Origin of the sequence: Leisingera sp. ANG-S5 (assembly GCF_000813925.1) — a bacterium.
GTDB lineage: Bacteria > Pseudomonadota > Alphaproteobacteria > Rhodobacterales > Rhodobacteraceae > Leisingera.
Window position 1 is genome coordinate 1 of record NZ_JWLH01000009.1, and the last position, 55,111, is coordinate 55,111.

Here is a 55,111-nt window from a genome sequence, read left to right on the forward strand (position 1 = left end):
CCCGGCAAAGGCGGGGGGGGGCGGCGCGCCGGGGGGACGGGGGGGGGGCAGAAAGGGGGGGAAAGCGGGGCTGTAATGGGGCTTCCACGGCCCAGAGCGGGGGTGCCCGGGGGAAACCTGCCCCGCGTTCCCTGCGGGGGGGTCAAAACCGGGGGGGGGGGGGCAACCGCCACTGTGACGGTCCGGCCCAGCTGCATCCAGGGAACCGCGCAGTGGCGCAGCCAGAACCGCGCGGGTTTGCAGGCCAGCAGCCGGGAGTTGGCCATCTGGCCGGACAAGTCAGCGCGGGGCATCCGGTACTGGCGGGACAATGTGTCCTGGACCTGGTCCTCGCTTGCCAGCCCTTCGGCAACCAGCACCCGTCCAAGCGCGGCTTTCTGGTGCTGCCGCAGCACCAGAGCCTTCATCATGCTGCTGTTGTCTACCGGCGGCGGCGCATCCGGCGGCAGCCCTTGCTGCGGGAGCTTTCCCTGCTGCGGCGGCCGGAGCTGCCGCAGCGGCTGTGACACAATACCCATCGCCCGTCCGCAACACTGAAACCAGAGGCGTTCAGGCTGGCGGCGGGGGGTTAAGAGTTGGTAAATGCGGTGTTAACCATGCCGCCAGAGCGGCATGGCCGGCCGATTTTTTACGCAGATTTGCGTTCTGCCATCGCGTCGGCAAAGCGCTCGAACAGGTAGAAGCTGTCCTGCGGGCCGGGGCTGGCCTCGGGGTGGTGCTGCACCGAGAACACCGGCTTGCCGGCAATGCGAATACCGCAGTTGGAGCCGTCGAACAGCGAGACATGCGATTCTTCGACGCCCTCCGGCAGGGTCTGCGCATCCACCGCAAAGCCGTGGTTCATCGAGGTGATTTCCACTTTGCCGGTGGAATGCTCCTTGACCGGGTGGTTGGCGCCGTGGTGGCCGTGGTTCATCTTGACGGTCTTGGCGCCCAGGGCCAGGGCCAGCATCTGGTGGCCGAGGCAGATGCCAAAGACCGGCAGGTCAGCTTTCAGCACGTCCTGGATCATCGGCACCGCGTATTCGCCAGTGGCCGCCGGATCGCCCGGGCCGTTGGACAGGAACACGCCGTCGGGATTGTGCGCCAGCACTTCCTCGGCGGTGGCGGTGGCGGGCAGCACGGTCACGTCGCAGCCCGCGGAGGCGAGGCAGCGCAGGATGTTGCGCTTGGCACCATAGTCAACAGCCACAACCTTGTGCTTGGGCGCTTCCTGGCGGGCATAGCCGTCCGGCCAGGCCCAGCGCATCTCGTCCCAGCGGTAGCTTTGCGCGCAAGTGACGTCCTTGGCCAGGTCCAGCCCGACCAGGCCCGACCAGCCGCGGGCCTTGGCGACCAGCGCCTCAACGTCGAAGTTTCCCTCCGGGTCGTGGGCCAGCGCGACATGCGGCGCGCCTTGCTGGCGGATCGCGCGGGTCAGGCGGCGGGTGTCGATGCCGCCGATGGCGATGCGTCCGGTGCGGGTGAGCCAGTCCTTCAATTCTTCGGTGGCGCGCCAGTTGGAGGCCAGCGTCGGATCCCATTTCACCACCATGCCCGCAGCAACGGGATCGCCGGTTTCGTCGTCTTCAGGTGTCACGCCGGTGTTGCCGATATGCGGGAAGGTGAAGGTGACGATCTGGCCGGCATAGGAGGGATCGGTCATGATCTCCTGATAGCCGGTCATCGCGGTGTTGAAGCAGAGCTCGGCCACGGTGTCGCCGGTCGCGCCGAAACCGGTGCCGTAAAAGACGGTGCCATCAGCGAGCGCCAGGCATGCGGTGGGCTTGGTCGGGGCGGAAGCGGCCATTGCGCGAGTCTCCATGCGGGTAAAATTCATGGGCTTGTAAGGGGAGCGCCCATGCGGGTCAAGCCTGCAAGAGGCGGGCAGGCTGACGCGGGGACAGGAATGGAAAGTTTACTGTAAACTTGCACAGCTGCATAAGAATGGATAACCATCGGTGTCCGGCAACCATGGGGATGCTTTTGCATATGGATACGCGCACTCGGGTCAATCAGGCCCTGAAGCAGGCGATGAAAGACAAGGCGGCGGAGCGGCTGTGTACGCTGCGGCTGATCAATGCTGCGATCAAGGACCGCGAAATTGCTGCCCGCGCCGATGGCGAGGAAACCAGCATCGGAGATGAGGAAATCCTCGCCATTCTGAGCAAGATGACCAAGCAGCGCAAGGAAAGCGCCCACGCCTATGAGGAAGGCGGGCGGCTGGATCTGGCGGAGCGGGAACTGGGCGAGATCGCCGTCATCGAGGAATTCCTGCCGCAGCAACTGAGCGACGAGGAGGCGGCTGAGGCGGTAAAGACGGTAGTTGCGGAGACCGGCGCCGAATCGATTCGCGACATGGGCAAGGTGATGGCCGCGCTGAAGGCGAAATACACCGGCCAGATGGATTTCGGCAAAGCCGGCCCGATGGTCAAGGATCAGCTCTGCAGCAAGGGCGACTGCTGAGGGAAGGCACGCTGGCGCGTGCTGCCTCCGGCGGGGGTATTTGAGACCAGAAAGAAGCGTAAGGCCCGCATCGCGGGCCTTTCTTATGTCAGCTAGCTGGACAGGGCGTCTTTGAGGTCGCCGTAGAGCGCGACCCGTTCTTCTTCCGAGAGGAAGGCGCCGATTTCCACCTCGCGGCCGCCGCCCTGCAGGGTGACATAATGGGGCACCGGGCCGTCATGCTCGTGCATCTCGACGCGGGTCCAGTAGCGGTTGCAGCGCCAGCTTTGCCGCTTGCCGTCCGGGTTGATCCGCTCCAGCCGGGCTTCCTCGGCGGTGAGGGTCAGCACTTCGAGGATCTGGTGGTCGCGGCGGCTGCGGTCCAGCGCCCATTTCATGCCGAACAGCGCCAGCAGCAGGAATGGCAGGAGGCCCCAGAGCAGGAAGGATCCCAGCAGCGGCAACAGTGGCACGCAGATCAAAGCTGCAGTGACGCCAATAAAACGCGCGTACCCCTTGGGCGGCAGCGACTGGTGCGGCCAGAGGTGCAGTTCACGCTCGGCGCCAGACTGCGGGCGGATCCAATTGTAGGGCATAGGTTCGGGCCTGAAGAGGGAGAGCGCTCTATGAATGATGTGCCGGAAGGGCGGAAATTCCACTGCGGCCATTTATCCGGACAAGCGGGTATGAAAAAGGCCCCGGAGCATCAGCACCGGGGCCTTTCTGTATCAGCTTCTCAGCCGCTTAGTGCGAATGCGAGCGGTCCCAGTCTTCCTGCTTGGGCAGGATTTCGAAGGTGTGCTCCGGCGGCGGGGAGGGCAGGGTCCACTCCAGGGTGTCCGCATATTCGTTCCAGTAGTTGTTCTGGGTGACGCGGGCGCCGCGCAGCAGCGAATAGATCACCACGCCGAAGAACAGGATGAACGAAGCGAAGGAGATGAACGCGCCATAGGACGAGATCTTGTTCCAGTAGGCAAAACCTTCCGGGTAGTCGATGTAGCGGCGCGGCATGCCCTGACGGCCCAGGAAGTGCTGCGGGAAGAAGGTCAGGTTGGCGCCGATGAAGAACAGCCAGAAGTGGATCTGTGCGCCCAGCTCGTTGTACTGGCGGCCGGTCATCTTGCCGAAGTAGAAGTAGATGCCCGAGAAGATCGCGAACACCGCACCCAAGCTCATCACGTAGTGGAAGTGAGCCACAACGTAGTAGGTGTCGTGATAGGCGCGGTCGACAGCCGCCTGGCTCAGCACCACGCCGGTCACACCGCCAACGGTGAACAGGAACAGGAAGCCGAAGGCAAACATCATCGGTGCTTTGAACTCGATCGAGCCGCCCCACATGGTTGCGATCCAGGAGAACACTTTAACCCCGGTCGGAACCGCGATCACCATGGTGGCCAGCATGAAGTAGGCCTGCTGGTTCAGCGACATGCCGACGGTATACATGTGGTGCGCCCACACGACGAAGCCCAGAACGCCGATCGCAATGATCGCCCAGACCATCGGCAGGTAGCCGAAGACAGGTTTGCGCGCAAAGGTGGCGATGACGTGGGAGATGATGCCGAAGCCGGGCAGGATCACGATGTACACTTCCGGGTGGCCGAAGAACCACAGGATGTGCTGGTACAGGATCGGGTCGCCGCCGCCTGCCGCGTCAAAGAAGGTGAAGCCGAAGTTGCGGTCCATCAGCAGCATGGTGATGGCGCCGGCCAGAACCGGCAAGCTCAGCAGGATCAGCCAGGAGGTGACGAAGATCGACCAGGAGAACAGCGGCACCTTGAACAGGGTCATGCCCGGGGCGCGCATGTTCAGGAAGGTGGTGATCATGTTGATTGCACCCAGGATCGAGGAGGCGCCCGAGACGTGCACGGCGAAGATCGCCAGGTCCATCGAGTAGCCGCCTTCGTTCACGGACAGCGGCGGGTACAGAACCCAGCCGACGCCGGAGCCCAGCTGGTCATTGCCGCCCGGGGAGACAACCGAGAGAACCGCCAGCGAGGTGCCTGCGACATACATCCAGAACGACAGGTTGTTCATCCGCGGGAACGCCATGTCCGGTGCGCCGATCTGCAGCGGCATGAAGTAGTTGCCGAAACCGCCGAACAGGGCCGGAATCACCACGAAGAACATCATCAGGATGCCGTGGGCGGTGATCATCACGTTCCAGAGGTGGCCGTTCGGAGTACATTCCGCAGCGGCGTCTGCGAACAGGCGCGCGCCTTCAAGGCACATGTATTGAACGCCGGGATCCATCAGCTCCAGCCGCATGTAGACGGTGAAGATGACGGAGATGAGACCTGCAATCGCCGAGACGATCAGGTAAAGAATGCCGATATCCTTATGGTTCGTGCTCATGAACCAGCGGGTGAAAAAGCTCCGCTCGTCCTCGTGGCCGTGACCATGAATGGCTGCGTCTGCCATTTAGGTGCCTCCTGCTGCATAACGAAAGGCCCCCGGAGACGGACTCCGGGCGGCCTGGATTCCTTGCGAGTTTTAGTGTGGCCTGCCGGGGCCTTCAATGGCGGAGTTTGATCTGGATCAAGATTTATTGCCGCAGGGGCTTGAATGCCCTGGGATTTGCCCGGCTCAGACGGCTTGACCTGGGGGCGGGGCGCGCGCACAACCGGGGAAAGCCAGAACAAGGAGCCCGGACGCATGCCTGATTATGACCCCGACAATATTTTTGCCAAGCTCCTGCGCGGGGAGATCCCGTCCACCCGCGTTTATGAGGATGACGATACCCTGGCCTTCATGGATATCATGCCACGCGCAGACGGGCATCTGCTGGTTATCCCCAAGACCCCCTGCCGCAATATCCTGGATGCCAGCCCGGCGCAGCTGGGCGCAGTGATGCAGACGGTGCAGAAACTGTCGCAGGCAGTGATCGCGGCGTTCGGCGCGGACGGGGTCACCGTGCAGCAGTTCAATGAGGCGGCTGGCGGGCAGGAGGTGTTCCACCTGCACATGCATGTGCTGCCGCGGCACGAGGGCGACCGGCTGCGCCCGCCGGGCACCATGGGCGACATGGACCTGATCCAGGCCCAGGCGGAAAAGATCCGCGCGGCGCTGGCGGACAGCTGACGTTCTCCTCCTTTGCATTTTGAAATGCAAGAACACCGCAGAGGTTCTGCGGTGTTTTCTGATGCGAATTTATGCATCTGAAATAAATGTTGAATTTTAGTTGAATTTGATCATAGCTGTTTCGCAAATTGGTTGTAGGTCAAAGAGGGCGCGCGCGCCCAAGCGTATGGGAACCCAAGAATTGGGGTAGACCGGCACGGAATGCCTGCCTGGTTTCGGGCGGCATCAGCCGGGCATTTTTAGTTTACAGGCATGTCGCCTGAAACATGCGGGCCAGAAGGTCTGCACTCGCCTGTGCGCTTGCTGAATGCTTGCCGGGCGCAGGGTCTCTTTGACGTTAAAGCAGTATTGGAGGGGCGGGGTGACGCTCTTGTGCCGTGCGCAGACCTTGTCGCAGGATCAGGTCGTGGCCGCAATTTATGAAACGATGATCCGGCCAGAGCAATTCGACCGGTTTATGCCCGGCCCGCATGATGGTCCGGTTGCGCCTTCTCCGGGCCGCATGCAGCAAGGACGGCTCAGGACCGCACCGGTGCTGCAAGCGCATTTCGCACGGGCGGCCGGGATCCAGGAGCAGCAATGGCAGCGGGCGGGGCGGCCGCACCCGGGCGCGTATTCGGGCAATTGCACCCGGTTCTGGCTTCTGGTGGATGCGAACGCAGGCGGAGGTCTTCTGAATGCCTCGCAGCGGGCAGCGCGCCAGCTGGCTGGCGGCATGGCAATTCCTGCAGCGCTGGGGCTAACACCAGCAGCAGCGGAACACTGGCAGAATTACCTTGAGGACGTGCGCAGCGGGAATTTCTCCTGGCGCGATGTCCTGCTGCTTGCGGCCTGCGGCCCCGGAGAGCAATTTTTGTGCCGCCCGGTTCGCCTGAACGGTGGCGGCGTTGCGGTCATGGCTGAGCGGTTGGAGGGGGATTGGGCCACCGACGCTGCGGCGCCGGTTGCGGCTGCTTTGGGTTTGCAGCAGCAGGGCTTCGAGCCTTTAAGGGACGCGGCAGCCAGGGGCGGCGGCAAGGTGGGGGGCAGGCTGGAGCAGGCCGCTGAGCAAGCGGGAGCGCCAGGCCCGGCGGAGCTGGTCCGGCTGGCCGCCTTCCTGATGAACGAGCACAGCCGGGATCTGGCTATTGCCAAGGGTGACCTGCTGCCGCCATCCGGGACCTTCGAAGACAGCTCGGGCCAGCGCTCTCAATACTTCCGGCTAGGGGCAGAGACTGGCCAGCCGGTGATTTTCGTGCATGGGATGCTGGACGGGATTGCACCGCTGCAGCGCTTGCAGCCGCAGTTGCGGACGTTGGGGTTCAGGGTCTATGCACCGATGCGCCGCGGCTATGGCGGATCGGTGCCGCTGAAACGCGAAGAGGATCCCGCTGATGCCTTTGTCAAGCAGCTGGCTGCTTTGATGGCGCACGAGAACCTGCAGCGCCCTGTGCTGCTGTGCCATCGCGGAGGTGCGCTTTATGGCTTTCAGGCAGCCCGCCGCCTGGACAGCAGGATTGCCGGTTTGGTGGCAGCTGCTTCAAACTGCGCCATCAGTTCGCCCCGGCAGTTCTCCGGTCTGAGCGGCTACGCATGGCTGGTCGCGCTGGCCGCCGCCCGCGCCAGCTGGATGCTGCCCGCGCTGATGAAAGGCTGGGCCGCAGCGCTGCACTGGTACGGGCCCAAGACCCTGCTGCGGATGCAAACCCGCAGCGGCAGCAAGGAGCGGGCCATGCTGTCGCAGCTGGACCTTCTGCAGCTGCTTCAGCAAAGTCAGCGGCTGTTCCAGGAACAGGGCGGCGCGGGATTCCTGGCTGATGTTCAGATGCTGCGGCAAGGGGTGCAGGCGGTGGTGCCGGGCAAGAATACACGGTCGGTGTTTGTACATGGAGGAGAGGATCACATTGCGCCGCTCTCCGCTGTTCGCGAGATGCTGGGCGGCCTGCCGGATGCCAGGCTGTGCATCAGCCAGGATGCCGGAGCACTCCTGTTCTACACTTTCCCGGAGCTGGTGCTGACAGCGCTGCAGGATCTTGCGTCCGTAGCAGACAGTTGAGGTCAGCGTCCAAAGACCTGCGCGAAACTGCGTTTCAGGGCGACATCCACATCTGCCATCGTCACCGGCAGCCCCAAATCCACGAGGCTGGTCACCCCGTATTCTGTGATGCCGCAGGGAACGATGCCCGTGAAATGTTCCAGTTCCGGTTCAACGTTGATGGAGATGCCGTGGAAGCTCACCCATTTCCGCAAGCGGATTCCGATGGCGGCAATCTTGTCCTCAGCCATACTGCCCGCAAGGGTCCGCGGCTTTTCAGGCCGCTCGACCCAGACGCCGACCCGGCCTTCGCGGATGTGGCCCTTGATGTTGAACTCATCCAAAGCCGCGATCACCCAGCTTTCCAGCTGCTGAACAAAACGGCGCACATCGTGGCCGCGTTTGCCCACGTCCAGCATCACATAGACCACCCGCTGTCCCGGCCCGTGATAGGTGTACTGGCCGCCGCGCTTGCTCTCATAGACCGGGAAACGTTCGGGATCTGTCAGGTCTTCACGTTTGGCAGAGGTGCCGGCTGTGTAAAGCGGCGGGTGCTCAACCAGCCAGATGCATTCTTCCGCCGATCCGGCAGCAATTGCCGCAGCGCGCTCCTCCATGAAGGCAACCGCTTGATCATACTCGACTAAACCGTCTGATGTGATCCACTCAACCATGCCCGATGCCGTCTTCTTCCATCGTTTGTAAGGGGGGCGGATAAAATTGGCCGGAAAACCCCTAGGTGCCAGTGCTTTCTGTGGAGTATCCTGATTCCATAGCGAGTATCCATAGGGGGCGCGTATCATGTTTATCAAGCCGCTCAAGCCGGCCCTTACCGCCGCATTTCTGGCAACATCCGTCACCAGTCCTGCAGCCGCGGACGAATTGGGGGCCGCCATTGCCGGCGCCGTGATCGGCGGCGTCATTGTCAATGAAGTCCACAAGAACAAGCAACGGCGCCGCGCCGCCACTACCTACAGGCGCGCACCAACCTATTCGGCGGCGCGGGCTGAAAACCGGGAAACCCAGGTTGCGCTCAACTATTTCGGCTTTAATTCGGGAACCCCGGACGGGGTGCTGGGCCGCCGGTCCCGTGCGGCCATTACCCAGTACCAGGTCCACATGGGCTATCCGGCCACCGGCCATCTGGCACCGTATGAGCGAAATTTCCTGGTCAGCTCCTACAACCGGGCCCAGGTTGGCGGCCCGCAGGTTATCAAGGCGATGCAAGGCCCGCAGGGCGTGCGCGGTGTGCTGCACACCTGGCGGGATGAGGCCGCAGGCATCCGCGCTCCAGGCAGCACCTATGCCAGCGGCGGTTATGGCGGGCTGCCGCCAGAAGTCAGCCACGCGGTGGATGAAATTGCCGCCAGCTCCGAACCGACCGGCGAACAGCTGCTGCAGCGCACCGGCTTCATGCAGCTGGCAGACCTGAATGGCGACGGCCGCAACGATTATGTGCTGGATACCTCAGTCTCCGGCAGCTCGTTCTGGTGCGGCGCGTCAAATTGTTCGGTGATGGTCTTTGCTTCGACGCCGCAAGGGTACCAGCGCAACGATTTCCTGGCCCGCGGCGTGACCCCGGCCAGCTTCGCCTGCCATCAGGGCACTTGCAGGATGGCGGATACCGGCCCGGACGCGCCGGTTCAGGCCGCGCAGAACCGCAGCACAGTGATGGCTTTCTCGGGGCAGGAAAATGCGGCCCTGGGCGGCATAACCCTGTTCGATCAGCCAGAGCAAAGCGCCTCGCTTACAAGCTATTGCAGCAAGGTGAGCCTGCTGACCAGTTCCAACGGCGGATTCATGACCGCCGACAGCATGAACGACCCGGAACTGGCATTGGGTGAGCAGTTCTGTCTGGCCCGCACCTATGCCATCAACGCAGGTGAAGCCCGGGCCGGTAAGGTTGCAGGAGCCTCACAGGCGCAGATCGACAGCCAGTGCGATGCCTTCGGCCCGGCCTTGAAACCCTATCTGGCCAAGCTCGGCAGCGCTGGCAGCGGCGAAGTGATGGGGGATGTGCAGAAATTTGTGCTGCAATCCGGCATGTCGCTGGAGCAGCTGTCCAACACGGCAGGGATCTGCCTGTTCTCCGGCTACCGGCGCGACGACATGGATGTGGCACTGGGCGCGGCGCTGATCCTGACCGGCACCGGGCAGCGCCCCTATGCAGAGCTGATCGGCCACCACCTGGCGCTGGGCTTCGGCGCACCGAACGCGGTGAAGAAGGCGCAGGAATGGTACAGCATGGCAGTGATCGCGCTTGAAAGCGGTGCCGAGCCTGTATTCGCACCAGGCCAGTCCGGCCGCGCGGAACTGATCAAGGCGGCTTCAAGCGAACTGGCAGGCGGCCGTGTGCAGCCGGTGCAGGCGTCCGGCGGCGGTGCTGCACTGCCGACCTTCGGTTCTGAATAGCGGTTTCTCCGCTGACCGGAACAGTAAGCGGCCGGCAAAAGTGCCGGCCGCTTTCATTTGGGTTATTCAACGCCTGCCCCGGGCTGTCGCGCGGTCTTGGCAGCCGAATTGCGCCCCTGTTTTCCTGCGCTTAACCCGGATAGGGCGGGAGCTTGGATATTCCGCGCAAAAAAGATGATTTTCGGCTTCACATCGCATTCGTGCTGGTCTATACGCCGCTACACCAAGCCTAAGACAGTGCGGTCGTGGCGGAATTGGTAGACGCGCAGCGTTGAGGTCGCTGTTCCTTAACCGGAGTGGAAGTTCGAGTCTTCTCGACCGCACCATCATCTCTCTCTGAAAAAACTGCTGCAAGCTCCGGTTTCCTGTGTGTGCATGGAACGCCTGTTGCCCTTATATCAACTGCTTGGCCTGATGCGGGTGGCCAGCGGCAATTGCCGGTTCCTGCATTTCCGCGGACCGGCTATAAGGGGACCGCTCCGGACACTTATGCCCGGGGCCAAGAATTTCACAGCGTGATGCAGCAGTATGTCCAGTCCAGATGCCGGGAATTGCGGCGGCAAAGTCCTCGAACGTGAACTCAGCGCACTGACGCTTGCCGGGGCGGAACTGCTGGATGCCGTGGAAATGGCAGGTCCGGAAGGCCGGACCGCCAGGCTGTTCTTCAGATCGGGTTCCCCGCGCGACGTTGCCGCGGCCATGTCATCCCATGCCGGAACGGTGCTGCACAATTTTGGTGGTGCACCGGTTCTGGATATTCCGGTCAGCGGTGCCAGCAGCGCGGTAAGTCTTTCGGCTGACGCAGAGCAGCAGCTGGTTCCGCTGCAGCCGGATGAGACCGGTTTGTTTGCCGGGCTGAACGTCCTGGCAGCAGTCCGCAACGGAGAAACGGCAGAAGCCGCGGCGGAATGGCTGCGGTTCCATGCGGCGCAGCACGGTATGCAAGGGGCCGTCATATTTGACAGGGCGCGGCCCCGGGACAGCCGCCGTTTTGTTCATGCACTGCAAGAGCTTGCGGAAGACATCGGCGGGCTTGAGCGGGTTGTGGTGGTGCATTCCGGCCTGCCCCTGGGCAAGGAGGGGCTGCCGCCGGAAGCGCATCCCTTTAATGTGCCTGGCGCCCCGGGCAAGGACCGGATGGAGATCCCGCCTGCCGACCCCTGGAGCGCACCGCTGGGGGAGTTCCTGATCTATGAGATCCTGCGCGCGCGGTTCCTGGCGCGGGCCCGCGCTGTGGCCAACATCGACCTGTTCGACCTTCTCGCGCCGGGCGAGGGGATGAATGTCTTTGACCGCGCGGTAGCCGCCCCCTCCGGCTGTCTGAAGCTGGGCGGTGTGCAGGCTTATCCCTGGCGGGTGCGCAAGGGAGACGAGCCTGCCTTTGGCGATCACATCTGCATCCAGTTCGACGCTTCCGGGCTGCGGCCGCGCTGGTGCCTGGCGCCGGCCAAGGCGCCAGCGGGCTGCATCTGGCGGCTGATCCGGGTTGTCGGTGCAGACCCTGATCCTGACCAGGATGCCCGGTTCTACCGCTGCATGGCCTTGCGCCACCCCGCAGATACAGTCTCGAAAATCGTGCCCAAGACCAGCCTTGTTGAAACACCTGAACTGCTGGACCTGGCCACCAGATACTTCAATGCCAAACCCGTCCGCATTCCTGAAGAGCAGGCGGTCAAGCGTTCAGGCGGCAAGCCCAGGACGGCTATCGTTACGACCATGAAGAACGAGGGGCCGTTCATTCTGGAATGGCTGGCCTATCACCGGGCAATCGGGGTGGATGATTTCCTTGTCTACACCAACGATTGCACCGACGGCACCGACACGATGCTGCAGATGCTGCAGGAGAAGGGCATCGTGCAGCACCGTGAAAACCCGTTCAGGGGCACGGATCTGAAGCCGCAGCATGCGGCACTGCAAGCGGCGGAGGAAGAACCGGTCATCCGGGACGCAGACTGGCTGATCTGCATGGATGTGGACGAGTTCATCAACATCAAATGCGGTGACGGGCGGCTGGCGGATCTGTTCGAGGCGGTGGATGACGCCAACATGATCGCGATGACCTGGCGGCTGTTCGGCAACAACGATGTGCGCGACTTTACCGGCGATCTGATCACCCGGGAATTCACCCGCTGCGCGCATGAGATCACCCGCAAGCCGCATCAGGCCTGGGGCTTCAAGACGCTGTTCCGCAATTCCGGCATCTTCAAGAAGCTGGGGGTGCACCGGCCCAAGGGCCTGAAGCCGCAGCTGTGGGAGGACATCCGCTGGGTCAACGGTTCCGGGCAGGACATGCCACGGGAGATGTTCCGCAATGGCTGGCGCTCGTCAATGAGCACCTACGGCTACGATCTGGTGCAGCTCAACCACTACGCTGTGCGCAGTGCTGAGAGCTTTCTGGTCAAACGCGACCGCGGCCGGGTCAACCATGTCGACCGCGACCAGGGGCTGTCCTACTGGTTCCGGATGAACAACAACGCCGAAGAGGAGCGCACAATCCAGCGGATGATCCCGGCGCTGGAAGCTGAGATGGCGCGGCTTTTGGCAGATCCGGACATCGCTGCGGCGCATGAATACTCATGCCGCAAGCACCGCGAGAAGATCGAGGAACTGAAGACCCGGGAGGATATGATCGCGCTGTTTCACGAGCTGACCAGCGACAAGCTCTGCAAACTGTCCCGGATGCACGCGCATTTCGGCGCCAATGTCTTTCTCAGCGGCCCAGGTGTGATCCCGGATGAAATTGCCGAAAAGGAACCGGGCAGCGATTTTTGGTTCACCGTGGAGCGCGGCGAAACCACACATTGAGGTTTCCAGATCCCGGCAGATTGACAGGCGTTCAGCAAGCGCGGTAATTTTCGTTAACAAAAAGGCGCGGTTAGGCGCCAATGTATTGGGTAGAATAAGGGGCAGGTATCATGGCACTTCCGGCCATTGCGTCACTTTGGGTTGGCCCTGAGCTGAGCTGGCTGGAACAGCTTTGCCTGAAGTCCTTTCTCGACAATGGCCACGAGGTGATCCTGTTCACCTATGATGAGGTCAAGGGGGTGCCGGATGGCGTTCAGGTAGCGGATGCCAACGATATTCTGCCCGCAGATCGCATCATCCGCCACGCCAAGACAGGCAGCCCGGCCTATCATGCGGATGTGTTCCGCCTGCATATGCTGCAGCAGACGGATTATGTTTGGGCCGACACCGATGCCTATTGCTGCCAGCCCTGGGACATCAAGGGCAAGCATTTCCACGGCTGGATTTCCGACAACAAGCCGATGGTCAACAATGGTGTGCTGCGGTTGCCGAAGACGTCCAAGACGCTGAAAGCAATGCTGAAATTCACCAGCGACGAATACCCCATCCCGCCGTGGTACAGCGCGGAAAAACAGGCTGAACTGCAGGCACTGAAAGACGCGGGGCAGGGCGTGCATGTGTCGCTGCTGCCTTGGGGCGTCTGGGGGCCGGATGCGCTGACCTGGTTCCTGCAGGAAACCGGAGAGGTCTCAAACTCGCGGCCGGGCCATGTGATCTATCCGGTTCCGTTCAAGCAGGCTGGAGTGGTGCTGAATCCGAACCGTCGCAACCAGGCCGGCAAACACATCCGCAGCGACACGCTGTCGATCCATTTCTGGGGCCGCCGGTTCCGTAATATCTCGGCCAAATACGGCGGGGTTCCGGCCGAAGGCTGCTATGTGCATGAGCTGCTGATCAAACACGGGATTGATGCCGAAAAAACCCGCCACCTGCTGCAGCCCGCGCCGGAGGCAGAACAAGAACAGGCGGAGCCTGTCGATCCGGCCACGCTGGATTTTTCCATGTTCAGCGATCAGGACGTGGCCAACATTCTTCTGCAGCGGACGGAACTGGCAAGTTCCGGCCAGACAATCCGCGATTGGCTGGCGGGAGGTGAGCAGTTATTGCTGGACGAAGCCCGCACGAACCGGGATGCGATCCTGCATGGCGCACTGCGCATAGCTGAACGCGAATGCGCGCATTTCCTGGAGGCGGTTGATGCTATCGCTCCCAAGCGCTCTGCCGACATCGGCTGCGGCTATGCGTTTTCCAGCCTGCTGCTGCACCGCCGCTACGGCTGCAGCATCGCACTGATTGATATCGAAGAAAGCAGCAGCCGGCATTTCGGGTTTCAGGGTGACGCTGCAGGCTATGCAAGCCTGGATACCGCCCGCGCATTTCTGGAAAAAAACGGTGTCCCGTCTGATCAGATTACCGTCTGCAACCCCAAAACCGGGGATATTCCTGCACTTGGCACGTTTGATCTGGTGATCAGCCTGGCGTCCTGCGGCTTCCACTATCCCGTTAGCACCTATGACAGACTGTTCCGCAGCCAGATCAATGACGGCGGCGGCATTGTCCTGGATATCCGCAAGGGATCAGGCGGCATCGGTGCGATGAAAGATTTCGGCGTTGTCGATGTGCTGGCCAAGCACGGCAAGTACTCCACAGTGCTGACCCGAACCGGACAGGGGTCCTGACAGTTAACCGGGCCATTAACCTTTTGCGTGTATTGGGTGGCGAGGGAACGCCTTTCAGTTAAGCGCTTGCCAAGTCCAGCTCGCGGCCGTCTTTGGGCCGCCTGGCCATTGAAAGACAGTTGAATACCCATGCTGAGTGACATTTTCGACATCGGAACCGTGCTGCCCGCGCTGGATGTGGATGATGTTTTGACGGTCGCCGATATCAACGGCCAGGCGCCGGAGTTGTGCATTTTGTTGCACCGGCGCTATGGATGCAGCATTGATCTGGTCAGCCTCGACCGCAAGGGGCAGCCAAAACCTCTGGATGAGGCACGTGTGCAGGGCTGGCTGGCCCGGCTGGAGCAGGGCGGGGTAGACCGCAATGCCATCCGGACCGCAAACTCAGCAGGCAAAGCCCGGCAGTATGACGTGATCCTGGCCTTGAACAGCTTTGGCGTCCGCCACAAGATCCAGAACATCAAACCGATGCTGGACCGGGCGCTGCACCCGCTGAGCCGGATGGTGATAGAAATCCGCAAGGGGTCTGGCAGCTATCCGTTCCTGAAGGCCTACGGCAGCTGCAATACATTGCTGCCGCCGGAAGCGGACCGCAACGGTCTGGCAATTTTGTCCGCCGAACCGCAGGAGGTGCTGCCGCCTTCCGGAGAGTGGTCCAAGGTGGCCCGGCAGCTGGCCGGCAAGGAAGGCTTCTTCGATGAGCTGGAAGAGCACTCTTTCCTGTTCATGCCGCGCGGCAGCACGCTGGTTGTTACGTTCGACAATCTCGACATTGCGATGACCAAGCGGGATGACCGCCGGCCCTGGGGCTTCAGCTTTATCGAGGCGCAGGGCTGGTCAATGCTGGGGGTGATGGCCAACGGCTGGACCTGGTTCCGCCATCAGGAAGTCACCCGCAAGTTTGAGGAACTGTGCGACAGCGGGTTCTTTGCGCAGTTTTCCCGCGTCGTGTTCTATGGTGCCTCGATGGGCGGTTATGCGGCGGCGGCGTTTGCCGCGGCGGCGCCGGGCTCAACGGTGTTTGCAATCAGCCCGCAGTCCACGCTGGACAAGACCATCGTGCCTTGGGAAATGCGCTACAAGAAGGTTTGGGACCGGGATTTTTCCGGCCCCTTCGGCGATGCGGCGCAGGCCAGCCAGGGGGCAGGGGAGGTGCACATCATGTTCGACCCCTACGTGGCGCCGGATGCGGGCCATGCGGCGCGGTTCACCGGCGATAATGTCACCTTCTGGCGCTGCCCGCTGCTGGGGCACAGGCTGGGCTCCTCACTGCAGCAGATGGGTATTCTGCAGGAGATTGCCCGCGGCGCCATTACCGGCGAGCTGACCCCGCACCGCTTTCATCGCCTTTTGCGCAAGCGCCACAGTTTCCCCCGGTTCCAAAGGGAGCTTGCCAATCTGGCACTTGACCGCGGCCATCCGGGGCTTGCGAAGCAGGTCTGCGCGTATATCTTGCGCCAGCGGGACGACCGGTTCTTCCGCCGGATGAAGGAGCGGCTATGACGCGCACAAAGGGACCCGCGGCAGGCTTCCAATGCGCTGCTGAGCAAATACCGGGCAAAGGCCGGACAGGAAAATGAGCCAGGCAGATACGGACATACGGGACATCACCCTCGCCTTTCACGTCGGCGCGCCCAATACCGACAACGGCCAGCTGACCTGGTCGCTGCGCAAGGACGCGCAACCGCTGTTGGAGCGGGGTGTCATGATCCGCCGCCCTGGCACCTACATGAGTGCGCTCAACCAGCTGCTGCGCAAGCAGGATCAGGAGTTCGTCACGGAACAGGAGCGCGAGGCCCTGCTGGCCGGGCTGGTCAAGGATCAGGCGGTATCGCGGATCATCCTGACCAATTCCAGTTTTCTGGGTGTGCCGGGCTGGATGCTGAACGGCGGCAGGCTGTACCGCAATGCAGGCAAGAACGCAGCAGCCCTGCGTGGCCTGTTTCCCGGGAACCCTTGCGAGTTTTTCCTGGGCCTGCGCAACCCGGCCACTCTGGTCGGGCCGGTGTTCAAGTCCCAGTCCGGACGCACCTGGAAGCAGTTTGCGTCGGACACCGATTTTCTGAATCTGCGGTGGTCGGAGGTTGTCGAGGACATTCAGGACCGCAATCCCGGCTGCCGCATTACCGTTTGGTGCAATGAGGAAACACCGGTGATCTGGCCCAGCATCCTGGGTCATGTAACCGGCCTTGGGGAGGGCTTTCGCTTCAGCGGTGAGCTGGACATCACCCGCGGCATCATCTCCGAGGCAGGATACGAGCGGCTGGAGGCTTATCTGGCAAGCCGCCCCGGGCTGTCGGAAGACCAGAGGGAGCGGGTGCGTGCGCTGTTTCTGAGTTACTTCCACGACGAGGCGGAGATCGAGGAGGAAATCGACCTTCCCGGCTGGTCGCAGGCACTGGTGGACGACATGAGCGAAAGCTACGTGGCGGATGCCGAGCTGATCCGGCACATGCCGGGGGTCACCTTCCTGTCCTGAGCGCAGCGCGGCCGTAAAGCGGCTTCATCAGGATCGCAGTCAGGTACATCGGGATCTGGTAGCAGCCGAGAAAGATCAGCAGCGGATCGGTTGTGGCCGCGGGCAGGGCGATCAGGAAGAGGGCAAAGTTCCGGTTGCCGGCGACAACGGAAACGGGCACCGCGCCACTGCCCGCGCGGCGTCGCAATACTGCAAACACCAGTGCCTGCAGGCCCAGGTTGGCCGCCAAAGCGAATCCCAGCCACTGCAGGACCAGCAGCGGGTCCATCCGCAGCGCAGGCCCCAGCGCGGCCATCAGCCCGACCACAATCACTGCCAGCGCAATCACGGTCAGCCCGTCGATGGCTTTGGCCTGGTCCTCACGCATCTGCGGCAGGGTCAGGCGGCGCAGCAAAAAGGCTGCCGCAACCGTCAGGCCAATCGCGCCGATCAGCCGTCCGGCGGCGCGCAGCACCTCGCCCAGATCGCCGAGGCCGGGCGCCAGCAGGAACACCGGAATCACCGTCAGCGGCATCAGCGCGGTGCCGGTGATCAGCAGGCGGAAGGCCGGTTCCGGTGCGTGCCCCATCAGCGCGGTAATATTCGGGCTGCCGGTCACCGAGGGGGCGCTCAGCATCAGGATCAGCGCCACAGCGGCGGGGGTCTGCGCAACGCCGAACAGCGCGGCAATCCCCAGAGCCAGCAGCGGCAGGGCGACTTGCAGAAGGGTGATGGCCTTCAGCGTGCCGATACCGTCCGCCAGCCCGCCTGCGGCTTTGCGCAGGCCGATGCGGTAGGCGTTCAGAAACAACAGCCCGGCCACCATTTGCGGCAGCCAGGGCTGAAGCGCAGCGGCGAGACCGGGCAGCAAAAGCCCGGCCAGAAGCCCAAGGACCAAAGCGGCCCGCCCGTGCCGGGCAGCAAAGGCGAGCGCGCGGAGCATGAGGTTAGACCGGTCCCGGCCTGAGGTTATTCGGCAGGTAGGTTGCCAGCTCCGGGAAGGCGATCAGCACAAACACCATCAGCACCATGATCAGGAACATCGGGATCGCGGCACGGGCGATATAGCTCATCTCGTGGTGGGTCATGCCCTGCATCACAAACAGGTTGAAACCGATCGGCGGGGTGATCTGCGCCATTTCCACAACCACCACGATGAAGATGCCGAACCAAATGAGGTCGATGCCGGCCTGGCGGATCATCGGCTCCACCACTGCCATGGTCAGCACCACCGAGGAGATGCCGTCGAGGAAGCAGCCGAGCACGATGTAGAACACCAAGAGCACCATGAGGAGTTCCAGGCGCGACAGTTCCCATCCAGCAATCAGGTCTGCCAGCCCGCGCGGCAGGCCGGTAAAGCCCATCGAGAGCGACAGGAAGGCCGCGCCCGCCAGGATCAATGCAATCATCGCACTGGTGCGGGTGGCGCCCATCAGGCTCTCGGTGAAGGTCTTCCAATTCAGAGAGCCTTGGCCAAGTGCCAGCAGCAGCGAGCCGATGACGCCGAAGGCGGCCGCCTCGGTTGCGGTGGCAAAGCCCAGGTACATCGAGCCGATCACAACGATGATCAGCGCAATCACCGGCGCCAGGAAGCGGGAGTTCTTGACCTTTTGCGCGAAGGTCAGCTTGGCCTCTTGCGTGGGGTTCCAGTCCTTTCCGATCTTGGAGTAGATCGCCACATAACCCATGAACATTGCCGCCAGCACCAGGCCCGGCAGGATGCCAGCAAAGAACAGCTTGGTGATCGATTCATTGATGGTGACGCCATAGACAATCAGCGTCAGCGACGGAGGGATCATCAGGCCCAGGGTGGCCGCGCCGGTCAGGGTGCCGATCACCATTTTCTCGGGGTAGTTGCGCTTGCGCAGCTCCGGGATGGACATCTTACCCACCGTGGTCAGCGTCGCGGCGGAGGAGCCGGAGACCGCGGCAAATACCGTGCAGCCGACGATATTGGTGTGCACCAGCCCGCCGGGCAGGGGCGCCATCCAGGGGCTGAGGCCCTTGAACATGTCCTCGGATAATCGGGTCCGGTACAGGATTTCGCCCATCCAGATAAACATCGGCAGCGCCGTCAGGGTCCAGCTGGAGGAAGCCGACCAGACCGTGGTCAGCATCACGTCGCCCACAGGCCGTGTGGTGAACAGCTCCATGCCGACCCAGGCCACTCCCATCAGCGCGAGGCCGACCCAGACGCCGGTGCCCAGAAGCGTGAACAGCACGAAGAGGAAGAGAATGATGACTGAGATGTTTTCCATGGGCCCTTACTCCGCGTGGCTCTGATCTTCGAGATCCCGGGTGATGCGGTGATCGCCGCGGAAAATCACGTGGAACAAATGGTCGGTGAGGGCGATGGCCAGGATAACCGCGCCGATCAGCATGGCGCTTTGCGGGATCCACAGCGGCGTGCGGTCCTGACCCTGGCTCACGTCGTTGAACTTCCAGCTCCAGTAGACAAAGCGGTAGGCGTAGAAGCAGAAGTACCACATCACCGCGGTGCCGATGCCGAAACACCAGATTTCCAGCACCCGGCGGAAACCTTCGGGCACGGCGTTCAGCAGGATCGACACCCGGATATGGCTGCCGCGGTTCAGGGCATTGGCAAAGGCCAGGAAGGACGCAGCGGCCATCGCATAGCCTGCGTAATCCGGCGCGCCGGGGAAGACCTCACCGGTCCAGCGGGCCAGCATCTGGACCACGATCAGCCCCAGAATGGCAATCAGGCAGAGCGCGGCCAGCACCCCCGCCGCAAGGTAGAGAAAATCCAGTCCGGAGCGCAGCCCCCTGAGCACAGTCATAGCATCCCCATCGGCATTATTCTTATAAGACTACGGGCGGCACCTGCCGCGCCGCCCGTACCAATTTGTCTGATTACTCAGCGCGGAAGGCGTCGACGATGGCCTTGCCTTCTTCGCCGGCCGCTTCCAGCCACTCATTGGTCATGGTGACGCCGATTTCCTTCAATTCGCCTACCATCTGCTCGGACGCCGGACCCACGGTCATGCCGCCATCGCGCAGGCCTTGCAGGGTGAAACCGGTGTATTCCTTGGCGCGCCAGTTGCCCGCGTATTCGGCCAGCTTGGCGCAGCCCTTGATCACGTTCTGGTTCGCCTCGGAGGTGCCGTTCCAGACATCGGAGTTCACAAACACGTAGTTGCGGGGCAGCCAGGCATCCACTTCGTAGAAATAGTTCAGGCTTTCCCAGACCTTGCGGTCATACCCGGTGGAGCCGGAGGAGACCATCGACTCCGCCACACCGGTGGCAAAGGCTTGGCTGATTTCGGCCGCCTCGATGGTCACCGGCAGCATCCCGGTCAGCTCCGCCAGGCGCGAGGTGGCGTTGTTGTAGGAGCGGAACTTGATGCCTTTCATGTCGGCCACCGAATTCACCTCGTTCTTGAAATACAGGCCCTGCGGCGGCCACGGCACAGCGTAAAGCAGGGTCAGGTTTTGCTCAGCCAGCAGTTTTTCGATGGAGGGCTTGGCCGCCTTCCACAGCTTGTCGCTGTCATCAAAGGAGGTCGCCAGGAACGGGATCGAGTCAAAGCCAAAGAGCGCGTTTTCGTTCTGGTGGCCGGACAGCAGACGCTCGCCAATGGGGGCCTGGCCAGTCTGCACCGCGCGCTTGATGTCAGCGCCCTTGAACAGCGAGCCCGACGGATGCGTCTTAACCTCGATCTCGCCGCCGGTGCCGGTGGTCACACACTCGGCAAACTCGGCACCTGTTGCAGAGTGGAAGTTGGACGCCGAATAGGCCATCGGCATGTCCCAAGTTTCAGCCGCAGCGGGCAGGGCGGCGGCTGCGGTCAGCGCGGTGGCGGCCAGCAGTTTGGTCAGTTTCTTCATCATTTACTCCCTGTTGTGGTTGCGGCCCCTTATGGGGCACTGGTTGGTATCAGATCGCGTATCGCGCCGGGTCATAGGCGCTCATATCCATGTTCGGGGTTCGGCCCGAAATCATCTGCGCCAGCAGGCGCCCAGTCTTTGGTCCGCCTGTCAGGCCGATATGGTGGTGGCCAAAACCGACGTAGGCGCCGGACAGGCCGGGAACTTCCCCAATCACCGGGATTGAATCCGCCGGGGCAGGTCGGGCGCCCTGCCATTCCTCTTCGTGTCTCCAGGTGACGCCCGGCAGGATGCGGCGCGCATTCCTGTGCAACAGCTCCAGCGGGCCTTTCGACGGCCCGGCCTCCAGCCCCCCGAATTCCACAATGCCTGCAATCCGGATCCGTCCCTCCATCGGGGTCACCACGCATTTGGCCGCTGCTACCATCACAGGGGCCTTGGGCATCGCCGAAGGCTCCCATAATTCAAGATGATAGCCGCGTTCTGCTTCCAGTGGTACGGAAATTCCCAGTTTCTCTGCCAGCGGCTTGGACCAAACGCCGGTGGCCACCACAACCGCGTCGCAGGGGATTGTCTCGCCGCCTGCGCGCACGCCGGTCACCGTGCCGTTTTCGCGCGCCACGTCCGTCACAAAGGCCTTGATCAGCCGGCCGCCATTGCCGGTGACGTGGGCCGCCAGGTCCTTCACGTACTGGCCGGGGTCAGTGATGATGCCGTGGTCCTTCAGCCGCGCGGCAAAGGTGATGTCCTGGGAATAGATGCCGTCATAGGCCCGGAACTCCGCTCCCTCCAACTCATCCCACTGGAAACCGTGTTTCTTGCGCAACCCCCAGCCAAAGGCATCCTCGCCGAAATGCGCGCGGTCATTGTAGAGGAACAGATAGTCAGAGGATTTCAAATGCCGCTCCGCCCCGGTCCCTGCCGCCAGTGCCTGATGATCGGCCAGCGAATCCCCCACGATGGGCGCCAGTGCCGCAGCGATGCGGGCGGTATCGGCTGCATTGGCATGGCCCATGTATTTCATCAGCCATGGCGCCAGTTTCGGCAGGTACCCCCAGCGCATGAACAGCGGCTGCTCCGGGTCCAGCAGCATCTTCGGCGCTTTCTTCCATAGCCCCGGCCCGGTGACCGGCACGATGGAGCAGGAGGCCAGAATGCCGCCGTTGCCGTGGCTGGTGCCTTCACCCGGCCCCTTGCCGTCAATCAGGATCACCTGATGCCCGTCACGTTGCAGCTCAATCGCTGCCGAAACGCCGACAATGCCGGCGCCGATGATGGCAACGGTTTTCTTTCCCGCCGTCATGCCGCGACCTTCTTTGAGACCGCGTAACGGTCCAGCTTTTCAACATCCGGCTTGATGCCCAGGCCCGGTCCGTCCGGCACCACCACTTGACCGTCGACGACCTGGAAGGGGGTCTCCAGTATGTCCTCTTTCAGGAAATAGCTTGCCTGGTAGAACTCGCAGCCCAGCCGGATCTCTGGCGTGGCCGCAATCATGTGGGTGCCTGCCAGATGCGCCACCCCTGCTTCGAACATGTCGCCGCCATAGGCCGACAGCCCGTTGGCCGCCGCAATCCGCGCCACCGTCTGACCGCGGCTGAGGCCGCCCGATTTCATGATCTTGACCGAGACACCATCGCAGATGCCCTCGCGTGCCGCGCGCACCATGTCCTCCGGGCCGAATACGCTCTCGTCCGCCAAGAGCGGCACATCAATCATCTGGCGCAGCTTTGCCATCATGCCAAAGTGGTGGAACCGCACCGGCTGCTCGATGAAAACCGGCTTGAACTCCGCCACATCGCGGACCTGCGCAGGCGCGTCCTCGATGCTGAGGCCCTGATTGTAGTCCACCCGCACCCGGAATTCGGGGAAGTCTCTGGCAATCCGTTCCAGCCGCATGATGTCGAAGGCGTGATCCTTGAAGCCGGTCTTCAGCTTGATCAGCCCAACCTTGTCTGCGCGCAGCCGGTGCAGCAGCTCCACGTCCTTCTCAAAATCCGGATCGGCAATCGAACAGCTGAGCGGGATGGTGCCGCGGCACTTGCCGCCCAGCAGCGCCCAGACCGGAACCCCGGCAATCCGGCCGGTCAGATCCAGCAGGGCGGTTTCCAGTGCCGCCTTGGCCTCGGTGCAATGGGCCACGGCTTTGGCCGCATCCTCCATGATCGCCGCGCGGTCCGCCACCCGGCGGCCCTCCACCAGCGGCCGGATGTAGCGGTCCAGCGCCGCAAGGCTGGCCTCGGGCGTGCCGGTGAAAACCGACCAGGTCGAGGCCTCACCAAACCCTTCGGCGCCGCCTTCGCTGCGCAGCCGGACAATCACAACTTCGCAGGAGCCCTCAACAGACCCGATCCCATGGTCGCGGCGCGACAAGACGGGCAGCGCGAGATGCCACAAATCCATCCCGGCAATCTTTTGTTCCAGCACTTTGATCTTCCTCCCAGGTGCGGGAAAAGCCTGCCTTGACTGGATCATCATTACCAATACAAAGAATTGGATAAGGTATCATGAAAAGTGATGAGCTGACATGTCTCTCCGCTTCCGCCAGCTGCAGGCCTTTCACGCCATTGTCGAAACCGGCACTGTTACCGGTGCGGCAGAGCAACTGGGGATCTCCCAGCCCGGCATTTCCAATCTGCTCTACCAGCTGGAGCGCCAGACACGGCTCAAACTGTTCGAACGCAGCAAGGGCCGGCTGATCCCGACACCGGAGGCCGGCGTGCTGTTTCAGGAGGTCGACACCGTGGTGCGCGGGCTGGACCACGTGGCGCAGGCAGTGACGGACCTGCAGAACAAACAGGCGGGTCAGCTGCAGGTGGCCTCGCAGCACTCCATGTCCTTTGGTTTCATGCCTGCGCTGATCGCCCGTTTTGCCCGTACACGCCCCGATTTGTCGATCTCCTTCCAGGCGCAGTATTCGCTGAAGATCCAGGAATGGGTGATCGCCGGTCTGTTTGAGATCGGCGTCTGCGAGATGCCGCTGATCCATGACGGGCTGGAGGTGCATCCAGTCAGCGTCGAAACCCGTCTGGCGATGCCTGCGGACAGTCCGCTGGCGGAACACGAGGTGCTGACGCCCGAATTGCTGGAGGGTGTGCCCTTCATTGTCATGGGGCCGGACCACATGACCCACCGCCGCACCCGGGAAGTCTTTCAGCAGGCAGGGATCCCTCTGAAAACCCGCGTGCATTCGCATATGTTCAAGAACCTTCTGAGTTTCGTGCAGGAGGGAATGGGGGTTTCGCTCCTCGACCCCTTCGTACTGGGCTTCGAGAGCGGCGGCGGATTTGTTTCCCGCCCGTTCCGGCCGCGCATCATGATGGATATGGCGGTGATCACCTCCAAGTCGCGCCCCCTGTCGGCAGTCGGGCAGGAGTTCCTGGCGCTCTTGAAGCAGGAGCTGGCACCCTACACTGCGCACCAAGAGTGACTGATCCGGGAATTGTATTCAATTCCGAATTCAATCTTGCCAAGGACCGGGCACCGCCCTAATTTGCTCCGCGGATTGAACACACGGCGGGAATGATGGCCAAACGCGAAAGCAATGTGGACAGGGTGTACGAGGCGCTGCGCCGGATGGCGGCGGATTTTGCCTTCAAGCCTGACCAGCGGATCAACGAAAGCGCCCTGTCCGAGGTGCTGGGCGCCAGCCGCACCCCGCTGCGCGAAGCGCTGAACCGGCTTGTGGCCGAGGGCTTTCTGACCTTCCAGAACAACCGCGGCTTCTTCTGCCGCCCGCTGACGCCCAGCTATATCATGGACCTGTATGAGGCCCGCGTGGCGGTGGAATGCGAAGCCACGCGGCTGGCCTGCACCCGTGCCCCGGATGGAGACATTGCTGCGCTGGCGGATTACCTGAACCGGATGGAGCCGGAATACGAAAGCGCCACCGACCCGGAAGAGCTGCTGGCGATGGACGAAAGCTTCCATGCCCGGCTGGCGCAGCTTTCGGGTAACAGCGAATTGCAGCGCATCCTGAACAACCTCAACGGCCGGATCCGCTATATCCGGCTCATTGACCTCAAACGCATGCGCGACCGGGCAGGGGGCAAGGCGCCGGGCGACATTTCGGCCCACCGCCAGATCGTCGAAGGCATTGCAGCCCGCAACATGGATGCGGCGGTATCGGCCATGCGCAGCCATATCGAGAAACGGCGGGAGGAGGCGACGGAAGCTGTCCGCATCGCCTTTTCCCAGCTTTACGTGCCGGACGAGTAGGGGAGTCACATGGAACACGGCGGCAAGACGGTTTTTGGCGCGGCGGTTGGCATCCTGATGCTGGAAACGCGCTTTCCCCGCATTTATGGCGACATGGGCAACGCGATGACCTGGGACTTCCCGGTCCACTACAAGGTGGTGCGTGGCGCCAACCCTGAGAATGTCGTGCGCGGCAACCCCAAGGAGCTGGTGGACCTGTTTGTCGAGGCCGGCCGTGACCTGGTCGCCATGGGCGCCGATGGCATCACCACCAACTGCGGATTCCTGGCGCTGATCCAGGACGAGGTGAAACAGGCGCTGGGCGTGCCGGTGGCGACATCCTCGCTGATGCAAGTGCCGATGGTGCAAAACCTGCTGCCCGCGGGCAAGCGTTGCGGCATCCTGACTATTTCCAAGGCGACGCTGACACCTGCGCACCTTGTTGCCGCAGGTGTTGCGCCGGATACGCCCATTGCAGGCACTGACGGCCTCCGCGCCTTTACCCGCGATATCCTGGGTGACGCGCCCTCGATTGACTTCGAATCCTGCCGCCTGGACATGATCGATGCAGCCCGCGCAATGGTAGCGGACATACCGGATCTGGGCGCTATCGTGCTGGAATGCACAAATATGGTGCCTTACGCCCGCGACGTGAGGAAGGCCACCGGCCTGCCGGTGTTTTCGATCCATTCGTTTATCAACTGGTTTCAGGCTGGTCTGCTGCCCAAGGGATTTCCGCTGGAGCTGGATGATCCCCGGTTCTGATGGCGGTAACCCTTTGGTGGAAAATTGCTAATGAAATCTGAAGGATAAGGTCAGTCTTGCTGTCCAAATGTTTCGCGCGCGAAACATTTGGGCAGAACTGCTGACCTTTTTATTCAGCTCAAAACCAGCAGCCAGAACCACACGGTCAGGATACTGGCCCCGGTGGCAATCAGCACGGAGGGCGCGGCCACCCGTTTGGCCCGCCCGTACATATTGGCAAAGATATAGCCGTTGAACCCGGTCGCCATCGCGGCGTTCAGAACGCCGGAGCGGAACAGATCCTGCGGCAGCGCCAAGGCCGATCCCAAGGTCCAGACAATCGCCGGATGGATCATCAGCGAGGTGAAGCAGACAAACAGAATCGCCCGCATATCGCCTTCGGGGCGGTACTTCACCAGCACGCCGCCAAGCGCAAACAACGCCGCCGGCAGTGCCGCGCGGATCAGCAGCGACAGTGCCTCATTGATGACCAGCGGAATCGCCAGCCCCGACAGGTTGACCGCAAACCCCAGCGTAATCCCCAGGATCAGCACATTGCGGAACATTGCGTTCAGCACCGATGTGACAGTCTTGATGCCGCCCGCCCCGCGGTTGCGCACAAACTCCATCGCGGTGATGCCGACGCCATAGCAGAACGGCGAATGGAAGGCGATGATTGCGTAGTTGCCGGTCAGGTTGTCCGGCCCGAAGGCGCGTTCGGTAATCGGCAGCCCCAGCAGCACGGAGTTGGAGAACAGGCAGCAAAAGCCGATGGCGATGCAGTCCTCCCACTCCCGCTTGAACAGGATGCGGGCGCCAAACAGTCCGATCAGAAAACAGGTGAAGGCGCCGGTATAAAAACTCGCCAGCAGCTGCGGATTGAAGCTGGCAGACAGATCCAGTTCCGCCATTGCCTTGAAAAGCAGGCAGGGGATCGCAAAGCCTTGGGCGAATTTCATTACCCCATCGACATGCGCCTGCTCCAGCACGCCCCGCGCGGTGGCGGCGTAGCCTGCGCCGACAACCAGGAACACCGGCAGGATGACGTCAATCAGGCTTTGAAACAAATCCGGCCTCAAAATGCGTAAATGAAAAAGGGCGCAAGCGCGCCCATCAGATCTCCATCCGGATGACCATCCCGTCATAAGCAGGCGTGATGTGGTCCGGAGTCTCGGCCTCCAAAGTGGCGTAGTCCATGTCGATATGCATGTTGGTCAGGATGCCGCGTTTGGGCGCCATCTTTTCGAACCACTCCATTGCGTCGCTGAAGCTGAAATGGGTCGGATGGGGCGTGCGGCGCAGCGCGTCCAAAACCCAGACTTCCAGGCCCTCCAGTTCCGGCAGGGCGGCGTCCGGGATCTCTTTCACATCCGGCAGATAGGCCAGGCCGCCGATACGGAAACCCTGGGCATCGACAGAACCGTGCTTCACTTCAAAAGGGCGAAACGGGATTGCGCCGCCGGGACCTTCAATGGTGAACGGGCCGCTGATGGCCTTCAGGTCCAGGATCGGCGGGTAGGGAGAGCCCTCAGGCTGTGTGAAAGCGTAGCCGAAGCGGTTCAAAAGGTCATTCTGGGTCGGTCCGTCGGCATATACATCGATCCGCTGGCGCATGTTGTAATAGACCATGCGCAGGTCATCGATCCCGTGCAGATGATCGGCGTGGGAATGGGTGAAGACCACGGCGTCCAGGCGCTCGACTTCTGCATCCAGAAGCTGGTTGCGCATGTCCGGCGGAGTGTCGATCAGCACTGAGGTGGTGCCGCCCGCATCAATGCGCTCCACCAGCATCGAGCAACGGCCGCGGCGGTTCTTCGGGTTCTTGGGGTCGCAATCGCCCCAATGGCCGCCAATGCGCGGCACCCCGCCCGATGAGCCCGAGCCCAGGATGGTAAAGCGCATCTCAGCCATCAGGCGGCAGCCTCATACTGGGCGGCTTTCCAGAACAGCCGGTCGAAGTTCTGCTGCGTCTGCGCGGCAAAAGCGGTGTAGTCCATGCCGAATACCTCGGCCCCCACCTTGGCGGTAAAGGCAGTATAGGCCGGCTCGTTCCGCTTGCCGCGGTAAGGCGGCGGCGCCAGATAAGGCGCGTCGGTCTCGACCAGAATGCGCTCCACGGGTGCAGCGGCAAAAATGTCGCGCAGCTCCTGGCTCTTGGGGAAGGCGGCAATACCGGACATCGACAGGTAGAAACCCAGGTCCAGGGCCGCCTTGGCCAGCTCTGCCGAAGACGAGAAGCAGTGCATCACGCAGGAATAGGCGCCGTTGTTCATCTCTTCGCCCAGGATACGCGCCATGTCGTCATCAGCGGCGCGGGCGTGGATGATCAGCGGCAGGCCAGTTTCGCGGGCGGCAGCAATGTGAATACGCAAGGACTCCTGCTGCACCTCGGCGCTGTCGGCGGTGTAGTGGTAATCCAGCCCGGTCTCGCCGATGCCGACAAACTTCGGGTGTTTGGCCAGCGCCACCAGCTCATCAACGGTCACCAGCGGCTCGTCTGCGGCGCTCATCGGGTGGGTGCCAGCGGCATAGAACACCGGCGCATGCGCCTCGGCAATGGCGCGCACGGACGGTTCGTTCTTCATCTTGGTGCAGATCGTCACCATCCGGGTCACGCCGGCCTCTGCCGCGCTGGCGATCACCTCATCCAGGCGGCCTTCGAAGTCCGGAAAGTCCAGGTGGCAATGGCTGTCCGTAATCTGGGGGGGCGTCTCGGTCATGAATCCTCTGGTGCCGCTTGCGCCGCGCCGGATGCCTAGCGCGCCGCGGTTTCCTGCATCTTGAAAACCGTATCTAGGACAAGCGCCGCGGGGTCAAGGTTCACCGCTTGCCCGTGGCGGGCACGCGCTGTCACTTCCGCGGCAAGGTCGGCCCAGGCGCGCGCTTTGCGCGGATCGGGGGACAAGCGCTGCAGCATCGCTGCCTCCTGCGGTGCCGCTTCCGGCGCTGGCGGTGCGCCGGTGGCGCCGGTGCGCGCCAGCCGGGCCAGCGCCATCTCGGTCAGCGACAACAGCAGCTCGAATTTCTCAGCCGCACCGCGCTGGGCAGCCGCCTCGGCCAGCGCCATGGCGCGCTGGCGGTCCAGCCGCGGCATGGAATCGAGGATCTGCACCAGTTCGGCATAAATCTTCAGGCCACCCAGATTGATCAGCCGCAGCGCCGCGCCGACAGAGCCGCCAGCAAGGGCCGCGAGATTGTCCATATTCTGGGGCAGCTCGACACCTGATTGCGCCAGCGCCGCCTCCATGTCCGGCGCGCTGAGCGGCCCCAGCCGCAGGGTGCGGCAGCGCGAGCGGATCGTTGGCAACAGGCGCGAGGGCTGGTGCGAGACCAGCAGGATCGTGGTGCGTGCCGGCGGCTCCTCCAGCATTTTCAAGAGCGCATTGGCGGCGCTGACATTCATGTCGTCGGCGGCGTCAACGATCACCACCCTCCGCCCGCCGTCGGTGGCCGACAGGCCAAAGAAGCGGTTGAGCTTGCGGATGTCGTCCACCACGATCTGGCTGCGCAGCTTGCCCTTGTCATCGTAAGAGCGGGTGATCGGCGCCAGTCCCGGTTCCGCCAGCGCCTGAATGCGGTGGGAGACCGGGTGCTCTGCGTCAATGTCCAGCGTCTGCGGCGGGGGCGGGGCGCCGAACAGGCCCTCCTCGGCCGGCGGCGTTGCCAGCAGGAAGCGGGCGATCCGCCAGGCCAGCGTTGCCTTGCCCACCCCCTGCGGGCCGGTCAGCAGCCAGCCGTGGTGCAGGCGGTCGGAAGTGTAGGCGGTCAGGAAATCCTGCTCTGCCGCCTCTTGCCCGATCAGCCGCAGGGTCTCGCGCGGATGCGGTGCGCCCTCGGCCTGGTCGGCGCGGGGAAGGTCTTCGTCAGCGCTCATGCCCCAGTTCCCTTCAGGGCAGCTTCCGCCAGCTTGCGTACATCGGCCGCAACCTCCTCTACCGGGCGGGCGCCATCGACCACCCGGAAGCGGGTGGCAAATTCCTGCGCCAGCGCCAGGAAACCCGCGCGCATCTTCTCCTGCAGCTCGACGCCGAAATCCTCGAACCGTTCTTCCGTGCCCTGCCGCCCTTTGGCGCGGGCCAGGCCTTCGGCGGGGTCCATGTCAATCAGCAGGGTCAGGTCCGGTTCGCGCCCGATCATCAGCTTGTGCATCTGGTCCACCGCTGCACGCAGATCGCCGCGGGACAGCCCCTGATACATCCTTGTGCTGTCGGCAAAACGGTCGCAGATCACCACCTTGCCAGCTGCGAGGGCGGGCTCGATGGTGCGCTCCAGATGGTCGCGGCGCGCCGCCATGAACAGCAATAGCTCGGTTTCTGCCGACCAGCGGTCAGGATCGCCCTCCAGCACCAGGCGGCGGATTTCCTCGGCGCCGGGGGAGCCGCCAGGTTCTCGCGTCAGCACAACATCCCGGCCCTCCGCCTGCAGCGCCTCGGCCAGCAGGCGGCATTGGGTGGACTTACCGGACCCGTCGATGCCTTCGAAGGTGATGAACAGGCCGCCGCGCCCCGTGTCCGCTGTCACAGCGCCCCCTCGGGACCGGTCAGGAATTGCTTGATCAGCACCCGTGCGGCGGTTTTCACGCGCACCACAAATCCGCCTGCCGGCACATCGCTTTCGGCCACCAGCGGCAGCCGCACCTCCGGCAGTTCCTCGGGCTGCAGCACCAGTTCGGCCAGGCGCTGGCCTTGGGCTACCGGCGCCTCAATCGGGCCGCTGTAAACAACTTCGCCCTCGATGGTGCCGCCGGCCAAAGACGGCAGCAGGATTTCCAGATCCTCGGCCGGCACCAGCCCTACCGATCGCTCGGCCCCCCGCCAAATCTCGGCTTCGGCGATGGGGATGCCCTCTTTGGCAACGGTTTTCTTGGTAAATTGGCGAAACGACCAGTTAACGAGGGCTTCTGCCTCCTCTGCCCGGGCGCGTTCGCTGTCCAGGCCGGAAACCACAAAGATCACCCGCCGGTCGCCCTGCTTGGCAGAGCCGACGAGGCCATAGCCCGCTTCCTCGGTGTGGCCGGTCTTCAGCCCGTCAGCGCCGATGCCCAGCTTCAGCAGCGGGTTGCGGTTGCGGACATTGGACGGCGCGCGGCCGTCAAATTCAAACTTGGTCTCTGCAAACAGCGGATAGTATTCCGGGAAATCCTCGATCAGCCGCTCTGCCAGGATTGCCAGATCATGCACCGACATCCGGTGCCCTGCGGCGGGCCAGCCGTTGGAGTTGGCAAAGGTTGAGGCGGTCATGCCCAGTTCCTGGCCGCGCTTGGTCATATAGCGGGCGAACCCGGCCTCGGTTCCATCCGGGCTCAGCGCCTCGGCAATCACCACACAGGCGTCGTTGCCGGACAGCACGATGATGCCGCGCAGCAGGTCTTCGACCCGGACCCGGTCCAGCGTGTCCAGGAACATGGTCGAGCCCTTGTAGCTCATCGCGTGTTCGCTGACCGGCAGGGTCTCGTCCAGCGTCAGCCGCCCGTCGCGCAGGGCCTCAAATGCCACGTAAAGCGTCATCAGCTTGGACATCGAGGCCGGCGGCAGCGGCACGTCGGAGTTCTTGGACAAAAGCACCGTGTCGGTGCCTGCATCCAGCACATAGGCCGCGCGCGCCTTGGTATCAAAGGCGGCGGCGGACAGCGCCGACAGGCTGACGGCCAGCCCGGCAGCCAGGCCCATGCGCAGCGAAGATTTCAGGGCACGCGCCAGGCGCGCGGTGCGGGGATCAGTTTGAGACTGCATAGGCATCCGCGAATCCGGTTTCCTTCACGCTTTGCAGCAGCTGGCTGCGTTCGGATTTGTTCTGTGCCGGGCCGACCAGCACCCGCCAGAAGGTTTTACCGCTGGCGGATTGCTCACGCACTTCCGGCACCATGCCGGCGCTGCGCATCATGTTGGCGGTCCGTTTGGCATTGGCCTCGACACTGAAAATGCCGATCTGGATGAACGGCTTGCTCAGCGAGGATTTCTGCCGCTTGGGGGCTGCGGCGGCGGCAGGTTCTGCCTTGGCAGGGGCCGCAGCAGGGGCGGCTGAGGGTGCCGAGGCTTCGATTGCAGCCGCGGCGCCGGCAATCGGATCCAGCGGGGTTTCAGAGATCTCGCTTCCGGCCAGCGCAACCTCGGTCACTTCCGCACCTTCCGGCAGGGCGGCATCTCCGGTTGCGGTCTCTTCCGGCAGCGGATCGGGATCAACCTCCTCGCGCCGCAGGGCGGTCACGTTCAGCTCCACCGGGGCGCCTGCCAGTACACCAAGTGCTGCGGCGGCATCAGAGGACACTTGCAGCCGCGGCCCAGGGATTTCGCGCTCGCGCCGGAACAGGGCGCCGATCACGAACTGGCCATTGGCATTGTTGCGGATGATCACCCGTTCCGGGTCCTTGGTATCGGGATGCGCCACCCAGACGCCGCCGATCGAGGGGCGGCCGTCCCACAGGCCCGCTTCGGTCACCTGGAACACATCCGGCGCTTCCACGTCGCGTTCCACCAGCTTGGTGCTGCTGGAGGCCTTGACCTCGCCCTCCGCCTTGGGCTTGGGCTCAAGGAAGCCCAGCTTCGGCCCGTCCTCGCAGGCTGCCAGGACCAAGAGGCCCAGGGCCGCCGCGGCGATCCGCGGGGCGTGTTTTGCTCTCGACACGGTGTCTGTCATGCTCTCATCCTTGCCTGTGCCCGCGGCGCTTCTGCGCCCCTGCCGGAATGCCCGGTCTTCTTGATTTGGCGGCATGATAGCCTGCGCTTCCGGTCATGAAAACCCTGCCGGGCCGCGGCACAAGGGAAAGCCTCAGCGGCGGCAAATTTCCGCGCGCCGGGCGGCCGTTCAAAAATTTCCCTTGCGGGCTGGTTGCGGGCCTCGGATTTCCCCTTGCCTCGCCCGGCGTTGCATCCTAAACCGCTGACGGACCGGGGAGGTGGCAGAGTGGTCGAATGCGGCGGTCTTGAAAACCGTTGAACGTGAGAGCGTTCCCAGGGTTCGAATCCCTGTCTCCCCGCCACTCAATCCAGCCCGGTAACATGAGAGCCGCCGCAAAGCCGCCGGTTTCAGCTTTTTCGCAGCAGATAGATGTCCATGATCCAGCCGTGCTGGGCGCGCGCCTTGGCGCGGGTTGCGATGATCTGCTCTGAAACCTCTGCCAGTGGGCCTGCAACGGAAATCTGGTTCTCCATCCCGGCATAGGCGGTCCAGAAAATTTCCACACCCTGCGGCGCGATGGATTGAAAGGAAGATTCCCCGTCCAGCATGATCACCAGCGTATCAGCACTGTCCGGCCAGCCGTTCTCGCGCAACTGCCGCCCGGTGGTGATGGTGAAGGGCGCGCCGATTTCGTTAACCGGGATCGCATGCGCTGCGGTCAGCGCCTGGATCGAGGTGATGCCGGGGATCACGGTCAGTTTGATTTCTGCCAGCCTTTTCAGCCGCTCGGCAATCCGCATGGTGCTGTCATAAAGCGACGGGTCACCCCAGACCAGAAATCCGGCCTTGCCGCCATCCGGCAGATGGGCCGTGATGTTCTGCCACCAGATTTCGGCGATGGCGTCGTGCCAGTCGTCCACCCGCTTGCGGTAGCTCTTGGTGGCCTCGTCGCGCACCGGCAGGGCGAACTCGACTATTCTCGGCCCTTCACCCTGGATTGCGCGCGCGCAGATCTCGCGGCGCAGTCCCGCAAGGTCGTCCTTGCCCGCGCCCTTGTTGGGGATCAGGATCACATCCTGAGCGTTCAGCGCGTCCATCGCCTGCAGCGTCATGTGCTGCGGGTTTCCGGTGCCTATGCCGATCAGGGAAAGCTCAATCATGACAGGGCCTTTCACATGAAAACACGGCCCTCTATGGGGCCGTGCCATTTGTCTTGCAAGCAGGGATTTACAGCTCAGGAGCCCTCGCCTGCGGGAACGGTAATCTTCGCTTCCACCGGCTGTCCGTCCACCAGCAGCGCGCTGTGGCTGTTGGTGTTGAGCGAGACCTTGACCTCAGCCCCGCCGGGCAGGGCAGGTATATGCATCCAGCTGGCGTAGAGCCGGGCGAGTTTCTCGCTGTTCACATAGACATGCGCGTGGCCTTCGCCGTCCACGTCCACGGCAGAGGCGTTCTGCGGGGCAAAGCGGAAGTTCTGCGGCGTGACCTGCAGGATCCATCCAGCCATCGGGTCCTTGTGCAGCTGGATGGCGACGCTGGGCGCATCCGGGCCAGCCGCCAGGCTGACGGTCTGGGAATGGTCATGCGCCGCCATTTCACCATGACCGCCGCCGTGATGCGCCGGGTCGCCGTGATCATGGCCGTCGAAGGTGATGCCATTGCCGGCAGCGGTCACAAAGCCGGCGCCGCCGCCAAAGATCAGGCCGATGGCAAAAAGAGCAAGAGAACGGGACATCATGTCATCCTCGAAAAGAAAGCTCCCGCCTGGGCAGGCCCGGCGGGAGGTGTCAGGGGATCAGGCTGCGGCTTCCGCGCGCTTGCCTTCTGTTTGCCAGAAGTAGCCGGCAAAGCTGCCCAAGAGCACCCAGGCGGCCATGCCGACACCGAAGGCACGGGCGGCAAACAGCGCGCCGATCTCGGTCGGGACCGGACCGGAGAAGCTCTCCGGCTCAGGTGCGCCAACGATATGCGGGGCCATCAGCAAAAGGGCTGCGACCAAGTAGCTGACCAGGTTGCCGCCAAAGGCAATCAGCCACATGGCAACGCCGGCCGCGGCCACGGTGACGGTCCACCAGACCTGGCGCACGCCCACGTCAGCAGCAGCAACACCCGGCACCTCAGGCGCCAGCGACAGGCCGGGGGCGAAGTGGAAGGTGATGAAACCCGCCAGGCCCCACATCAGGCCGGTGCGTGCGTTGATCTCATGGCCCTGGCGTTCTGCCACAGACATCAGCGCCGCCATCACCAGCGCATAACCGGTGTAGGTCAGCATGGTGAAGATGATGCTGAGGCCATCGCGCACCGGTTCGGCGAACATGCCGGGCAGGTCGGGATGGGCGGTTACGGGGTCAGCGCCGAAATGCACCAGCTCGCCGCCCTCGTAGAGCTCGGCGTGGAGCAGCACGGGCTGCACGAAATACAGCTGCAGCAGGGCGGTAATCAACCCTGCTGCAGCGCCAGCGAACAGGCCGCTGGTCAGAATGCGACTGAACATGGCCTTAGTGGCAGGGGAAGCCAGTTGCGTGGCGCACATCATGCGCGGCGTCTCCAGCGCTGCGGCGACCTGACCGGGCAGGGCAGGGTCGGCGTCGCGGCAGGTGCGGCACAGGGTGAGGGTGGGCATGCTCATACGGCAGGCAGATCCTGATCGGCCAGCGGCCCGTACAGGATCAGCACCGGCGCCTTGGTCTCCATCGCACGCAGTGTCATGGGCAGCTCGCCCACGGTGTGGCAGAACAGTTTCTGCTCAGGAGTGGAAACCCCTTGCGCCACCAGCGCGTGGGTGTCCGCGGGCAGGCCCGCTTCCATCAGCTTCTCTGCCAGGTCGGCAAAGGTGCGTTTGCCCATATAGACCACGGTGGTGGCATGCGGGTCGGCCAGCGCTGCCATGTTCAGATCGTCCGGCAGTCCGCCGGTAACGTCATGGCCGGTGATGAACTGAAGCCGCCGCGCGGTCAGCCGCCGGGTCAGCGGAATGTTGGCTGCCGCCGCAGCAGCGGAGGCCGCGGTGACGCCGGGCACGATCTCAAACCCGATGCCCGCCTCGCGCAGTGCCGTCATCTCTTCCTCCAGCCGCCCGAAGACGCCGGAGTCCCCGGATTTCAGCCGCACCACATTGAGGCCGCTCTGAGCGTAATCGACCAAGAGCTGGCTGACGTGATCCTGCTTGGGCGAGGGGCGGCCGGCGCGTTTGCCCACCCCAACCAGATCGGCATCGGCGCGGGCATGGCTCAGGATTGGCCCCGACGACAGGTCGTCGAACAGCACCGCATCCGCCGCTTCCAGCCGCTTCACCGCCTTGACGGTCAGCAGCTCCGGGTCGCCGGGGCCGGAAGAGACGAAGCTCACAAAACCGCTCATGCCTGTTCTCCCGTGATCAAGTGGAAGAAGGTGCCGGTGACGTGGCCCTTGATCGAGCCGGTCTCCGGCACCGGGCCGCCGTCGGCGTCCATGACATTTGCCAGCGGCGCGTCAGGCTCTTCCAGAATGGTGGAGTAATGGAACTCATGCCCGCGTAGTGCCGTGCCTGCGTCAAAGCCCGGCATCCCGGCCTGCAGAATGGCGCGGCGGTAGCCGAGGTGGAACTTGCGCTTCTCGTAAGAGGTCACGAGGCCCAGAAGGCCCAGCATCTGGTGGCGGTTGCCTTCCTTGTCAATGAGCGCCTCGCCCAGGGCCATATAGCCGCCGCATTCGCCATGCACCGGTTTGGTCTCGGCGTGTTTTCTCACCCCGGCGCGGAAGGTCTCCGCCGCCGCCAGTGTGCCGCCGTGCAGCTCCGGGTAGCCGCCGGGCAGCCAGACCAGATCGGCGTCCGCCGCCGGGGCCTCGTCAGCGAGCGGCGAGAACGGCAGGATTTCTGCGCCCGCAGCGCGCCAGCCGGTCAGCAGATGCGGGTAGGTAAAGGAAAACGCCGCATCCCGGGCCAGCGCAATCCGTTGCGCGGGCGGTTTGGGCAGGTTTGCGGGCGCAGGCGCTTGACCAGCCAGTGCTGCGGCCTTGATTGCCTCCAGGTCTACATGCTCACGCAGGAAGGCGGCATAGCCCGCGATGGCGGCCTCCAGATCGGGGTGCTCCACCGCCTGGATCAGGCCCAGATGCCGCTCCGGCAGGGTCAGGTCGCCGCGCCGGGGCAGGGAGCCCAGCACCTTGATGCCTGCCTTCTCCATCCCCAGACGCGTCAGCCGCTCATGCCGCGGGCTGGCAACACGGTTCAGGATCACCCCGGCAAAGGGCAGCTCAGGGTCGTAGTTCTTGAACCCCAGCGCGGTGGCCGCAGCGGACTGCGCCTGACCGCCCACATCGACCACCAGCACCACCGGCCAGCCCATGCGCTTGGCGGTCTCGGCGGAGGAGCCAAAGCCCGACTGCCCACGGGTCGCGACGCCGTCATAAAGCCCCATGGAGCCTTCACCGACGCAGATTTCCGCACCTGCAGATTGGGCAGTGACCGCATCCAGCAGCCCGCCATCCATCGCCCAGGTGTCCAGGTTGAAGCTCGGGCGCTTGGCAGCTGCCAGGTGGAATGCCGGGTCGATATAGTCCGGTCCGCTCTTGTAGGGCTGCACGGTCAGCCCGTCCTCGGCCAGCGCCCGCAAAAGGCCCAGCATCACGGTGGTCTTGCCGGTGCCTGAGGACGGCGCCGAGATCATCAGTCCGGGAGGGTTCATGCTTGTCATGGCCTTAGTCGTCCCCATGGCTCCAGCTCGACCACGGGCTGTCGGCGCTCTGCGGCCGGTAGCGGCGGTCGTAGTCGGTGGAATAGAGGCAGCTTTCTTCAAAGCCCTCGCCCTTCAGAACCGGCCCCACCAGGATCAGCGCGGTGCGGGAGATCTTCTCATCCAGCGACTCTTTCAGCGTGTCCAGGGTGGCGCGGATGATCTGCTGATCCGGCCAGCTGGCGCGGTAGACCACGGCGACCGGGCAGTCCGCGCCGTAATGCGGCGTCAGGCTGTCAACCACGTGGTCCAGATTGCCGATCGACAGGTGGATCGCCAGCGTGGTGCCGGTACGGGCGAAATTCTCCAGCGACTCGCCTGCAGGCATCGAGGACGCGCGGCCCGGGGTGCGGGTCAGCACCACCGACTGGCCGAGGCCGGGGAGGGTGAGCTCGGTCCCAAGCGCCGCAGCCGCAGCGGCAAAGGACGGCACGCCCGGGGTGACGCTCACCGGGATGCCCTCTGCTTTCAGGCGGCGGATCTGCTCGCCCATGGCGGACCAGACCGACAGGTCGCCGGAATGCAGCCGCGCCACGTCCTGGCCTGCCGCATGCGCAGCCTTGATCTCAGCCACGATGGCATCCAGATCCATCGCTGCGGTGTTCACGATCTTCGCGTCCGCCGGGCAGTGGCTCAGGATTTCCTCCGGCACCAGTGAGCCCGCGTACAGGCACACCGGGCAGGACGCGATGATGTCGCGCCCGCGCAAGGTCAACAGGTCGGCAGCGCCCGGTCCGGCGCCAATGAAGTGAACGGTCATGGCTCAAGTCTTTCTGCTATGGCCGCGGTGGCAAGCCCATCCGCGGTGACAACTCTGGGGGCGAGAAGGCGCGCCCGCGCCCCCGCTGCCCCATGGCGCGCGCCCGCCAGCGCCGCGGCTTCCGCCAGCGACCCGGTACCGAACCGCGCCTTGATCCTGGGCGAGCAGGTCAATGTCTGCTCCCCGCTAATATCTTGTTCTTGCAGCGCAATCACCGGCAGGCCGATGCTGCGCGCAAATTCCTGCATGGCGAGTGCCCCGGCCTTCTCCGTGACGGAGGCCAGCGCATCCACCTGCACGCCGGTCAGCGCCAGCGCCGCTTGCAAATCTGCGGCTGTGGCGCGTTCGCGAAATCCGAAGCCTGCCACCTTCATCGCGTGACGCTCCACTGAATGACAGGCCGCGCCCGCCGCCAGTCGCGCATCGACCCCAGCGGCCCGGCTTCGGCAATCTCCGCCTTCAGCAGATGGCCGCCGCGCGCGGCATGGGCCTGCATCAGCAGGGTCTCGGTTTCCAGCGTGACACCATTGGCCACCAGCCGCGTGCCATCGGGCAGGATATTCCACAGGTGGTCCAGCAGCGCCTGCGAGCCGCCGCCGCCGATGAAGACGCAGTCAGGCAGGGGCTGGCCGTCCAGCACTGCCGGCGCCTTGCCCAGCACTGCGGTCATCCGGTGATCCAGCCCAAACGCCGCCGCATTGGCGCGGATGTTCTCGAGCCGGCTCTCGCGCGGCTCAAAGGTAATGGCCCGTGCACCGGGGGCGGCCAGGCACCACTCGACCGAGACCGAGCCGGAACCGCCGCCGATGTCCCACAGCAGTTCTCCTGCCCGCGGTGCCAGGGCCGACAGCGTCAGCGCCCGGACCGGCCGCTTGGTGATCTGCCCGTCGCTGATGAAATGCGTATCCGCCAGCCCCGAGGCCTGCGGCAGCCCGGGCCGCATGGTCTCGATGGCCATAAGGACCGGCGCCCCCGTTGACCGCAGATCCCAGCCTTCAGCAGTGGTATGCTGCAGCAGTTCCTTGGGGCCGCCCAGCCGCTCCATCACACAGAGCTGCGCATCCGGCTGGCCGTTCTCAACCAGCCAGGCCGCCAGCTCCGCCGGGGCGTTACCGTCGCGCAGGGTGCAGATCACCCGCACACCGCGGCCCAGCAATAGCCGCAGCCGCGCGTAAGGCGCGGCATGCAGGCCAAGGCACAGAACGTCCTCCAGCTTCCAGCCCAGCCGGTTGGCGGCCAGCGCGAAACAGGATGGCACCGGGTAAGAGATCCACTCATCGGGCGCCAGATCCCGCATCAGCGAACCGCCGGCGCCATGCCAGAACGGATCGCCGGAGGCGAGAACAGCCACCTTGCGCCCGCGCATCGCCAGCACCGGTCCGGTGGAAAACGGCACCGGCCAGGGCTGGCCTTTGCTGCCCGCACCCGCCAGTTCCAGGTGCCGCGGGCCGCCGAAAATCACATCGGCCTCCGCCAGCGCCTTCCGGCTTGCATCGCCCAAGCCTTCCAGTCCATTTTCGCCCAGACCAATGATTGTGAGCCACGGATCAGACATGACACGCATCCTCCTGCTGGGCGGCACCACCGAGGCCTCGGCGCTCGCGAAAACCTTGGCCGAGGCCGGCACGGATGCGGTGTTCTCCTACGCGGGCCGTACCGCCAAACCGGTCAGCCAGCCGCTGCCCACCCGCATTGGCGGCTTTGGCGGCGCGGACGGGCTGGCGGATTACCTGCAGGCCGAAGGGATCACCCATGTGGTCGATGCCACCCATCCCTTCGCGGCGCAGATGAGCACCAACGCGGTGGGCGCTTGCGCATTGGTGGGCGTGCCGCTCTGCGCCTTTGAGCGCCCGGCCTGGCAGGCGGGAGAGGGCGACAACTGGGTGCAAGCGGACAGCATTGAACAGGCCGTGGAGGCTCTTCCCGAAACCCCGGCACGGGTGTTTCTGGCGATCGGCAAGCAAAACCTTGCGCAATTCGCGGCCAAGCCCCAGCACCACTACCTGCTTCGGCTGGTGGACGCGCCGGAGGCGGACTTGCCGTTGCCGCACACAACGGTCGAGATTGCCCGCGGGCCGTTTGACGTCGCGGGCGACACCGCGCTGATGCAGTGCCACGCCATCACCCATGTGGTCGCCAAGAACGCCGGCGGCGCGGGGGCCGCGGCCAAGCTCACTGCCGCGCGCACGCTCGGCCTGCCGGTCGTCATGATCGGCAGACCCAAGGTGCCCGAGCGGCCCGTCCTGGGCAGCGTGGCAGAGGTTATGGCCTGGCTGTCGCATCCCGGCGCTTAACCCTCAGCCGCGTAGCGTGGAGTATAGACGTAATTGCCCACTCTGCGGGTGTCGCGGTTGCCGACAATCACCACGGTGCGCATGTCCGCCATCTCGGGCGTGGCATCCTTCAGCGGCACGGTCAGCAGTTCCTGCCCGGGCTTGGTCACGTCGCGGGCAAAGGTGATCAGCGTGTCCGCGCCGCAGGCCTCGCGCAGGATTTCCAGCGCCCGGGCAAACTGATGCGGGCGTGACTTGGAGCGCGGGTTGTAAAACGCCATTGCCAGACCGGCCTCGCCAACCAGCTGCAGGCGCTTTTCAATGAGGCTCCAGGGCTTCAGGTTGTCGCTGAGGTTGATAGCCGCGAAATCATGCCCCAAAGGCGCGCCGATGGCGGCAGCGGCGGCCAGCATCGCGGTGATGCCCGGCAGCACCTTGATCTCCAGATCCAGCCATTCGGGGTGGCTTTCCGCGCTGTTCTCCAGCGCCTCAAACACGGCGGAGGCCATGGCAAACACGCCCGGATCGCCGGAGGACACCACGACCACGCGTTTGCCCTCGGCGGCCATTTCCAGGGCATGGGTGGCGCGGTCGACCTCAACCCGGTTGTCGGTGGCGTGCAGGGTCAGCCCTTCGCGCGGCGCGATACGGTTCACATAGGGGATATAGCCGACGATGTCGGTGGCTTCGCTGATGGCGTCGCGCACTTCCTGTGTCACCAGTGCCTCGTTGCCGGGGCCAAGGCCCGCGATTACGACCCAGCCGTTTTCTGTGTTGCTCATGGCCGGCGCCCCTGTCCGTGAACCAATACGATGGAGAAATAGGGCACTTCGCCTGTGATCTCCGACAGCTTCTGCACGGTCTGGCCGGGCATGGTGCCGCGTTCGACCAGCCAGGCGTCATCGGCGCGGCCCGCACGTTCCAGCGCGCGGCGCAGCTTGGGCAGGTTGCGGCCGATCTTCATTACCACCAGCGCGTCAGTTTCAGCGGCGCGTTTGGCCAGCTCGTCCTCGCTGAGGGTGGCCATCGCCACGGTCAGCACATCGTCTCCCCAGGTGATCGGCTGGCCGGAAGCGGTCCAGCAGCCGGACATACCGGTGATGCCCGGCACGATCTCTTGCTCGGCGCGGCCCTGCAGGCGGGTGTAGAGGTGCATGTAGGAGCCATAAAGAAACGGGTCGCCCTCACACAGCACCACCACGTCTTCGTCCTGCGCAATCTCAGCCAGAGTGTCGGCCCATTGATCATAGAACTCCGCCAGCACCCGGTTGTATTCGGGGTCGGAGAAATGGATCTCGGTCGTCACCGGGTATTCCATCGCGTGTTCGGTGACGCCCTCTGCCAGCATGCCCTCGACGATGGCGCGGGCCTGGCCCTGGCGGCCTGCCTTGCGGAAATAGGCGATGTGGCGGGCGTTTGAGATCAGCCGGTGCGAGCGGACGCTCATCAGGTCGGGATCCCCGGGGCCAAGCCCAGCGCAGATGACTGTACCCATGGGTTACTCTTTCCAGCTTGCCAGCGCGTTCACCGCCGCAACGGTGATGGCGGAGCCGCCCAGACGGCCCTTCACGATCATCGACGGGACCGGCAGGTCCTCCATCAGCGCGTCCTTGGATTCCATCGCGCCGACAAAGCCCACGGGACAGCCGATGATGGCGGCGGGGCGGGGGCAGGCCGGGTCCTTCAGCATGTTCAGCAGATGAAACAGTGCGGTGGGGGCGTTGCCGATGGCCACGACGGCGCCGTCCAGTTTCGGGCGCCACAGCTCCAGCGCGGCGGCGGAACGGGTATTGGACATTTCCTTGGCCAGCTCCGGCACCTTGGGGTCGCGCAGGGTGCAGATTACCTCATTGTCCGCGGGCAGGCGCGGGCGGGTGATGCCTTCGCTCACCATATAGGCATCGCAGAGGATCGGCGCGCCGTTCGCCAGGGCTGCGCGGGCGGTCTCGGCCATGCCCTCGGAGAAGCGCACGTGCTCTTCCAGCCCCACCATGCCGGCGGCGTGGATCATGCGGACGACGACGCTTTCCTCGTCCTTGTTGAAGCGCGCCAGATCGGCTTCGCGGCGGATGGTGGCAAAGCTTTCGGCGTAGATCGCGGCGCCGTTGGTTTCATAGGTGTGGAGCATGTCAGCTGCCCTCTTTCAGAAGTTCGGGAGCGGCGCGCAACGCGTCGGCGCTCAGGCGGGTCTTTAGCGGCTGATCCGCGGCAGTGCCATTGCGGATCAGGGAGAATTCGTTTTCGCCGGTTGCGGTCAGTGTCAGCGGTGCGGTGCCCGGGCAGGCACAGCCTTTGGTGCAGCCGGAAATATGAAGTTTGGTCCCCGAGGGAACGTGCGGCGCTAGGTCACGGGCCAGATCACGGGTTGCAGACAGCGCCTGCAGGCAGCCGGGCGCCCCGGTGCAAGCGACGACTTGCAGGCGCGGATCCGTTGCATCCAGGATCAGGCCGGGCAGGGGCGGCAGGCTTTCCGCGCCTTCCACCAGAAGCGCGCGCCAGGGGGTGAGGCGGATATCGCCGTGGCCTGCCAACTGTGCCAGCGTTGCGGCGGGCATCTGGCCGAATTCCAGCGCCGCGAGAGTTCCTGCGGACACAGTGCCCGGCTTTGCGATGAAAGCGGTTCTTGCCACCGGTGCGGCATGTGCCGCCGGCGGCCCGCGGCGCGCAATGAGACGGTGCATCCGGCCACGGCCCTCAGGCGCGCCGCCCTGTTTCAGGAACCAGCGGGCGAGGGCGAGGGCTTCGGCGACAGCGGATTCACGTGTGACGGGCAGGCCGATTTCAGCGCCGTCAGCGCGCAGGATCAGGGTGCTGTCAGAGCGTTCGATGCGGATATCGGCAGCGGTGTCTTGCAGGACGGGTTCCGAGCCGCAGTCGACGGCAAAGCCGAACTTGCCGGGCAGGGTAAGGTCTGTTGCCGCGGTCAGCGCGGCGCTGAGCGCTGCTGCGATGGCGTGGGTGTCGTCGCCCGCCGTCCAGAACGGCGCGAGCAGGACGTTGCGGCGGGCTTCGGCGCTTGCGTCCGGGTCGATGAAGCCGAGATCGCGTAGGGCGCCGATCAGCTCCTCATGTGCCTCTTCGCGGATGCCGCGCATCTGCAAGTTGGCGCGGGCAGAGATATCCAGTAGGCCGTTACCAAACTCTTCAGAAAGCCTTGCCACACCGCGCGCCTGGGCAGCGGACAGTTTACCCAAAGGCGCGCGCACCCGCACCACCAGCCCGTCGCCGGACATCATCGGGCGCAGGGCACCGGGGCACCAGCCATAGACCTTGGGTTCAGCGGCGCTGCTCATGCCGCGCCCTCCAGCTCTGCCATGATCGAGTTGCGCCGTGTGCTCCAGAGGCCTGCATCAAACAGGGCGCGGAAGCGGTCACGCATGGCGGCGAGCGCTTCGGGGTTTTCGTGCTCCATGAACGCCACCAGATCGTCGCGGCCCAGGGTGGCCTCGAAGTAGAGGTCGAACAGATGCGGCTGCACCACCTGGGCCAGATGCGCGAAGGCAGCCATGTGATCGAGCGTCGCGGCGATTTCCGCCGCGCCGCGGAAGCCGTGACTCATCATTGAGGTGGCCCAGTCCGGATTGGCGGCGCGGGCGCGGGTGACGCGGGCGATTTCTTCGCCCAGGGAACGTGCCTGCGGCTTGTCGGGCCGTGTGGCGTCGAGGTGGTAGAGCGCCGGTGTTGCTTGGCCGATGCGCGCCATTGCGGCGGCAAAGCCGGCCTCATGCGCGGCGTAATCAGACGCGACCAGCAGGTCGGTTTCCGGCAGGTCCTGCAGGTGCACAAAGCTGTCGGCGCCCTGCAGGCGGGTTTCCAGCGCTTCGCGGGCGTCGGTGATTGCGCCCTTGGCGTCGATCGCATGGGAGGAGGCATTCAGCCAGGCCTCGCCCGCCGCCTGGCGCGCTGCATCGGTGTAGTCATCCAGATGCGGGTTCATCGACAGGCCGTACTGGCCCGGTTTGGGGCCGAAGACGCGCGGGGTCTCGGTGAGATAGGGGTTGTCGGCCTGGGTTTCCTCGCGGCCCGCCAGTGCGGCAGCGGCACTTTCGAACATCTGGGCAAGGCCCGGGAAGACGTCGCGGAACAGGCCGGACACCCGCAGGGTCACGTCGATGCGCGGGCGGTTCAGCATGGAGAGCGGCAGCACCTCGAAACCGGAGACGCGCTCGGAGCCTTCGTCCCACTTGGGTGCCAGCCCTGCCAGATGCAGCGCCATCGCGAACTCCTCACCCGCGGTGCGCATGGTGGCGGAGCCCCAGAGGTCGATCACCAGCCCCTTGGGCCAATCGCCGTGGTCCTGAAGGTGGCGGCGCAGCAGCTCTTCCGCCAGCTTGACCCCTTGCGCATGCGCCGCCCGCGACGGCACCGCCCGCGGGTCGGTGGTAAAGAGGTTGCGCCCCGTCGGGATCACATCGGCGCGGCCGCGGAAGGGCGAGCCGGAGGGGCCGGGAGTGACGATCTTGCCGTCCAACGCGGCGATCAGCCCGGCGCGCTCCTCTGCCCCGCATTGGCCGGTGCCAAAGATGTGCAGACCCTCGCCGTACTGGCTTTCCTTGATGTCGCAGACAAAGGCGTCGATGCGGGTGATTGCCTCAGCCGGTGACGTATCCGGCGTCAGGCCAAGGTCGGCTTCGACGCCGGTGCCTTGCGCCTCTGCCCGGATGTCGCCGATCAGCCGGTCGCGGCGGGCCGGGTCCAGGCCGTCTGCGGTGGAGTATTCATCCAGCAGGCTTTCGAGCCGCGCCATGCCCTCGGGCAGGTTGGTCTGCGCCAGCGGCGGCGGCAAGTGGCCGATGGTCACGGCGCCGATGCGGCGTTTGGCCTGGGCGGCCTCGCCCGGGTCGTTGACGATGAACGGGTAGGCGACGGGCAGCGGGCCGGTCAGCACCTCGGGCCAGCAGGCGCCGGAGAGGGCGACTGCCTTGCCCGGCAGCCATTCCAGGGTGCCGTGGGCGCCGATGTGCACGAGGGCGTCGGTTTGGTCGCGCAGCCACAGGTAAAAGGCGACATAGGCATGGCGCGGGGTGCGGTCGAGGTCGTGGTAATCATCGACGCGAGTTTTCACTTCGCCGCGTTCGGGCTGCAGGGCGATCAGGGCGTTACCTGCCCGCAAGGCCTTGAAGTGAAAGGCGCCGTCGCGGCAATCGGCGTCTTCTTCCGGGCTGCCCCAAGCCTCAGTCAGGGTGTTTTGCAGGTCTTGCGGCAGCGTGGAGAGGGCCTGGCGGTAGTCCTCCAGCGGGACGCTGAGTGTTTCCTCCATCAGCCGCAGACCGGTGTTTTCCAGCGCTTCGACGGCGTAGCCCTGGGCCGCCAGTTCGTGCAGGATCTCGTCGCAGGAGGCCAGCGCGTCGAGGCCGACGGCATGGGCCAGGTTGTGGTCGCGGCCGGGATAGGTGGACAGGATCAGGGCCAGACGCTTGTCCGCATTCGGCAGTTTGGCGAGGCGCAGCCAGCCTTCCACGCGGTCCACGGCAGATTTGATGCGGTCTGCATCAGCCCGGTGGGCGAAGCGGGAATATTGCAGGTCCGGGTCTTTCTTGCCCGGCGACTTGAAGCTGACGACGCCGGCAAAGATGCGTCCGTCGACCTCGGGCAGCACCACGTGCATGGCGAGGTCAGCGGGGGAAAGGCCGCGGTCTGCCTCGGCCCAGTCTTTCTTGCGTGCGGTGGAGAGGGCGACCTGGAACACCGGGCAGCCGGTGGCGGAGAGCGGCGAGGCGCTGCCGTCGGTGCCTTGGGCGGAAAACGCAGTGGCGTTGATGATGGCTGCCGGGCTCAGCGAGGGCAGTTTTTCGCGCAGCCAGTCCGCGGCAGTGGGCGCCTTGAGGCTGGCGGCAAAGGCGCCATAGGCCGCATAGCCGCGGGCGCGGAGCTCCTCGATCATGGCATCCACCGGGGCGGTGTCGGCAGCGGTGAGGTAGGAACGGTAGAAGCTCACCAGCACCAGCGGTTTGTCCTGCGGCGGCAGGTCCGCAAGCACGCCTTTAGCTGGGTCGTAGAAGCCGTGTTCGGGTGTGGTCTTGAGGCCCAGAACCGGGCCTGCGTAGAGACCGGCCGCCAGCGAAAGCTGTGCAAGCGCCGCCTGAGCAGCGACGGCGCCGCCGGCGTCGCACAGGGATTGCAGGCGGCGCAGGGTGGAGACTGGCAGGGTGGACAGCTCATCCAGCCGCGCATCCTCGCGGCCGTCTGCTGGCAGGATTGCCAGCGCGAAGCCCTTGCGCCGGGCAAGGTCCTGCAGGGTGGCGAGACCGTAGGACCAGTAGCTTTCGCCGCCAATCAGGCGGACGAGGACGCCCTTGGCGCCTTCCAGCGTCTGTTCCGCGTAGACGTCGACCGACAACGGGTGCTTGAGCGCCACCAGGTTGGCGAGGCGCAAGCTGGGCAGTTTGCCGTCCGCGCGGTGCCAGCCCGCCGCAAAGGCGCCGAGGTCGCTGTCGGAGAAGGACAGCACCACAAGGTCCGCGGGCGTCTGCCCGAGGTCTTGCGGGGTGTCGGTCTCGTCAAGGCCGTGGCTTTCGCGGAAGACGACGTGCATGGGTCAGGCCCTTTCGGAAAGAAGAGCAGAGGGCAGTGCCCGGCCTCGGGAGGAAGCGAAGCGCCCTCCCGTGTGGGAGGTCGGGCGCTGCCCGGCGTTACCGCCGGGCGAAACGTTTGAAGTTTCGCCTTGGGGCATCAGCTTCAGGCCCCCAGCTCGGCGCGGATGGCCTGTTCGTCGATGTCGTCATGCTCGGCGATGACCACCAGGGCGGTCTTGCGCGGCTGCGCACCCCAGGGCTGATCATACTGGGCGCGCAGGCGCTCGCCCACGGCCTGAACCAGCATCCGCATCGGTTTTCCCTCCACCGCGACATAGCCTTTGACGCGCAGGATATTGCGCTCGCGGGCGAGTTTCACGATAGCATTCTGCAGCGCTTCCGGGTCGGAGACTTCGCCCATTTCGACAACGATGCTTTCAAAATCGTCATGCTCGTGGTCGTGGTGGCCGTCGTGGTGGCTGGGGCGGGCCTCCAGATCGTCTTCGGCAGCGGCGTTCAGGCCCAGGATGATGCGCGGGTCGATGACGCCTTCGCTCATCGGCAGGATCGGCAGCTTGCGCGGCGCTTCTGCCTCGATCACCGCGCGGGCCTTCTCGACGCCTGCGTCGCCGGCCAGGTCGGCCTTGGACAGCAGCACGATGTCGGCGCAGGAGACCTGGTCTTCGAAGACTTCCGACAGCGGGGTTTCGTGGTCCAGGCTCTCATCTGCTTCGCGCTGGGCGGCAACCGCGTCCAGATCGGGGGCGAACTGGCCCTTGGCGACGGCCTCGGCATCGGCCAGCGCAATCACGCCGTCCACGGTGATACGGGAGCGGATGGCGGGCCAGTCGAAGGCCTTGAGCAGCGGCTTGGGCAGCGCCAGACCGGAGGTCTCGATCACGATGTGATCGGGCTTTTCCGGCAGGTCCATCAGTTGTTCGATGGTGGGGATGAAGTCATCCGCCACGGTGCAGCAGATGCAGCCGTTGGCCAGCTCCATGATGTTCTCCGCCGGGCAATTTTCATCGGCGCAGGATTTCAGGATGTCGCCGTCCACACCGGCGGTGCCGAATTCATTGACCACAACCGCCAGGCGCTTGCCCTGCGGGTTCTGCATCAGGTGGCGGATCAGGGTGGTCTTGCCCGCACCGAGGAAGCCGGTGATGACGGTGACGGGGATCTTGTTGAGGTCGCTCATGTTTACTCCTCGGAGAAGAACTTGGCCGGCGGGATGCGGGCAACGGATTGCTTGCGGAAGGTCTGCGGGCGCTCGCGCCACGGCACAACACCGTCGGCGGTGGCGGCATAGGCTGCGGCGCCTTCCAGAATTTCGGGGACGTGCTGGTCCGGGTCGAGGTCGCCGTAGACATAGGTCCAGCGTTCTTCGCCGCCGACCAAGGCCACGGCGCAGCCGCGCTTGCAGGAGGACAGGCATTCGACGCCGCGCAGGCGAACGCCTTCGGGCATTCCGGCTTCTTCCAGGGCTGCGTGCAGGATGGCGCCGGGGCGGGCGGCCTCCGGGTCGGCGCCCTCGCGGCGGCAGGTGAGGCAAACGGTCAGCGTGACCGGTCCCTGGGTGCTGGCAGTCTTGCCTGCCATATCGTCAGCCATCAGCGCGTCTCCTGTCGCGGCAGGGCGTGCGGGATGGCCAGAAAGGAACTGTGTCGTGCCAGTCCCTCACCCGGTCGCAGAACACCCCGTCTGCCCGTTGATCTCTCTCTAGCTGGCAGGTCTCCCGGCTTGCGGATGCCAAGGCGCTCAGGCCTTGCCGGCCATCCTGCCTTCCCGGGACGTATTCCCAGTGGCATGGCGGCCTCATCCGGTCACGGTCGCGGGGGCGGCTGTGCTTGAGCCTTGGCAAGGCCTTCACATTCCCTCTTCGCCTGTTTTCACAGGAACCAGCTGAACCCCCTTGCGCTATGGCGGGCTTCTTTGTCAAGACATGGGGTCAAACAGCTGGAGAGCCCCCATGAGCGAAAAGTCCGAAACCGGCATTTCAGAAGAAGAAGCCGCCCGTCACGCCTCAAAGATGGCCAAGAAGAAGGCCGCGCGCGACCGGATGATGAAGACCAAGGAGGGCGAGAAGGGCCTGATCATCGTTCACACCGGTCCGGGCAAGGGCAAGTCCTCGTCCGGCTTCGGCATGATCATGCGCTGTATCGCCCATGGGATGCCATCTGCGGTGGTGCAGTTCATCAAGGGCGCCTGGCAGACCGGCGAGCGCACCCTGATCGAGGAGAACTTCAGCGATCTGTGCCAGTTCTATGCGATGGGCGAGGGGTTCACTTGGGAAACCCAGGACAAGGCGCGCGACATCGCCGCCGCCCAGAAGGGCTGGGAGAAGGCCAAGGAGATGATCCTGGACGAGCGCAATACCATGGTGCTGCTGGACGAGATCAACATCGCGCTGCGTTATGAGTATCTGGATCTGGAGGAGGTGCTGGAGTTCCTGGTGGAGCAGAAGCCGCCGATGACCCATGTGGTGCTGACCGGCAGGAACGCCAAGGAGGAGCTGATCGAGATCGCCGATCTGGTGACCGAGATGGGCCAGATCAAACACCCGTTCCGCGCCGGCGTGAAAGCGCAAAAGGGCGTGGAGTTTTAAGAAGCTCACAAAGGTCTTTCGCCTGGCCGAAGGCCGGGCAGCGCCCGTCCCGCCCCAGTGGGACGGGACGGGCGCTGCCCTTCGCGTTATGCTGCGAGCGTTTGTGCCTTGCCTTGAATATAGGCATCCACCGCGGCGCGCTGGGCTTCATCCAGCCGCAGTCCCAGCTTGGTGCGCCGCCAAAGGTAGTCGTCTCCGGTCCGTACCCATTCGCGGGCAATTGCCCAGTCCAGTTCCCGCGCGGTGATCGTCGCCCCGAAGTCCTGCCCCATATCAGCCGCGGATTTGGCCTCGCCCAGAACCGCCCAGGCCTCGGTGCCATAGGCGCGGATCAGGCGGCGGGTCCAATAGGGCGAAAGGAACGGATAGTCCGCCGCGAGTTTGCCGCGCAGCTTTTCCACATCCGCCACCGCAAAATCGCCGCCGGGCAGGGCCACGCCTGCGGTCCAGTCCGCGGGCAGCTGCGGGAAAACCTCGCCGATTTTCGCCAGCGCCGCTTCGGCCAGTTTGCGGTAGGTGGTGATTTTGCCGCCGAAGACATTCAAGAGGGGCGCCTGTGCCTGATCCAGTGTCAGCACATATTCGCGGGTCGCCGCGGTGGCAGAGCTGGCGCCGTCGTCATAAAGCGGGCGCACGCCGGAATAGGTCCAGACAATATCCTCGCGCTTGAGCGGCTGATTGAAATATCCTGATGCAAAATCAATCAGGTAGTCCTGCTCCTTTGCGGTGCATTCCGGCGCGGTGTCCGGATCGGAGTGGTCGCTGTCCGTTGTGCCGATGAGGGTGAAGTCTTCCTCATAGGGAATGGCAAAGATGATCCGCCCGTCGGTTCCCTGGAAGAAGTAGCAGCGCCCGTGGTCAAACAGTTTCGGCACCACGATATGGCTGCCGCGCACCAGGCGGATGTTCTCGCGGCTGTTCTGGCCCAGCTTCTGATGCAGCACATCGGCGACCCAGGGCCCGCCCGCGTTAATCAGCATTTTCGCGCGGCGCTGATGGGTTTCGCCGCTGGCCTGATCCTGCAGGGTGATCACCCAGTGGTCCGCATGGCGTTCAGCGGCCAGCACCTTGGTCCGGGTCAGGATCTCGGCGCCGCGGGCCTGGGCGTCGCGGGCGTTCAGGACGACCAGGCGGGCGTCCTCGATCCAGCAGTCGGAATATTCAAAGGCGGTCTTGAACTTGTCCCTGAGCGGTCTGCCCGCCGGGTCGGCCTCCAGATCCAGCTTCGCGGTGCCGGGCAGGATGCCGCGCTTGCCAAGCGAGTCGTAGAGGAACAGCCCCAGCCGGATCAGCCAGGCCGGGCGGCGGCCCTTCATCCAGGGCATGAAAGTGGTGAGCAGCTTGGACGTCGGCGTCTCGCTGTCGAACCGCATGTCCTTGTGGAACGGCAGCACGAACCGCATCGGCCAGGAGATATGCGGCATCGCATTCAGCAGCACCTCGCGCTCGATCAGCGCTTCGCGCACCAGGCGGAACTCAAAATATTCGAGATAGCGCAAGCCGCCGTGGAACAGCTTGGTTGAGGCAGAGGAGGTGGCCGAGGCCAGGTCGTTCATCTCTGCCAGCGTCACCGACAAGCCGCGTCCGGCGGCGTCGCGGGCGATGCCGCAGCCGTTGATGCCGCCGCCGATGATGAAAAGGTCTGTTACAGGCGTGTCAGTCATTTTCGCTGCTTTCGTTTTGTCCTGCGGTCAGGATGCGGGTGCCGGCGGCCTGCGCGGCCTCGGCAAATTCTGCGGGAACCGGGCGGTCGGTGATCACCACGTCGAGATCGGAGAGGTCGCAGATCCGCACCGGGGCGGAGCGGGCGAACTTGCTGCCGTCGCAGACCAGCACCTTCTGCCGTGCGTTTTTCAGGATTGCGCGGGCGACAGATACCTCGCGGGCATCGTGATCCATCACCGCGCCGTCGGCATCCAAAGCTGAGGCGCCAATAACCGCGAAATCCACCTTGTAGCGGGAGAAAAAGTCCACAGCATCTTGGCCCACGATGGCACCGTCACTTTGCCGCACGGTGCCGCCGGCCAGGATCAGCTCTTTGGCCTGACCACCCATCATCATGTTGATAATGTTTATATTGTTGGACATGACCGTCAGGCCGCTGTGGCCGGACAGGGCGCGGGCCACCTGTTCTGTGGAGGTGCCGATGTTGAGCGAAAGCGAGCAGTTGTCGGGGATCAGCTCTGCCGCCAGGGCGGCCATCGCCAGCTTGTTGCCGGCGTTCAGCTTGCGCCGGTCCTTGTACCCTTGGCTGGCGGCGGAGCTGACGCGGACGGCACCGCCGTGCACGCGGGACAGCGCGCCGCGCGCCGACAGGTCGCGCAGATCGGCGCGCACGGTCTGCAAGGACACGCCAAAGCGTTGCGAGAGATCCTCAACCTCGACCCGGTCCTGACGGTTCAGCAGGGAGATGATTTCGTTCTGACGGCTTGCGGCATCCATTTGCTTTCCTTTCACTGCGATTCTGTAGCGCATCACGCGCGAAGAGTCACCATTCGTTTTCGTATTACTTTCGGAGGGTTTGAAAACGAAAAGGCGCGCCGTGGCGGGCGCGCCTGTGAAGCACCGGGAAACCTTGCTTCAGATCAGCGGGATCAGGTGGTTGTCCCAGGCCAATTCCGCGTGGTGCACCTCATCCCGGCCGCTATCCGAAACCGCATAGAACTGGCCAGTGCCGGTGCTGGCCGTAAAGCCTTCGGCGGAGGCGGCCAGACCGCAGACATCTGCCATTCTGTGTTCTGCCAGCAGCGCGCCGCTCACTGTGTCCATCACTTGCAGCACCCCGCCCCGCGGCGAGGTGACGCCGATCCGGCTGCCGTCGGCGCAGAAGGCGATGGAGCCGCCGTAGCCCCACATGTTCAGCACCCGCGCGTCATCCTCGGCAAGCAGTCGCGGCACGCCGCCGGGGGTGTGCAGGCCGGCAGTGGGGACTTGTTCACCCAGATCGCCCTGCCATTGCATGGCGAAACCAACGGTGCCGTCCGCCCGCACTGACAGATGGCGGATTGAATTGAGACGCAGCTCTGGCGGCAGTTCCATCTGTTCCTGCACTTCGCCGTCCAGGCTCAGGTAGCTGAGGTTGGGGCGCATGTCAGGCAGGTTCAGCTTGGCGCGGCCGCTGTCGGGGTGGGTTTCGATGCCGCCGTTTGCCACCACCAGTCCGGGCGCATCGCGGCGCAAGGCCATGTCATGCGGGCCAATGCCGCCGGAGGAGAACGCGGCAATGCGGCGGTAGCCGTCTGCAGCATCCCAGACGCCGATCACGCCGCGGGCGTTCTCATAGTCGTTTTCAGTGGTGAGCAGGCGGCTGCCGTCCGGGGAAAACACCCCATGGCCGTAGAAATGATGCCCAGCGGGCGGCTCCAGCCGGGCCAGCGCGGCACCGGTGCGGCAGTCAATCACATCGGCAAAGCGGCCCGGGCGGCGGGCAAAGGCAACGGCTTCCGGCCGCACGGGATGCGCGGCAGCTGCATGGCCGCGGTCCGGCAGTGGGTGGCGGAACAGGATCTGTCCTGTCCCGGTAAGGCCCGCCAGCAGGAAGGCGCCGCTGGCGTCCTTGCCCGCCGACAGGAAGGCCGGGCTGCCGGCGCTGGCCCAACTGGCCTGCGGTGTGAGGGCGGAGGCCATCAGGCCTGCCAGAAATCCGCGGCGGGAGGTCATGCGGGGTCCTTTCCGTCAGTCGCCGTCGAGCGCGTTGAATCCTGCCGCGACGCCCAGCGACGGGCCAAGGCGTTCAGAAACAAACGCGCGGAGGTCTTTCACTTGCTGGCGCAGCGCCTCGATCCGGATGCGGACGGTTGGGTCGGCAACTCCGGCAAAGACCGGATCATCCAGCGCTTCGGCGCGGCTGCGGACCTTGCCGAAACCCTGTGCGAGGTCCGCCTTCAACCCGGCCTCATCCCGTGCCAGAGCCAGCGCCAGCGGCTCCATCGCGTTCAGCGACACCAGAACATGGCGCAGGCTGCGCCCGGAGCGGTGGGCCTCGGCGCGGTTGGGGCGGGGCTTGTCAAAGCTGCCCAGCGGGCGGCCCAGCCGCATGTCGTCCAGCACCTGCAAACCGGTTGTCAGCGCCTTCAGCAGCTCCTGGGTGATTTCATCCTCGCTGCGGTAGCGGCTGGCCGGTGCGCGCATTTCGCCTGCGTAGTTTTCTGCCCAGTCTCGGCTGATGGCCTGCGCAGTGGCGGCAATGTCCGTGCTGATGGCGCGGGTCAGGGTGCAGCGGTAGTCCGCGCTGCCGGCGGAGGAGAGGTCCGGGTCATACAGGAGGTATTCCAGCGCATAGAAACCGCGGGCAGCGATGGAATAGCTGGCGAATGCGGCCGGGGCGGTGATGCCGTCATCTTCGCTGCGGATCAGACCGGCCAGCGCTTTGGGCGTCTTACTGCGGCTGTCGGGCCAGAAGGCCAGCGCAAAGGCGCGGCTGTCCGTTTCTGTCGGCCCAAAACGGTAGTGGCTGGCGGCGATCCAGGCGTCGAAGGCCTCACTGTAGGCCGCGCGCAGGGCTTCGGATTGCGGGTTGCAGTCGGCCTTGGCTGCGTCCGCCAGCGCTGCCGTGTCCATTGCCAGCTCCTCAAACGCCGGGACGATCAGCTGATCGGTTATGCTGCTGGAAAGGTCCGAGGCGACAGCAGGCGCTGCAGCCAGGGTCAGGGCAATGGCAAGGACGCGCATCAGAGGCTCTCCAGGAAAGAAATCAGGGCGGCGCGGTCCTGCGGCGGCAGCTCCACAACGCGGGTCTTCGCGGCTTCCGCCTCGCCGCCATGCCAAAGGACGGCCTCCAGCAAGGTGCGGGCGCGGCCGTCGTGCAGGTAGGTGGCACGGGGCGAGACCTGCTGCGTGAGGCCGATCCCCCACAGCGGTGCGGTGCGCCATTCGCGCCCCGTGGCACGGCCCTCCGGGCGGTTGTCGGCCAGGCCTTCACCCATGTCGTGCAGCAAGAGGTCGGAGTACGGCCAAATCAGCTGAAAGCTCTGCTCGGGCCGGTCTTCCAGCCGGTGGGTCACGTATTTCGGCACATGGCAGGAGGCGCAGCCGCTGTTGTAGAATACCTGCTTGCCGCGCAGCACTTGCGGGTCATCGGAGTTGCGGCGGGCGGGCACGCCGAGGTTGCGGCTGTAGAAAGTGACCAGATCCATATTGGGCTGGTCAATCTCGGTTTCACGGGAATCACTGCCGCCATGCGGGGCCGTCTGGCAGGCGGTTTGCAGATCCGTGCATTCCCCCGCGTGGGCCGGGAACAACGGGGTGGAGATGCCGATGTCACCGGAAAACGCGCCTGCGGACTGCTCATGCACGGTTGGGGAACCTGCCTTCAGCCCGAAGCGGCCCAGCATGATCTGGCCGAATTCCCGCGACCAGACCAGATTGGCGCGGCCTGAGATGCCGTCGCCATCCGCATCATTTTCATCTGCGTGGGCGAGGATGTCGGTGGCAGGGATCGCCTCCAATAGGCCGAGCCCAATCATTGGCGGCGCTACGCGGGGCGACAGCATGGCGCCCTCCGCAAGCGGGCCATAGCCGAGGCTTGCGGCGGTGTAGCTGGGACGCCGCAGGGTGGTGGTCTCACCGCCGGACAGCACGACCTCAAATTCCTCATACTCCACCCGCAGCCTGTATTCCGGCGCGACGCCGGGGGCGGAAAAATCCTGCAGCTGGCGGCCATACTGCGGGTCAGGGGCGGTGCCGATGTAGTCCGTAATCTCCTGCAGCTCCGGCGGCACAGGGCCTGGGATGGAGACTCGCAGGAACATCGAAGTGGAGGCATAATCCGGCTGCTCCGGCACATGGCCGCGCCCGTCCTTCAGGTGGCAGCGCTGGCAGGACCGCGCGTTATAAAGCGGCCCGAGCCCGTCAGACGCCTTGGTGGAGGCGGGCGAGAACACCCAGATCTTCTTGAACAGACCGTTGCCGAGCTTGAATTCCAGCTCCTGTTCAAAGCTGAGGCCGGCGGAATGCTGGGAAAACGCCT

General features: G+C 64.4%; 53 protein-coding genes, 2 tRNA genes and 1 riboswitch (1 of these 56 cut by a window edge). Of the genes, 16 read left to right on the forward strand and 39 right to left on the reverse strand.

The features are described 5' to 3' along the window. A partial coding sequence (locus RA25_RS23300) for a GspE/PulE/PilB domain-containing protein (protein WP_446720381.1) occupies positions 1 to 293 on the reverse strand: 293 nt, incomplete at its 3' end. Between RA25_RS23300 and RA25_RS23305 the strand changes: the two genes are divergently transcribed. Continuing rightward, on the forward strand, positions 213 to 506 hold the full coding sequence (locus RA25_RS23305; protein WP_039173248.1) for a hypothetical protein: 294 nt from the start codon (positions 213 to 215) through the stop codon (positions 504 to 506). The genes RA25_RS23300 and RA25_RS23305 overlap by 81 nt on opposite strands. A 122-nt stretch (positions 507 to 628) precedes the next feature. Here the strand turns inward: RA25_RS23305 and carA are convergent, their stop codons facing one another. Further along, positions 629 to 1,789 (reverse strand): glutamine-hydrolyzing carbamoyl-phosphate synthase small subunit, encoded by a 1,161-nt coding sequence (gene carA / locus RA25_RS13840; RefSeq protein WP_039173253.1) that lies wholly within the window; start codon positions 1,787 to 1,789, stop codon positions 629 to 631. Positions 1,790 to 1,971: 182 nt separating this feature from the next. On the opposite strand from carA, the gene RA25_RS13845 reads away from it, so the two are divergent. Next, positions 1,972 to 2,445, forward strand: coding sequence for a GatB/YqeY domain-containing protein (locus RA25_RS13845; protein ID WP_029205060.1), 474 nt, complete (start codon positions 1,972 to 1,974; stop codon positions 2,443 to 2,445). Positions 2,446 to 2,537: 92 nt separating this feature from the next. Here the strand turns inward: RA25_RS13845 and RA25_RS13850 are convergent, their stop codons facing one another. Together RA25_RS13850 and ctaD are read right to left on the reverse strand one after the other, a co-directional pair. Further along, positions 2,538 to 3,020, reverse strand: a complete 483-nt coding sequence (locus RA25_RS13850; RefSeq protein WP_039151708.1) for a DUF2244 domain-containing protein — start codon at positions 3,018 to 3,020, stop codon at positions 2,538 to 2,540. Positions 3,021 to 3,168: 148 nt separating this feature from the next. After that, the gene (gene ctaD, locus RA25_RS13855) at positions 3,169 to 4,842 is read right to left on the reverse strand and encodes a cytochrome c oxidase subunit I (RefSeq protein WP_019298396.1); all 1,674 of its coding nucleotides are present in this window, start codon (positions 4,840 to 4,842) and stop codon (positions 3,169 to 3,171) included. 234 nt (positions 4,843 to 5,076) lie between these two features. Between ctaD and RA25_RS13860 the strand changes: the two genes are divergently transcribed. Both RA25_RS13860 and RA25_RS13865 read left to right on the forward strand, forming a co-directional pair. After that, positions 5,077 to 5,502 carry an HIT family protein gene (locus RA25_RS13860; protein ID WP_029205061.1) on the forward strand — a complete coding sequence of 142 codons (426 nt, stop codon included), beginning with the start codon at positions 5,077 to 5,079 and terminating at the stop codon, positions 5,500 to 5,502. A gap of 361 nt (positions 5,503 to 5,863) precedes the next feature. Continuing rightward, positions 5,864 to 7,537, forward strand: coding sequence for an alpha/beta fold hydrolase (locus RA25_RS13865; protein WP_241477418.1), 1,674 nt, complete (start codon positions 5,864 to 5,866; stop codon positions 7,535 to 7,537). Between the two features lie 2 nt (positions 7,538 to 7,539). On the opposite strand, the gene lipB is transcribed toward RA25_RS13865, so the two are convergent. Next, the gene (gene lipB, locus RA25_RS13870) at positions 7,540 to 8,412 is read right to left on the reverse strand and encodes a lipoyl(octanoyl) transferase LipB (protein ID WP_342586133.1); all 873 of its coding nucleotides are present in this window, start codon (positions 8,410 to 8,412) and stop codon (positions 7,540 to 7,542) included. On the opposite strand from lipB, the gene RA25_RS13875 reads away from it, so the two are divergent. The 6 genes from RA25_RS13875 to RA25_RS13900 all read left to right on the forward strand — a co-directional run bounded on the left by RA25_RS13875 (position 8,318) and on the right by RA25_RS13900 (position 16,891). Next, on the forward strand, positions 8,318 to 9,928 hold the full coding sequence (locus RA25_RS13875; protein WP_019298400.1) for a peptidoglycan-binding domain-containing protein: 1,611 nt from the start codon (positions 8,318 to 8,320) through the stop codon (positions 9,926 to 9,928). The two genes, lipB and RA25_RS13875, sit on opposite strands and share 95 nt — an antisense overlap. Before the next feature lie 239 nt (positions 9,929 to 10,167). Then, positions 10,168 to 10,254, forward strand: a tRNA-Leu gene (locus tag RA25_RS13880). Positions 10,255 to 10,456: 202 nt separating this feature from the next. Then, a complete protein-coding gene (locus tag RA25_RS13885) occupies positions 10,457 to 12,733 on the forward strand; it encodes a glycosyltransferase family 2 protein (RefSeq protein WP_039173260.1) in 2,277 nt (758 codons plus the stop codon). A 110-nt stretch (positions 12,734 to 12,843) separates the two neighbouring features. Then, the gene (locus tag RA25_RS13890) at positions 12,844 to 14,412 is read left to right on the forward strand and encodes a class I SAM-dependent methyltransferase (RefSeq protein ID WP_039173262.1); all 1,569 of its coding nucleotides are present in this window, start codon (positions 12,844 to 12,846) and stop codon (positions 14,410 to 14,412) included. A gap of 129 nt (positions 14,413 to 14,541) precedes the next feature. Then, a complete protein-coding gene (locus tag RA25_RS13895; RefSeq protein ID WP_039173265.1) occupies positions 14,542 to 15,915 on the forward strand; it encodes a hypothetical protein in 1,374 nt (457 codons plus the stop codon). 73 nt (positions 15,916 to 15,988) lie between these two features. Further along, positions 15,989 to 16,891 (forward strand): hypothetical protein, encoded by a 903-nt coding sequence (locus RA25_RS13900; RefSeq protein WP_019298418.1) that lies wholly within the window; start codon positions 15,989 to 15,991, stop codon positions 16,889 to 16,891. Here the strand turns inward: RA25_RS13900 and RA25_RS13905 are convergent. The 6 genes from RA25_RS13905 to RA25_RS13930 form a co-directional block, all read right to left on the reverse strand. Then, entirely contained in the window at positions 16,875 to 17,813 is a 939-nt protein-coding gene (locus RA25_RS13905; protein ID WP_039151693.1) for a hypothetical protein, read from the reverse strand. The genes RA25_RS13900 and RA25_RS13905 overlap by 17 nt on opposite strands. 4 nt (positions 17,814 to 17,817) lie before the next feature. Then, entirely contained in the window at positions 17,818 to 19,128 is a 1,311-nt protein-coding gene (locus RA25_RS13910) for a TRAP transporter large permease (protein WP_039173267.1), read from the reverse strand. Positions 19,129 to 19,134: 6 nt separating this feature from the next. After that, positions 19,135 to 19,668 (reverse strand): TRAP transporter small permease, encoded by a 534-nt coding sequence (locus RA25_RS13915; protein ID WP_039173269.1) that lies wholly within the window; start codon positions 19,666 to 19,668, stop codon positions 19,135 to 19,137. A 73-nt stretch (positions 19,669 to 19,741) separates the two neighbouring features. Next, on the reverse strand, positions 19,742 to 20,716 hold the full coding sequence (locus RA25_RS13920) for a TRAP transporter substrate-binding protein (RefSeq protein WP_039173435.1): 975 nt from the start codon (positions 20,714 to 20,716) through the stop codon (positions 19,742 to 19,744). Between the two features lie 49 nt (positions 20,717 to 20,765). Beyond that, positions 20,766 to 22,019 carry an NAD(P)/FAD-dependent oxidoreductase gene (locus tag RA25_RS13925; protein ID WP_039173271.1) on the reverse strand — a complete coding sequence of 418 codons (1,254 nt, stop codon included), beginning with the start codon at positions 22,017 to 22,019 and terminating at the stop codon, positions 20,766 to 20,768. Further along, positions 22,016 to 23,143: an enolase C-terminal domain-like protein gene (locus tag RA25_RS13930; protein ID WP_446720378.1), complete on the reverse strand. Its 1,128-nt coding sequence runs from the start codon at positions 23,141 to 23,143 to the stop codon at positions 22,016 to 22,018. Before RA25_RS13930 ends, RA25_RS13925 begins: the two co-directional genes overlap by 4 nt. 100 nt (positions 23,144 to 23,243) lie before the next feature. On the opposite strand from RA25_RS13930, the gene RA25_RS13935 reads away from it, so the two are divergent. The 3 genes from RA25_RS13935 (at position 23,244) to RA25_RS13945 (ending at position 25,678) form a co-directional block, all read left to right on the forward strand. After that, the gene (locus tag RA25_RS13935) at positions 23,244 to 24,146 is read left to right on the forward strand and encodes a LysR family transcriptional regulator (protein WP_019298425.1); all 903 of its coding nucleotides are present in this window, start codon (positions 23,244 to 23,246) and stop codon (positions 24,144 to 24,146) included. Positions 24,147 to 24,241: 95 nt separating this feature from the next. After that, positions 24,242 to 24,934 (forward strand): GntR family transcriptional regulator, encoded by a 693-nt coding sequence (locus RA25_RS13940; protein ID WP_039173442.1) that lies wholly within the window; start codon positions 24,242 to 24,244, stop codon positions 24,932 to 24,934. Between the two features lie 9 nt (positions 24,935 to 24,943). Next, on the forward strand, positions 24,944 to 25,678 hold the full coding sequence (locus RA25_RS13945; RefSeq protein WP_039173273.1) for an aspartate/glutamate racemase family protein: 735 nt from the start codon (positions 24,944 to 24,946) through the stop codon (positions 25,676 to 25,678). A gap of 113 nt (positions 25,679 to 25,791) precedes the next feature. On the opposite strand, the gene RA25_RS13950 is transcribed toward RA25_RS13945, so the two are convergent. From RA25_RS13950 to RA25_RS13980, 7 genes are read right to left on the reverse strand one after another with little or no spacing between them, the layout of a single operon-like run. Further along, a complete protein-coding gene (locus RA25_RS13950) occupies positions 25,792 to 26,724 on the reverse strand; it encodes an AEC family transporter (protein ID WP_039173276.1) in 933 nt (310 codons plus the stop codon). A 46-nt stretch (positions 26,725 to 26,770) separates the two neighbouring features. Next, positions 26,771 to 27,568: an MBL fold metallo-hydrolase gene (locus RA25_RS13955; RefSeq protein ID WP_019298429.1), complete on the reverse strand. Its 798-nt coding sequence runs from the start codon at positions 27,566 to 27,568 to the stop codon at positions 26,771 to 26,773. Then, the gene (locus tag RA25_RS13960; protein WP_039173277.1) at positions 27,568 to 28,377 is read right to left on the reverse strand and encodes a TatD family hydrolase; all 810 of its coding nucleotides are present in this window, start codon (positions 28,375 to 28,377) and stop codon (positions 27,568 to 27,570) included. The genes RA25_RS13955 and RA25_RS13960 overlap by 1 nt, the downstream gene beginning before the upstream one ends. 35 nt (positions 28,378 to 28,412) lie before the next feature. After that, positions 28,413 to 29,531, reverse strand: coding sequence for a DNA polymerase III subunit delta' (locus RA25_RS13965; RefSeq protein WP_039173280.1), 1,119 nt, complete (start codon positions 29,529 to 29,531; stop codon positions 28,413 to 28,415). After that, positions 29,528 to 30,178 (reverse strand): dTMP kinase, encoded by a 651-nt coding sequence (gene tmk, locus RA25_RS13970; RefSeq protein ID WP_039151677.1) that lies wholly within the window; start codon positions 30,176 to 30,178, stop codon positions 29,528 to 29,530. Before tmk ends, RA25_RS13965 begins: the two co-directional genes overlap by 4 nt. Then, a complete protein-coding gene (locus RA25_RS13975; RefSeq protein ID WP_052254258.1) occupies positions 30,175 to 31,326 on the reverse strand; it encodes a D-alanyl-D-alanine carboxypeptidase family protein in 1,152 nt (383 codons plus the stop codon). Before RA25_RS13975 ends, tmk begins: the two co-directional genes overlap by 4 nt. 46 nt (positions 31,327 to 31,372) lie before the next feature. Beyond that, complete coding sequence (locus RA25_RS13980) at positions 31,373 to 32,293, reverse strand: SPOR domain-containing protein (protein ID WP_039173447.1); 921 nt, start codon at positions 32,291 to 32,293, stop codon at positions 31,373 to 31,375. 253 nt (positions 32,294 to 32,546) lie between these two features. Here RA25_RS13980 and RA25_RS13985 point away from each other — a divergent pair. Then, positions 32,547 to 32,636 (forward strand) — tRNA-Ser (locus tag RA25_RS13985). A gap of 46 nt (positions 32,637 to 32,682) precedes the next feature. On the opposite strand, the gene cobF is transcribed toward RA25_RS13985, so the two are convergent. The 9 genes from cobF to RA25_RS14025 all read right to left on the reverse strand — a co-directional run bounded on the left by cobF (position 32,683) and on the right by RA25_RS14025 (position 39,305). Further along, positions 32,683 to 33,435, reverse strand: a complete 753-nt coding sequence (cobF, locus tag RA25_RS13990; RefSeq protein WP_039173282.1) for a precorrin-6A synthase (deacetylating) — start codon at positions 33,433 to 33,435, stop codon at positions 32,683 to 32,685. Positions 33,436 to 33,509: 74 nt separating this feature from the next. Beyond that, the gene (locus tag RA25_RS13995; RefSeq protein ID WP_039173450.1) at positions 33,510 to 34,010 is read right to left on the reverse strand and encodes a hypothetical protein; all 501 of its coding nucleotides are present in this window, start codon (positions 34,008 to 34,010) and stop codon (positions 33,510 to 33,512) included. A 60-nt stretch (positions 34,011 to 34,070) separates the two neighbouring features. Continuing rightward, positions 34,071 to 34,769 carry a CbtA family protein gene (locus tag RA25_RS14000; RefSeq protein ID WP_039173453.1) on the reverse strand — a complete coding sequence of 233 codons (699 nt, stop codon included), beginning with the start codon at positions 34,767 to 34,769 and terminating at the stop codon, positions 34,071 to 34,073. Positions 34,770 to 34,773: 4 nt separating this feature from the next. Next, positions 34,774 to 34,881, reverse strand: a complete 108-nt coding sequence (locus tag RA25_RS23495) for a CbtB domain-containing protein (RefSeq protein WP_446720122.1) — start codon at positions 34,879 to 34,881, stop codon at positions 34,774 to 34,776. Positions 34,882 to 34,900: 19 nt separating this feature from the next. Continuing rightward, positions 34,901 to 35,635: a uroporphyrinogen-III C-methyltransferase gene (cobA, locus tag RA25_RS14005; protein WP_039173285.1), complete on the reverse strand. Its 735-nt coding sequence runs from the start codon at positions 35,633 to 35,635 to the stop codon at positions 34,901 to 34,903. Next, positions 35,632 to 36,951, reverse strand: coding sequence for a cobyrinate a,c-diamide synthase (locus RA25_RS14010; protein ID WP_019298440.1), 1,320 nt, complete (start codon positions 36,949 to 36,951; stop codon positions 35,632 to 35,634). The genes cobA and RA25_RS14010 overlap by 4 nt, the downstream gene beginning before the upstream one ends. Before the next feature lie 4 nt (positions 36,952 to 36,955). Beyond that, entirely contained in the window at positions 36,956 to 37,750 is a 795-nt protein-coding gene (cobM, locus tag RA25_RS14015) for a precorrin-4 C(11)-methyltransferase (RefSeq protein WP_039173288.1), read from the reverse strand. Then, entirely contained in the window at positions 37,747 to 38,124 is a 378-nt protein-coding gene (locus RA25_RS14020) for a cobalamin biosynthesis protein (protein WP_039173290.1), read from the reverse strand. The genes cobM and RA25_RS14020 overlap by 4 nt, the downstream gene beginning before the upstream one ends. Continuing rightward, positions 38,121 to 39,305: a bifunctional cobalt-precorrin-7 (C(5))-methyltransferase/cobalt-precorrin-6B (C(15))-methyltransferase gene (locus RA25_RS14025; RefSeq protein WP_039173293.1), complete on the reverse strand. Its 1,185-nt coding sequence runs from the start codon at positions 39,303 to 39,305 to the stop codon at positions 38,121 to 38,123. Before RA25_RS14025 ends, RA25_RS14020 begins: the two co-directional genes overlap by 4 nt. Between RA25_RS14025 and RA25_RS14030 the strand changes: the two genes are divergently transcribed. Beyond that, positions 39,304 to 40,044, forward strand: coding sequence for a cobalt-precorrin-6A reductase (locus RA25_RS14030; protein ID WP_039173296.1), 741 nt, complete (start codon positions 39,304 to 39,306; stop codon positions 40,042 to 40,044). The genes RA25_RS14025 and RA25_RS14030 overlap by 2 nt on opposite strands. On the opposite strand, the gene cobJ is transcribed toward RA25_RS14030, so the two are convergent. The 7 genes from cobJ to RA25_RS14065 all read right to left on the reverse strand — a co-directional run bounded on the left by cobJ (position 40,041) and on the right by RA25_RS14065 (position 48,149). Beyond that, the gene (gene cobJ / locus RA25_RS14035; protein WP_039173299.1) at positions 40,041 to 40,805 is read right to left on the reverse strand and encodes a precorrin-3B C(17)-methyltransferase; all 765 of its coding nucleotides are present in this window, start codon (positions 40,803 to 40,805) and stop codon (positions 40,041 to 40,043) included. The two genes, RA25_RS14030 and cobJ, sit on opposite strands and share 4 nt — an antisense overlap. After that, complete coding sequence (locus RA25_RS14040; RefSeq protein WP_039173302.1) at positions 40,802 to 41,518, reverse strand: precorrin-2 C(20)-methyltransferase; 717 nt, start codon at positions 41,516 to 41,518, stop codon at positions 40,802 to 40,804. The genes cobJ and RA25_RS14040 overlap by 4 nt, the downstream gene beginning before the upstream one ends. Before the next feature lie 3 nt (positions 41,519 to 41,521). Further along, positions 41,522 to 42,151, reverse strand: a complete 630-nt coding sequence (locus RA25_RS14045) for a precorrin-8X methylmutase (RefSeq protein WP_039173305.1) — start codon at positions 42,149 to 42,151, stop codon at positions 41,522 to 41,524. A gap of 1 nt (position 42,152) precedes the next feature. Beyond that, complete coding sequence (gene cobG / locus RA25_RS14050; RefSeq protein WP_039173307.1) at positions 42,153 to 43,316, reverse strand: precorrin-3B synthase; 1,164 nt, start codon at positions 43,314 to 43,316, stop codon at positions 42,153 to 42,155. After that, the gene (gene cobN, locus RA25_RS14055; protein ID WP_039173309.1) at positions 43,313 to 46,558 is read right to left on the reverse strand and encodes a cobaltochelatase subunit CobN; all 3,246 of its coding nucleotides are present in this window, start codon (positions 46,556 to 46,558) and stop codon (positions 43,313 to 43,315) included. The genes cobG and cobN overlap by 4 nt, the downstream gene beginning before the upstream one ends. A gap of 143 nt (positions 46,559 to 46,701) precedes the next feature. Beyond that, a complete protein-coding gene (gene cobW, locus RA25_RS14060) occupies positions 46,702 to 47,736 on the reverse strand; it encodes a cobalamin biosynthesis protein CobW (protein ID WP_039173310.1) in 1,035 nt (344 codons plus the stop codon). A gap of 2 nt (positions 47,737 to 47,738) precedes the next feature. Beyond that, positions 47,739 to 48,149 carry a DUF1636 family protein gene (locus RA25_RS14065; protein ID WP_039173312.1) on the reverse strand — a complete coding sequence of 137 codons (411 nt, stop codon included), beginning with the start codon at positions 48,147 to 48,149 and terminating at the stop codon, positions 47,739 to 47,741. A gap of 97 nt (positions 48,150 to 48,246) precedes the next feature. After that, a riboswitch (cobalamin riboswitch) is annotated at positions 48,247 to 48,456 on the reverse strand. Positions 48,457 to 48,507: 51 nt separating this feature from the next. On the opposite strand from RA25_RS14065, the gene cobO reads away from it, so the two are divergent. Beyond that, positions 48,508 to 49,143, forward strand: a complete 636-nt coding sequence (cobO, locus tag RA25_RS14070; RefSeq protein ID WP_039173313.1) for a cob(I)yrinic acid a,c-diamide adenosyltransferase — start codon at positions 48,508 to 48,510, stop codon at positions 49,141 to 49,143. Between the two features lie 86 nt (positions 49,144 to 49,229). Here cobO and glpD read toward each other — a convergent pair whose 3' ends face one another. The 5 genes from glpD to RA25_RS14095 form a co-directional block, all read right to left on the reverse strand. Continuing rightward, positions 49,230 to 50,807 carry a glycerol-3-phosphate dehydrogenase gene (glpD, locus tag RA25_RS14075; protein ID WP_039173314.1) on the reverse strand — a complete coding sequence of 526 codons (1,578 nt, stop codon included), beginning with the start codon at positions 50,805 to 50,807 and terminating at the stop codon, positions 49,230 to 49,232. Then, positions 50,800 to 51,585: a DeoR/GlpR family DNA-binding transcription regulator gene (locus RA25_RS14080; RefSeq protein WP_039173317.1), complete on the reverse strand. Its 786-nt coding sequence runs from the start codon at positions 51,583 to 51,585 to the stop codon at positions 50,800 to 50,802. Before RA25_RS14080 ends, glpD begins: the two co-directional genes overlap by 8 nt. A 138-nt stretch (positions 51,586 to 51,723) precedes the next feature. After that, positions 51,724 to 52,803 carry a DUF1513 domain-containing protein gene (locus tag RA25_RS14085; protein WP_039173319.1) on the reverse strand — a complete coding sequence of 360 codons (1,080 nt, stop codon included), beginning with the start codon at positions 52,801 to 52,803 and terminating at the stop codon, positions 51,724 to 51,726. 15 nt (positions 52,804 to 52,818) lie between these two features. Further along, positions 52,819 to 53,814 carry an imelysin family protein gene (locus RA25_RS14090; RefSeq protein WP_039173321.1) on the reverse strand — a complete coding sequence of 332 codons (996 nt, stop codon included), beginning with the start codon at positions 53,812 to 53,814 and terminating at the stop codon, positions 52,819 to 52,821. Further along, positions 53,814 to 55,111, reverse strand: the 3' portion of a protein-coding gene (locus RA25_RS14095) for a di-heme oxidoreductase family protein (protein ID WP_039173323.1). The gene runs 232 nt beyond the window's last position; the window shows 1,298 of its 1,530 coding nt (coding positions 233-1,530); its start codon lies beyond the right edge, outside the window; its stop codon occupies positions 53,814 to 53,816. The genes RA25_RS14090 and RA25_RS14095 overlap by 1 nt, the downstream gene beginning before the upstream one ends.

What these genes read in the sequence shown, in the direction of transcription:
- carA (WP_039173253.1), bottom strand. Translation starts at nt 1,789, where the DNA reads ATGGCCGCTTCCGCCCCGACCAAGCCCACCGCATGCCTGGCGCTCGCT.
- RA25_RS13845 (WP_029205060.1), top strand. Translation starts at nt 1,972, where the DNA reads ATGGATACGCGCACTCGGGTCAATCAGGCCCTGAAGCAGGCGATGAAA.
- RA25_RS13850 (WP_039151708.1), bottom strand. Translation starts at nt 3,020, where the DNA reads ATGCCCTACAATTGGATCCGCCCGCAGTCTGGCGCCGAGCGTGAACTG.
- ctaD (WP_019298396.1), bottom strand. Translation starts at nt 4,842, where the DNA reads ATGGCAGACGCAGCCATTCATGGTCACGGCCACGAGGACGAGCGGAGC.
- RA25_RS13860 (WP_029205061.1), top strand. Translation starts at nt 5,077, where the DNA reads ATGCCTGATTATGACCCCGACAATATTTTTGCCAAGCTCCTGCGCGGG.
- RA25_RS13875 (WP_019298400.1), top strand. Translation starts at nt 8,318, where the DNA reads ATGTTTATCAAGCCGCTCAAGCCGGCCCTTACCGCCGCATTTCTGGCA.
- lipB (WP_342586133.1), bottom strand. Translation starts at nt 8,412, where the DNA reads ATGGCGGCCCCCAATTCGTCCGCGGCTGCAGGACTGGTGACGGATGTT.
- RA25_RS13885 (WP_039173260.1), top strand. Translation starts at nt 10,457, where the DNA reads ATGTCCAGTCCAGATGCCGGGAATTGCGGCGGCAAAGTCCTCGAACGT.
- RA25_RS13890 (WP_039173262.1), top strand. Translation starts at nt 12,844, where the DNA reads ATGGCACTTCCGGCCATTGCGTCACTTTGGGTTGGCCCTGAGCTGAGC.
- RA25_RS13895 (WP_039173265.1), top strand. Translation starts at nt 14,542, where the DNA reads ATGCTGAGTGACATTTTCGACATCGGAACCGTGCTGCCCGCGCTGGAT.
- RA25_RS13900 (WP_019298418.1), top strand. Translation starts at nt 15,989, where the DNA reads ATGAGCCAGGCAGATACGGACATACGGGACATCACCCTCGCCTTTCAC.
- RA25_RS13905 (WP_039151693.1), bottom strand. Translation starts at nt 17,813, where the DNA reads ATGCTCCGCGCGCTCGCCTTTGCTGCCCGGCACGGGCGGGCCGCTTTG.
- RA25_RS13910 (WP_039173267.1), bottom strand. Translation starts at nt 19,128, where the DNA reads ATGGAAAACATCTCAGTCATCATTCTCTTCCTCTTCGTGCTGTTCACG.
- RA25_RS13915 (WP_039173269.1), bottom strand. Translation starts at nt 19,668, where the DNA reads ATGACTGTGCTCAGGGGGCTGCGCTCCGGACTGGATTTTCTCTACCTT.
- RA25_RS13920 (WP_039173435.1), bottom strand. Translation starts at nt 20,716, where the DNA reads ATGAAGAAACTGACCAAACTGCTGGCCGCCACCGCGCTGACCGCAGCC.
- RA25_RS13925 (WP_039173271.1), bottom strand. Translation starts at nt 22,019, where the DNA reads ATGACGGCGGGAAAGAAAACCGTTGCCATCATCGGCGCCGGCATTGTC.
- RA25_RS13935 (WP_019298425.1), top strand. Translation starts at nt 23,244, where the DNA reads ATGTCTCTCCGCTTCCGCCAGCTGCAGGCCTTTCACGCCATTGTCGAA.
- RA25_RS13940 (WP_039173442.1), top strand. Translation starts at nt 24,242, where the DNA reads ATGGCCAAACGCGAAAGCAATGTGGACAGGGTGTACGAGGCGCTGCGC.
- RA25_RS13945 (WP_039173273.1), top strand. Translation starts at nt 24,944, where the DNA reads ATGGAACACGGCGGCAAGACGGTTTTTGGCGCGGCGGTTGGCATCCTG.
- RA25_RS13955 (WP_019298429.1), bottom strand. Translation starts at nt 27,568, where the DNA reads ATGGCTGAGATGCGCTTTACCATCCTGGGCTCGGGCTCATCGGGCGGG.
- RA25_RS13960 (WP_039173277.1), bottom strand. Translation starts at nt 28,377, where the DNA reads ATGACCGAGACGCCCCCCCAGATTACGGACAGCCATTGCCACCTGGAC.
- RA25_RS13965 (WP_039173280.1), bottom strand. Translation starts at nt 29,531, where the DNA reads ATGAGCGCTGACGAAGACCTTCCCCGCGCCGACCAGGCCGAGGGCGCA.
- RA25_RS13975 (WP_052254258.1), bottom strand. Translation starts at nt 31,326, where the DNA reads ATGGGCCTGGCTGCCGGGCTGGCCGTCAGCCTGTCGGCGCTGTCCGCC.
- RA25_RS13980 (WP_039173447.1), bottom strand. Translation starts at nt 32,293, where the DNA reads ATGACAGACACCGTGTCGAGAGCAAAACACGCCCCGCGGATCGCCGCG.
- cobF (WP_039173282.1), bottom strand. Translation starts at nt 33,435, where the DNA reads ATGATTGAGCTTTCCCTGATCGGCATAGGCACCGGAAACCCGCAGCAC.
- RA25_RS13995 (WP_039173450.1), bottom strand. Translation starts at nt 34,010, where the DNA reads ATGTCCCGTTCTCTTGCTCTTTTTGCCATCGGCCTGATCTTTGGCGGC.
- RA25_RS14000 (WP_039173453.1), bottom strand. Translation starts at nt 34,769, where the DNA reads ATGTTCAGTCGCATTCTGACCAGCGGCCTGTTCGCTGGCGCTGCAGCA.
- cobA (WP_039173285.1), bottom strand. Translation starts at nt 35,635, where the DNA reads ATGAGCGGTTTTGTGAGCTTCGTCTCTTCCGGCCCCGGCGACCCGGAG.
- RA25_RS14010 (WP_019298440.1), bottom strand. Translation starts at nt 36,951, where the DNA reads ATGACAAGCATGAACCCTCCCGGACTGATGATCTCGGCGCCGTCCTCA.
- cobM (WP_039173288.1), bottom strand. Translation starts at nt 37,750, where the DNA reads ATGACCGTTCACTTCATTGGCGCCGGACCGGGCGCTGCCGACCTGTTG.
- RA25_RS14020 (WP_039173290.1), bottom strand. Translation starts at nt 38,124, where the DNA reads ATGAAGGTGGCAGGCTTCGGATTTCGCGAACGCGCCACAGCCGCAGAT.
- RA25_RS14030 (WP_039173296.1), top strand. Translation starts at nt 39,304, where the DNA reads ATGACACGCATCCTCCTGCTGGGCGGCACCACCGAGGCCTCGGCGCTC.
- RA25_RS14025 (WP_039173293.1), bottom strand. Translation starts at nt 39,305, where the DNA reads ATGTCTGATCCGTGGCTCACAATCATTGGTCTGGGCGAAAATGGACTG.
- cobJ (WP_039173299.1), bottom strand. Translation starts at nt 40,805, where the DNA reads ATGAGCAACACAGAAAACGGCTGGGTCGTAATCGCGGGCCTTGGCCCC.
- RA25_RS14040 (WP_039173302.1), bottom strand. Translation starts at nt 41,518, where the DNA reads ATGGGTACAGTCATCTGCGCTGGGCTTGGCCCCGGGGATCCCGACCTG.
- RA25_RS14045 (WP_039173305.1), bottom strand. Translation starts at nt 42,151, where the DNA reads ATGCTCCACACCTATGAAACCAACGGCGCCGCGATCTACGCCGAAAGC.
- cobG (WP_039173307.1), bottom strand. Translation starts at nt 43,316, where the DNA reads ATGAGCAGCGCCGCTGAACCCAAGGTCTATGGCTGGTGCCCCGGTGCC.
- cobN (WP_039173309.1), bottom strand. Translation starts at nt 46,558, where the DNA reads ATGCACGTCGTCTTCCGCGAAAGCCACGGCCTTGACGAGACCGACACC.
- cobW (WP_039173310.1), bottom strand. Translation starts at nt 47,736, where the DNA reads ATGAGCGACCTCAACAAGATCCCCGTCACCGTCATCACCGGCTTCCTC.
- RA25_RS14065 (WP_039173312.1), bottom strand. Translation starts at nt 48,149, where the DNA reads ATGGCTGACGATATGGCAGGCAAGACTGCCAGCACCCAGGGACCGGTC.
- cobO (WP_039173313.1), top strand. Translation starts at nt 48,508, where the DNA reads ATGAGCGAAAAGTCCGAAACCGGCATTTCAGAAGAAGAAGCCGCCCGT.
- glpD (WP_039173314.1), bottom strand. Translation starts at nt 50,807, where the DNA reads ATGACTGACACGCCTGTAACAGACCTTTTCATCATCGGCGGCGGCATC.
- RA25_RS14080 (WP_039173317.1), bottom strand. Translation starts at nt 51,585, where the DNA reads ATGGATGCCGCAAGCCGTCAGAACGAAATCATCTCCCTGCTGAACCGT.
- RA25_RS14085 (WP_039173319.1), bottom strand. Translation starts at nt 52,803, where the DNA reads ATGACCTCCCGCCGCGGATTTCTGGCAGGCCTGATGGCCTCCGCCCTC.
- RA25_RS14090 (WP_039173321.1), bottom strand. Translation starts at nt 53,814, where the DNA reads ATGCGCGTCCTTGCCATTGCCCTGACCCTGGCTGCAGCGCCTGCTGTC.